Here is a 56,352-nt window from a genome sequence, read left to right on the forward strand (position 1 = left end):
AACCATCCGATTTCTGCACCGCACATTCTTACGAAACTGAAATCCAGTGGTCGCGAGTTGGAGGATGTTCAGCCGCAAGACCTCTATCCTTATGATCAGGATCATTACGACGGGTTGGACGCGAACGCCAGACTGGCTGAAAATACCGGGATGAAATCCGGCGACAGCGTGATCGACGTCTGCGCTGGGCTGTGTGGGCCTGCGCGATGGTTTGCAGCCGAACGTGACGTGCAGGTAACCGGGGTCGATATCAGCCCCAATCGCGTCGAGGGGGCAAAGAAACTGAACACCCTTGTCGGGCTTCAGGATCAGGTCCATCCGGTTTTGGCAAGCGCAATGGATATCCCCTTCGAAGCAGACAACTTTGATGCGGCGGTCAGTCAGGAATCGTTTCTGCACATCCCCGACAAACCCAAGGCCCTGCGCGAGGTGTACCGCGTTCTACGCCCCGGCGGCCGCTTTTCCTTTACCGATTGGGTCATGCACACCCCCCTGCCCGATGACGAGTTCGAACAATACCGTCAACGCTTTGCCTGCCAATCCATGCTGAGCATACCGGAATACCAAACCCAGCTTGAAAAGGCCGGTTTTACGGTTATCTCGGCCGACGATGTCACGCAGGCCTGGGGTGATATTCTCGCCCGGCGGCTCAGGATGTATCAGGACCTGGATGCCGAGGCCGAGCGCGCGGGCAACCCCTCAAAAGGCGATGACTTTCTAAAAATGTACGCGAAATTTGTGGATGACGTTCAACAACGCCGGGTCGGTGGCGTCTGCTTAACTGCTGAAAAATCACATTAACCACCCTTGGGGCGCGGCAACGGAACGGCACCGTTGTCGCACTCAATGGCAGCCAAACGTCTACAACACCTCGCGCCCCTCTTTCCCCGGACCACATCACCTGCCATAATGGGTCAAACCCAAAAACAAGAGCAGCACCCATGCCTGACGACCTGTTGACGCCCAGCGCCACCACTGCCTATGACGCCTCCTCGATTGAGGTGCTTGAAGGGCTGGAACCCGTTCGCAAACGCCCCGGTATGTATATCGGCGGCACGGATGAACGTGCGCTGCACCATATGGTCGCCGAAATCCTCGACAACTCGATGGATGAGGCGGTCGCGGGCCACGCCAACCGGATCGAGGTTGAACTGCACGCTGATTACGCGCTGACCGTGCGCGACAACGGGCGTGGCATCCCGGTCGACCCGCATCCGAAATTCCCCGACAAATCCGCGTTAGAGGTCATCTTGTGCACCCTGCACGCGGGCGGCAAATTCTCGGGCAAGGCTTATCAGACTTCGGGCGGCCTGCACGGCGTGGGTGCCTCCGTGGTCAACGCGCTGTCGGATTCCATGGTCGTGCAGGTGGCGCGGGACAAGACGCTGTTCGAACAACGTTTTTCACGCGGAACACCGCAAGGTCCGGTTGAAAAGATCGGCGCGGCACCCAACCGGCGCGGCACCACCGTCACCTTTCACGCCGATGCGGACATCTTCGGCCACCACAAATTCAAACCGGCGCGGCTGTTCAAATCCATCCGCTCCAAGGCGTACCTGTTCTCGGGCGTGGAAATCCGCTGGAAATCGGCCATCAATGACGGTGAAACACCCACCGAGGCAACGTTCCATTTCCCCGGCGGCCTGTCCGATTACCTCAAGGAAACGATGAACGGCTCGTCCACCTATGCCGACCAGCCTTTTGCCGGCACCGTGGATTTTCAGGAAAAGTTCAACGCCCCCGGCAAGGTCGAATGGGCGATCAACTGGACGCCCTCACGCGATGGGTTCATCCAGTCCTACTGCAACACCGTGCCCACACCCGAAGGCGGCACCCATGTTGCGGGCTTTTGGGCTGCCGTCCTCAAGGGGATCAAAGCCTATGGTGAGTTGATCAACAACAAAAAGGCCGCGCAGATCACCCGCGACGACCTGATCACCGGCGGCTGCGCGCTGGTGTCGTGTTTTATCAGCGAACCGGAATTTGTGGGTCAGACAAAGGACCGCCTTGCCACGGTCGAGGCCCAGCGCCTGGTCGAGAATTCGGTCCGCGACCATTTCGATAACTGGCTGGCCGCGGACACGAAATCCGCCGGTGCTATTCTGGACTTCCTGATCTTACGATCTGAGGAACGTCTGCGCCGACGGGCCGAGAAGGAAACACAACGCAAGTCCGCCACTAAGAAACTTCGTCTCCCCGGCAAGTTGGTGGACTGTAGTAGTTCAACACGCGACGGAACGGAATTATTCATTGTCGAGGGCGATTCAGCGGGCGGCTCGGCCAAAATGGGTCGTAACCGTAAAACACAGGCCCTTTTGCCCCTGCGCGGCAAGATCCTGAACGTGCTGGGCGCGGCCAGTTCGAAACTGGGCACCAACGCCGAGATCAACGATCTGACACAAGCGCTGGGCGTGGGCCTGGGCACCAAGTTCAACGTCGACGACCTGCGTTATGACAAGATCATCATCATGACCGACGCGGATGTGGACGGGGCCCATATCGCCGCGCTGTTGATGACGTTCTTCTTTACCCAAATGCGGCCGATGATCGACGCGGGCCACCTGTACCTGGCCTGCCCGCCTCTCTACCGCCTGACCCAAGGCCCCAAGCGTGTCTATTGTCTGGACGAGGCCGAGCGCGACGAGTGGCTGGAGAAAGGTCTGGGCGGCAAGGGCAAGATCGACGTCTCGCGCTTCAAGGGTCTGGGTGAGATGGACGCCAAGGACCTGAAAGAGACCACGATGGACCCCGCGTCCCGGAAACTGATCCGCGTCACCATCGACGAGGACGAACCCGGCGAGACCGGCGATCTGGTCGAACGCCTGATGGGGAAAAAGCCCGAACTGCGGTTCCAATACATTCAAGAGAACGCGCGGTTTGTGGAGGAGTTGGATGTTTGAGGACCCTGCATTTCCCCTGCTTATCTGACTAAGGCAGGAAGCCCTCGAACTGAAACGTATTTGGAGGAATTACCATGGGTAAACACCAATTGTTCGGTTCATTGGCTGCTGTTGCCGTATTCTGCGCGCCCTCAATCGCCTTGCCGTCAGACACTGAGGCCGATTTGGAAACCGCGCTGGAACAGGTATATTCAGGATCAAGATACGACATCGTCGAAGCATCTGTTGGCCAATGCGAGATACGGCTTTTCATCAAAGACAGCGATGCCTGCTCGGGCGGCGCAGCAATTCAATCCCATAGTTACTTTTACGACCTGAGGCATTTCCAGGCAGAGTTACTGGACGATTTTGCGAAGCTAGTGGATGGCACGTGGCGGTTTCGGGTGGAATTGACCCCAATCGGAGACTGGGCAACTCAGCTTGAAAACGTAAACGCAGATGGAATGAAGCGCCTCGAAGCTGCGCGTGCAAAGCACGGGAAAGGCCGGACTGCCGTCATTGAGGCAAACAAGAGTTACGCGACCAGATATGATATCGCCAAGTTCAATTCTCTTGGATCGACCGGATACTGCCCGAGCACCGAGGTCATCGGCCCCACCGGTTGGCAAGTACAATTGCAAGGCAAAGACGTTGAAAAGCTTGCACGGTCATTCGAAACCATAGTGCAGTCCTGCAAGCCTTAGCCATGACGCCCCGAACGGAATCAAAATAGACGTTCACGCGTCGGGGCAACGCCCGCGTCTGATGTTGTCGGAATGCCGAACAGCCCGCGATGAACAATCCGTAGGCCGGGCTTCAGCCCGGCATCCCAAACACGCCCCTTGCCTAACCTCTTGATCCCGTTCACACTTACCCCCAATCCGTCATCCAAGAACGACATTTGAGGCTCCGAGCGTCCAAGACCCATTTGAACAACCGATTTCTGAACGGGAGGACGACATGAAAACACTAACCCTCGGGCTGGCTTTTGGCCTGCTGGCCACGCAAGGCCTGGCGCAGCAGACGCTCAGCACTGCATCGCCGATTCCGGACGGTGCCGAGACGCGGTTTTGCTATTACCAAGGCATGGCCTATTCGCTGGACGCTTTTGTGGTGATTTTCGGCGACAACACCGTGACCTCCACCGCCAGCACGCGCGAGGAACACCTGCTGCGCTGCATCAAAGGCGACGATGGCACCATGAGTTGGAAGCCACAAAGCAGCTTTCAGATCAGCCGCTAGGCTCAATGGCTGGGCGCATTAGCCGACCCTGTCGTCCAGCCAGCCCGCGATCTGCCCGGCGGGGGTTTCCCAGCCGGGTTCCATGAACAGAAAATGCGCGTGGTCTTTTACGGGCAGAAAAGTCGCGCGGTCGCCGTACAGGTCAGCCAACGCACGGCAGGTGTTGGGGTTCACTGCCCGATCCTCAGTCCCGGACACGATCAAAACCGGGCAGTCGACCCTGTCGATATCGACCTTCATCGCGTGGTGGTCGTCGAACATCCAAAAGAACATCTCGAACATCACCCGCCCGCTTTCCGGGCCAAGCCGGTCAAAGACCTCATGCTGCTGCGCCTCGGGCATTTTGTTTAGCGCAAAAGGGGCCATCAGGTCGAATTCCACCCGCATCGGCTGTTTCCAGAAGGCCCCGCCCTCCATCAACGCGCGCGGGATGGCGCGTTCGTCGTCGGTTTCGGGCAGCGTGCCCCACGCAGCGTTCGGGTTGATCAAAACGATTGCACTGGCCAGCCCGCGCGCTGCCACCTGCTGCGCCACTACACCGGCAATGGCGTGGCCAAGAACAACCGGCTTGCTGTCCAGGCCCTGCACAAAGTTGGCAATGTCGTTGGTGTAATCCAGAACGCTGGTGTCGGTCAGCCCGGGATCGGGATCGGCCTTGGGATCATTTCCATGATACCGCAGCGCAGGGGTGTGCACCGTCCAACCCCGATCACGAAGAAACCCGGCATACCTTTCCATACACCACGGCCCCGCGAATGCACCGTGGATCAGAACAATCTCTTTGGTCATGAAGAACCCTCCCTCGCCCCGGGTCAGTATGAAAGGCAAGGGAGAGGTGCAGCAAGACCCTTATAGCGCGGTTTTGAACAGTGCGGTCAGGTTCTCTGTAGTCAGCTCAACCGGGTTGCCGCCGCAGGACGGATCAATGATCGCACCCTGCACCAGATCGGGGATCGCGGCCTCGGTCACGCCCAGATCGGACAGTTTGCGCGGAATACTGAAGGAGTCATTGAAGTCCTGCACAAAGGCGCGGAAACCGTCAAAGCCGCCGTCAATGCCCAGATAGGCAGCCGCCGACTGGAACCGGTCAGCGATAGCGGGTTCGTTGAAGTCCAGAACCGCAGGCATACAAACCGCATTGGTGGTGCCGTGATGGGTGTTGAACACTGCTCCGACAGGGTGGCTCATGGCGTGGATCGCGCCCAGACCCTTCTGAAAGGCAGTGGCCCCCATGGCAGCGGCACTCATCATCTGGGCGCGGGCTTCGATGTCGGTGCCATCGGCATAGGCGCGCGGCAAGTATTCTTTGACCAAACGCATACCCTCGAGAGCCATACCCTGGCTCATCGGGTGATAGTGCGGGCTCGAAAACGCCTCGACACAATGCGCAAAGGCATCCAGACCGGTGCCCGCCGTGATGAATTTGGGCATCCCCACGGTCAGCTCCGGATCGCAGATCACCACGCTCGGTAGCACCTTGGGGTGAAAGATGATCTTCTTGGCATGGGTCTCGGAGTTGGTGATGACGCTGGCACGACCGACCTCGGACCCGGTCCCGGCTGTGGTTGGCACCGCGATGATCGGGGCGATGGCATCGGCGTCCGCACGGGTCCACCAATCGCCGATATCCTCGAAATCCCAAACCGGGCGCGTCTGACCCGCCATAAAGGCCACCATCTTGCCCAGATCCAACCCCGAGCCGCCACCAAAGGCGATCACCCCGTCATGATCCCCCGCTTGATAGGCGGCAACACCAGCTTCAAGGTTCTGTTCATTGGGGTTCGGGTCCACGTCGCTGAACAGACCACGTCCTAGCCCGGCGGCCTCCATGATATCCAGTGTCTCCAAGGTGATCGGCAGATCGGCCAGCCCCTTGTCGGTCACCAGCAACGGTTTCTGCATCCCGGCTGCCGCACAGGCCTCGGGCAGTTCCCGGATGCGCCCGGCACCAAATTTGATAGCGGTCGGATAGGACCAGTTTCCAACGAGTGTCATGTCAGTATTCCTTTGTCTTTCAGGGCCTGCTCTGGCGAGGGGGTCAGTCCAGAGCAGGCCGTTCGTCCTTAGGCCGTGACCTTCTTAAGGTGATAGGATTTGGGACGTGTTAGGTTGTGATAGCCAATGACAGACAGACCGCCACCGCGCCCGGTGTTCTTGCACCCGGTCCAGCACAGTCCGGGGTCCAGATAATCGGCCCGGTTCATAAACACGGTGCCGGTCTCGATGGCATCACCCACCCGCGCCGCACGATCCACATCGCGGGTCCAAAGGCTGGCCGTCAGGCCGAACTCACTGTCATTCATTAACGCGATGGCTTCTTCGTCCGAAGAGACCTTCATGATGCCCACCACGGGGCCAAAGCTTTCATCCCGCATCACCCGCATGTCATGGGTGACATCGGTCAGAATCTGCGGGGTCAGATAAGCGCCACCATCGTCTTCGGGGAACGGGTCGATATGGGCCACGGCCCCGGCTGCCACCGCCTCGGCAATCTGCGCGCGCACCTCATCGGCAAAGCGCACGTTCGCCATCGGGCCCAGGGTGGTCTCCGCCTCCAGCGGATTGCCCAGCTTGTACCCCTTCACGATCTCAACCGCCTTTGTGACGAAATCATTATAAAGGCTCTCGTGCACATAGATCCGCTCGATCCCGCAACAGCACTGGCCCGCGTTAAACATCGCCCCATCAATCAGCGTATCGACCGCCGCATCCAGATCGGCATCCTCCATGACATAGCCCGGGTCCTTGCCGCCCAGCTCGGTGCCCACTCCGGTAAAGGTGCCAGCCGCCGCGCGCTCCATCGCCTGCCCACCCCCGACCGAGCCGGTGAAGTTCACGAAATCAAACGCATTGCCCGCGATCAGGTCATTGGTCACGTCATGGCTTAGAAACACGTTCTGGAACACGTCCTCGGGCACGCCCGCAGAGTGAAAAGCCTGCGCCATCCGCTCACCCACCAGCAACGTCTGCGTTGCGTGCTTCAGCATCACCACGTTGCCCGCAATCAACGCCGGGGCCACCGTATTGATCGCCGTCATATAGGGATAGTTCCAGGGGGCCACCACAAACACCACTCCATGCGGATTGCGTTTGATGTACCGTCTAAAGGTCTCATCCTCGCCCACCGCAATATCGGCCAGCGACGCCTCAGCAATCTCGGCCATGTGGCTGGCGCGCTCGTGAAAGCCGCCAAATTCACCGCCATACCGCACCGGCCGACCCATCATATGCGCCAGTTCCGGCACGATTTCATCATTCATCGCGCCAACAGCGGCCACGCCCGCCATCACAAGATCAATCCGGTCCTGCAGCGGCCGCGCCGCCCAGTCGGACTGCGCCGCCCGCGCTCGCGCTGCAACCTCAAACGCCATGTCCCGCGACAGCACCTCGCGCTCGGCAAACACCGACCCATCAATCGGTGAGATGCATTTCAACATCTGCCCCATGTCCACTCCATTTCCGAAAGAAGCAGGTCCTCTGCTTCATCTGGCCAAAAATATCCCGGGGAGCGCGAGGGGCTGGCCCCTCGCTCCCACCCTTTATGCCCGCTCGAACCCCCGGGCAATTTCCCAATCGGTAACAACACGCTCGAATTCCTCGATCTCAACCTCTGCCGCGCGGGCATAGTGATCAACCACCTCGTCCCCCATCGCCGCACGCAACATCGTCGATCCATGCAAAGCGTCCCGGGCTGTTCGCAGGTTGCCGGGTATCATCCCAGTATCACCCTGATAAACATCCCCCGTGGTGGGCGGTTGCAATTCCAGCCCCTCTTCAATGCCCGCGATCCCCGCAGCCAGCATTCCCGCCATCGCCAGATAGGGGTTCACATCCGACCCCGGAATCCGGCATTCAACCCGCACCGCCTTGGTGCCATCGCCGCACAGACGAAACCCTGCGGTGCGATTATCCACCGACCAGATGATCCGCGTCGGCGCAAAGGTGCCCTTCATAAAGCGCTTATAGCTGTTGATGTAAGGCGCCATGAAATAGGTGTAATCGGCGGCGTATTTCAGCAAACCGGCCATATAGTTTTTCATCACCGCCGACATGCCAAGCGAATCTTTTTCGTCGAAAAAGATTGGCCGCCCTTCCGCCCATAGCGACTGATGCACATGGGACGAACTGCCCACCTTGTCATGGTGCCACTTCGGCAGGAAGGTCGCCGCATGGCCGTGCTGCCAGGCTATCTCTTTCACCGCGTTCTTGGCGATCGAGTGATATTCGGCCGTCTCCATCGCAGGCGCGTATTTGATGTTCAACTCTTCCTGCCCGGTCTCGGCCTCACCTTTCGAATTCTCAACCGGAATACCCGCATTCCACAGATGGTTGCGGATCGGGCGCATCACATGCTCTTCCTTGGTGGTCTGAAGGATGTGATAATCCTCGTTATAACCCGAGATCGGCTCAAGTTCGCGGAAACCTTCCTTGCGAATCTGGTCAAAGCTTTTTTCGAACAGAAAGAACTCCAGCTCGGTCGCGCACATCGCATCATAGCCCATGGCTTTCAGACGGTTGACCTGCTTTTTCAGGATCGAACGCGGCGCATGCGGCACCTCTTCGTGGGTGTGGTGATCCAGCACATCGCACATCACCATCATAGTACCGTCCAACCAGGGCACCGGTCGCAGAGTGTCCAGGTCAGGCTTCATGACATAATCGCCATAGCCCCTTTCCCAACTGGTCGAGGCGTAGCCATCCGGCGTCCCCATTTCAAGATCGGTGGCCAGCAGGTAGTTGCAGCAATGCGTCTCTTCCCATGCGCTTGCCACGAAATGACCAGCATGGAACCGTTTGCCCATCAATCGGCCCTGCATATCGACCATGCAGACCAGCACTGTATCCACGTCACCCGCTTCAAACTTGGCTTTCAGATCGGCCAGAACCGCGTCGTTGCCCATCGTCCTCATCCTTTACTTTTTTTTACCGAGGCTCACACCCCGACCACCCTTTTCGACCCTCAATCTTCGGTCGCGTCTTTTTCCATTTCCATCACCAGCCGCGTTTCCAGAACCTGCCCGCTGCGATACAGGATCGGATAGGCAATCGCCGCCACGTGCCCGTGCAGATCACGCATCGACCGCAAGGTTTCCAAATGCAGATCGCTGGACTGAAAGCTCTCGGTCTGCCCCCGTTCCAAACGTTTAAGATGGGCCTTGCGGCTGCTGCGCGACATCCGCTTGATTTCGGCCTTTTCCAGCACCAGCCGCCGCGCGCAATCCATATCGTCCACAAGCAGCACATGCCGGGCCAGCGAAAAACTCTCGAGTATTGCCGCGTGAAGGTCCGAGAGTTCTTTCCAACCCTGGGTCGAAAACTCGGTGCGTTCCGTATGCTTGATCTGTGCCGTGCGGGTCATTCGGTTCGACACCACGTCGCCCGCGGCTTCAAGGCGGATTGCATATTCCACCAACCCGCGTGCGGCCTTGACCTGTGCCTTGCTCATGTTCTGGCGGGGCATACGCGCGACGAAACGGCGGATTTGCGTCAGTTGGTCGTTGACCTTTTCGTCCTGCTGCCAAAGCGCGGAAATCGCGTCGCTGTCATCTTGTTCGTAGATATCCAGCACCGGCCGGAACATCCGTTCGACCTGCGTCACCATCTGCAACAGCTCATGGCGGACCGAAGACATCGCAACGCTGGCCCCGGATGCGCTGGGGTCCCCTAACGGGCTGAGGGCGACGGAAAACTGATCCATCGGGCTCTTCTCGGCCTTGGACTCTGGCAGCATCACGGCCATCGGCATTTCCAAACGGGTAACGAACCCGGTCGCCAGCAGAAAGACCGCCATATTGAAACCGATATGCGCCAGAATTAGGGACTGCCCCGCGCTGGCCACCATCAACGCCTGGTCCATGCCGCTCAGGTTCAACACGATCAGTGCCATAAGGGCTGCACTGCCACGCAACAAAAGATTGGCCACGGGAACCCGCCGGGCCGTGATCGCCATGTCCCGCGTCAGCCAGATCGGAATAAAAGCCGAGCCCAGATTGGCCCCAAGCACCAGCGACAACCCGGCCCCGAACGGGATCGCGCCGATCTGCACCAGCGTCACACACATCAGTATCGTCGCGACCGAGCTGTGCATCACAAAGGCCAGCACCGCCCCGACGATAAACGCGGTGAAATAATCATTCTCCAGATACCCAGCAATTGCGGGCAAAAAGGCGCTTTCGCGGATTGGATCAACCGCCTCGCGCAGAAATTGAAGAGAGACGAGGATGAACGCAATGCCCAGAATGATCCGGCCCATCAGCCGTACATTCGCGCGCTCGGATTTCAGGTACAGCCAGCCGCCCAACGCCAGCAACGCCGGTTGCAGCCAGCCCAGATCATAAGACAGAACCTGAATGACCAAAGCCGAGCCCAGATCGGCACCCAGCACACCCGCCAACGCGATACCGAAACTTACCATGCCCGCAGCGGCAAACCCTGTCAGCAGAACCGCCACAGCGGCCGAGCTTTGCAGGATCGTGGCCAAAACCATCCCCGCACCGCCTGCCACAAATGTATTGGTGTGCCGGGTCAGCAGCGATTGGAACAACGCACCGAACCGCCGTTCGATCCCGGTACGCACCAGGCGCACGGCAAACAGCAGCAACATCGTTGCGGCGAAAATTTCAATCAGAAAGCTTGCAATAGCCATATGCTCATACCTGTTCGACCCAGTGGGCGCCCATGCATCCCTGGTTCTTATTTTGTGTTTTGAGATATGATTTCAGCATACAAGGTGTCTGTTCTTATTGTCCAATCCCGACGCAAGGGATGCCCCTCGCGTCGGGGGTGGTTGATTTAACCGTAGCGATAGGGCCGTCCGGCCTTTTGCATCTCGGCGTTATAGCGTTTGAAGATGTCGACCACCTTGGCCTTGGTCTCGGATTCAGCGGCGATTTCATCCCAGAATTTGACCGCAGCGTTTTCGACCTGCGCCCATTCTTCATCCGGAATCGTGGTCAACTGCATCTTGGTGCCGTTGACACGCAGGTTGGCCTCACCTCCCCAATACCACCACTGGCGGTAGTAATGCGATTGATCACAGCAAGCACGGAACAGGGTTTGCAGGTCTTCCGGCAATTCGTTCCAACGGTCCATATTGGCAAAGAAGTGACCGGCCCAGGCACCTGACACGTTGTTGGTCAGGAAATAGTTGGTCACATCGGCCCAGCCCACAGTGTAGTCTTCGGTGATGCCCGACCAGGCGATACCGTCCAGCTCGCCGGTTTGCACGGCAACCTCGATATCTTCCCACGGCAGGGTCACCGGCACCACGCCAAACTGGCTGAGGAACCGCCCGGCGGTCGGGAAGGTAAAGATGCGCTTGCCCTTCATGTCCTCTAACGAGTTGATCGGGTCTTTGGTGGCGAAATGGCACGGATCCCACGCACCGGCGCTGATATGTTTTACACCGACCTTGGAATATTCCTCGTCCCAGATTTCGTTCAGACCCCATTGGTTGAACAGCACCGGCACATCCAGCGAATAGCGCGAGGCAAAGGGGAAATACCCGCCGAACACGGTGACCTCAGTCGGTGACGCCATCGAGTCGTCATCCGATTGCACCGCGTCGATCGTACCTTTTTGCACAGCGCGAAACAGCTCTCCGGTCGGGACCAGCTGGTCGGCATAGAACAGCTCAATCTGCATCCGGTCGCCCGCGATCTTGTTGAACATCTCGATCGCCGGGTCGATGACATGCGCCGCCAGCGCCGAGCCTGCATAGGTCTGCATCCGCCAGGTGATCGTGTTTTGCGCCAATGCGGGTGTGGCCAGCGGCGCGGCGGCAACGCCGACACCCGCTGTCTTCAAAAACTTACGTCTTGTCGTCATGTCAATTTCCTCTCTGTTGAAGTTTTACGTGCCTCTTCAATGGGCATTCTTGTTAATTTCCATAGACATAGCTGGGTAACCACAAGGCGATCCCGGGGAATGCCATTATGATTATCAGCGCAAGAACCATCACACCTACAAAAGGACCGATAGAGCCATAGATGTCCTTCAAAGTGATCTCGGGCGGGGCCATCGCGCGCATCAGAAACAGGTTGTAGCCGAACGGCGGCGTCATATAGGCGATCTGCGTGGTGATCGTGTACAGCACTCCGTACCAGATCAGATCAAAGCCCAACGCCCCCACCAGCGGCACATACAGCGGGGCCACGATGACCAGCATTGCCGTGTCGTCCAGAAAGGTGCCCATGACGATAAAGCTCAGCTGCATCAGAATCAGGATCATCCATGGCGACAGGCCCAGTTGTTCCGTGAACAGGCTGTCCATAGCCTTGACCGCGCCCAGCCCGTCGAACACCGCACCAAAGCCCAGCGCGGCCAGAATGATCCACATGAACATACAGGAAATCGCCAGAGTCTGCTTGGTGCAGTCCTCAAAAATCTTCCACGTCATGCGGCGTTTGACGACCGACACAAACAAAGCGGTCAACGCCCCGATGGCCGAGCTTTCCACCAGCGAGGTCCAGCCATTCACGAACGGCACCATCATCGCGGCAAAGATGATCAGCGGCAGCGCCCCCGCCCCCAGCAGCCGAAGCTTTTCAGCCCGCGTCACTTCGTGCGCGTCCTTCATCGCCGGTCCCAATTCGGGCTGAATCCGGCACCTGATCCAGATGTACAGGATGAAAAGGCTGGCCATCAGCAGGCCCGGAACGATGCCGGCCAGCCACAGCTGTCCCACCGGCTGCCGCGCGATCATCGCATACAGCACCAGCACAACCGAAGGCGGCACGAGGATACCCAAACTGGACCCAGCCTGAATGACGCCGGTCACCATCGTTTTGTCATAGCCGCGCCGCAGCAGTTCCGGCAACGCAATGGTTGCACCGATGGCCATGCCCGCAACGCTCAGACCGTTCATGGCCGACACCAGAACCATCAGGCCGATGGTTCCGATGGCCAGCCCGCCATTCACCGGACCCATCCAGACATGAAACATCCGATACAGATCATCAGCCAACCGGCTTTCGCTGAGGACATAGCCCATGAAAATGAACATCGGCAGCGTCAGCAACGGATACCATTTCATCAGCTTCATAGCGGCCGAAAACGGGATATCCTGCCCACCGGTCCCCCAAAGCGACAGTGCGGCAATGGTCGCGACAGCACCAATTGCGCCAAAGACACGCTGGCCGGTAAACAGCATCAGCATCATCAGCGCGAACATGAAGATGGCGATAAATTCCTGGCTCATGCCCGCTCTACCCCGATTTCCTGCCCGTTGATCCGGGCAATGTCTTTGAAAAACTCTGATATCGCCTGCAGCAGCATCAGGAAAAAGCCGAACACCATGATGGATTTGATCGGCCAGATATATGGCCGCCACGCTGTCGAGGACCGCTCCAGCCGTCCGATTTCCTCGCTGCCTGTCAGCAGGCCGGCGAAGTAGGACACGGGTGCATCACCCCAGTACCCCAGACTATATGCCGTTGACCCCAAACCACCGTAGAACAGCACGCCCAGATACAGGATCAACAGCAGCACGGTGAAGGCATCGAACCAGGCTTTCCGGCGCGGGCTCCAGTTGTGATAGAACAGATCCATCCGCACATTCGATCCCAGCTGGATCGAATACGGCCCACCCACGATGTAATAGGTCACCATCGCAAACTGCGCCATTTCCAGCGTCCACAGCGACGGCAGGAAAAAGGTTTTCGAGATCGAGGACCATAGCAGCACCCCCATCATCACAAACAACCCCCACATCATCACCCGGCCAATCCGGTAATTGACCGCGTCGACAACCCGTACATATGACGCCATTGCCTTGATCACAGCACGCCCCTTTCCTGAAGTCCGGTCAGAGTCCGGTTGATCCACGGCACAAGATGTTCGGCCATGGCGCTTTGCTGATCCGGTGTGCGGATCAGGTCGTTGCGGATCTCGATCATCACGTTCAGCAACCCGTTGGGCACCGCCTGCGCGTCCAGCGTGTGCGCCACCCCGTCTGCCGCCGAATAGGGCTCGTTCAGGCGGGTCACGAACCGCGATGCGGCAGGCTTGGCCTGCATCATTGCCAGTGCGAACTGATCGTCGCGGCCATGCAGAATGCCCAGTTCAACCAAGCGCTGGCGTCCATGGTAGACCGGGGTGAAACTGTGCACTGTCACCATCAGCTTCAGCGACGGGCGGTGCGTTTCGATCTGGTCCGATACAGCCCGCGTGAAAGGGGTATAGATGCCATCGACCCGGCTTTGACGTTCGTCCGGCGTGATCGTCATATTGGCGGGGATGTCGTATTCTTCGCTTTGGGCTGGCATCGCGCCTGCGGCTTCGGGCGGGCGATTGCAGTCGTAGACCATCCGCGACACGCCGCCATGGACCAGCGGCGCGGACATGCGCCCCGCCATCTGCTGCGCCACGCCCAGCGCACCGGGGTCCCAGGCAATATGACTTTCACGCGCCTGGGCCGTCAGCCCCATATCCCCCAGAAACGCCGGAATGCGGTTTGAGGCGTGTTCGCACACCAGCAGCACCAAAGGTGCGCCTTCCGCTGTATCCGTATGAACGACAGTTCCGAAGTCCAATATACCGCCCTGCGATTCTGAAAATGACACGTGTGTAAAAATTTCCACACGACACATTCACCTGTCAATAATTTTCCTGTATAAATTCGAACAGACCCAATTGCGCTGTAAAAATTTTCACCAGACGCGAACTCTGACGCAGGAGGACCTAAAGTGCGGGTAACGGACAGGCTGCTTGCCCATCGGGACGCAATGACCCCGTCTGAGAGGCAGCTAATCAGCGTCCTGCTGGATGATTATCCTATGGCGGGCCTTGGCAGCATCACCGAGCTGGCCAGTACGGCCTCGGTTTCAACCGCGACCGTCGCGCGGATGCTTCAGAAGACCGGGTTCGGCGGCTACCCGCAATTTCAGGCCGCCCTGCGCCGTGAGGTCAAAGAGATGATCTCGGGGCCTGCGGCCAAACGCGACGTCTGGCAGAACGACTTGCCCGAAGAACATATCCTGAACCGGTATTCCCAGCAGACGCTGGCCAACCAGAAACGCACGATTGACGAAGTTGACCCGGCCGAGTTCGACAGGTTGTGTACCCTGCTGTGTGATCCCGACCGGCGCATCTTTATCACCGGTGGGCGCATTACCGGCACGCTGGCGCAATACCTGTATCTGCACCTGCAAATGATCCGCCCCGATGTCCGGATGCTGCCCTTTGCGGCATCGTGGACCCATGACTTGCTGGATGTCCGCAAGGATGACGTTCTGATCGCGCTGGATGTGCGGCGCTATGAGAACTCGACGATGCTGATCGGGCAATTGTGTCAGGAACGCGAGGCCGAGATCGTGTTGTTCACCGATCAGTGGCGCTCGCCCATTCATCGGCTGGCCAGACATACGTTCGCCGCGCGTATCGCTGTTCCGTCCGCATGGGATTCGATGGCCTCTATTCTGGTTCTGATGGAATGCATCATCGCCGAGGTACAGGAGCGCCTGTGGGATTCGGTCAAAGACCGCACAGCCGAGCTGGAACAGGCCTTTGACCGCACAAAACTGTTCCGTAAATTCGGCCAAAGCTCGGGATCGTAACGCCTTTTACCGCCGGAGCGGTACAACTGCCCGTGAAGACTGTTGCCACTGCGCAGGCGGGCCGTCACTTTAGACCCATGACATTTGTGACCGAAAACCAGCTACCTCTGCTGATCCTGTTCTTTCTGACCGGTTCGATCGGCACAGCATTTCTGTTTCGCAAACCTGCGGGGCACAGGGCGTGGAAGCTGGCCGATCTGTTGTGGGTCGTTCTGGGTGGTATCGGCGCGCTGGTGGCGGTTCTGGCCGGGCTTTACACCTCGGACAGTTCGCAGCTGGACCGGCAGATCGACGTGGCCTATGCCGCGACGCTGGCCTTTGACCGCGACGCGGCGCGGTTCCGGCTGCGGTTCTGCGATCCGGCCTATGACCCGGACACCGCCGTTCTGTGCGAAAAGGTCGAATTCCTGTCGGCCTCAACCGCCAGCAACGCCGACCTGCCACTGTTTATCGCGGTAACCAATGAGGTTGCGCCCCTGCAAGGGTTGCATTTCCTGTTTGGCGGAGAGGCGAAAGAAGAAAAGGATGACATGCGCGCCATGGCGGACAAGGCCGATGCATTCAGTATCGACCAGTTCCTTGTATTCACCACGCTGGACGACGCGACACAGGCCGCTATCGACAACATGCGCCGAAAGGTGCCCGCGATTGCCGGGGACTATCTGATCCTGGCCCAAAGTTATGACGATCTGGTCGAACAGGTTGGGAAACTGAAAGACGAATGGGAATATCTGCAGGCCAACGCGCATATTCTGGTGTTGCAGATCGTTGCCCTTTGCCTGGTCAGCTTTGCCGCGCCCTTCCGGTTGGGCCGATCCCTGGTTGAACTGCGTGCAACCCTCAGCGCCGATACGCCTGCGCCAGCCGCTCAGGATCGGCGCCCAGAAAATACCGCGTCAGAGTCCACAGGTTCCGCGCACCCCGGCGTATCCAACCCGCCCGCGCATAGCGGTCCGCACTCGTAACTGCGCACCCGCTCAGCACAGTGATGCGGGGCAAGGCACGCACCAGCGCCACATCCTCCATCAGGGGTTGATCAGGATAGCCGCCCGCCTGCTGATATGCCTGGCGCGGCACCAGCAACCCCTGATCGCCATACGGAAGCCCAAACATTCGGCTGCGCAGATTGGCCCAGCCCGCAACCCACGCGGGACCGAACCCTTTCGCCGCAAAGCGCAGTCGGAAAGCAGCAGGTTTACCGGTGGCAAGATGTGCGCCGACCTCTTTGGTCCAACCGTCCTGCAACACGGTGTCGGCGTGCAGGATCAGCAGCCACTCGCCTTTGGCTATCGCGCACCCGCGTCGCAATTGCCCCCCGCGCGACGGCGTGCCGGTCACAATTCCCGCCCCGGCGGCATCGGCGATTTCAAGGGTCTGGTCGGTCGATCCGCCATCCGTGACGATCAACTCGCGGATCAACCCGCTGTGCAGCCCCTCCATCAACGCCTGCAAGGCCGCAGGCAGCGCCTCACCCGCGTTCAGAGTCGGAATTACGATGCTGATTGGTGCAGACAATTCGGATATCCTCTGGTCATGGCGACGCGGACTCCTATATCACGGGGCCGAGGGAAATGACGAGGACCACCCCATGCCCAATCGCCGTATTCTGCGCCTAAGTGGTTCAGACACTGACAGCTTTCTTCAGGGGCTGGTGACCAACGATGTGGACGGCCTTGAAAATGGGCTGGTCTATACGGCCCTGCTGACCCCTCAGGGCAAGTATCTGGCGGATTTCTTTTTGAAACGCGACGGTGATGCGGTCCTGCTGGACGTGACCGAAGATATGGCGGATGGTCTGGTCAAACGGTTGGGCATGTATAAGCTGCGGGCCGATGTCAGCATCGAAAACAGCGACCTGAACCTGCAACGTGGCACCGGCACCGCGCCGGACGGCGCCCTGCCCGACCCGCGCCATCCGGACATGGGGTGGCGCGCCTATAGCAGCGGGGCCGAAGCTGATGACGGCACCGATTGGGATACCATCCGCGTCCGCCACTGTATCCCTGAAACCGGGATCGAATTGACCCCAGACAGTTACATCCTTGAATCCGGGTTCGAAGTGCTGAACGGCGTCGATTTCAAAAAGGGCTGTTATGTCGGACAGGAAGTCACCGCGCGGATGAAGCACAAGACCGATCTGCGTAAAGGTCTGCGCACGGTTCGGGTCGATGGTAACGCCCCGGTGGGCACCCAGATCACATCCGATGGTAAACCTGTGGGCACGTTGTTCACCCAGGCCAACGGCCACGGGATCGCATATCTGCGGTTTGACCGCGCCAAAGACGGGATGCAGGCCGCCGAAGCCACCGTTTCTGTTTGATGCTCAACATGTTGCCAATCCGGCACGGATGTCCGCCGGACCTGGGCCACAGTGTTTGAACAAGACGGGCGGCGCTGCCACACTGGCGGCAGTTCAGGAACCCGGGTGCGCAAATGCTTAGACTTTACAAAGCGATCTGGCGCGCCAGCGCCGGGCGGCAGATTATCCTCATTATCTTGTCCATTGCCATCGCGGGGCTGGCAGCCGTACCGCTGGAATTTCAACGCGATATCATCAATCACCTGACCTCGGACAATATCGAAACCGAGCGGCTGATCTATCTGGGCGCAGGCATGATGGCCGTGATCCTGCTGAGCCTGGCCCTGAAATGGTTGCTGGGCTTTCGCGCGGGTACATTGGGAGAGGACATTATCCGCCTGATCCGTCAGCGACTTTTGCTGCGCGCGGCCGATCTGAATCAAACCGGTGAGACAGTGCGTAAGGGCACCATGACCACCGCCATTTCGGCCGAGGCCGAAGAATTGGGCAAATTTGCCGGCGGCGCCTTTTCCGACCCGGTGGTGCAGATTGGCACATTGATCAGTGTGATCGGCTATATCTCGTCCACCCAGCCGGGGCTGGGGCTGATCGCGCTTTCGATGATCGTACCGCAGATCGTCATCGTGCTGATGTCGCAGCGCAAGGTGAACATCTATGTGGCTGAACGTGTGCGCATTCTGCGCAGCGCCACCGACAGGCTTACGATCGAAGACATTGATGCGGTGGGGCGCGATGTTGAGGCGCAGTTCGATGATATCTACAACACCCGGCGCAAAATGTTCATCTGGAAGCTGTCCGCCAAATTTCTGCTGAGCGTGATAAACGGGGCCGGAACGGTTGGCGTACTGATGCTGGGCGGCTGGTTGGTGCTGCAGGGCCGAACGGATGTCGGCACTGTGGTTGCCGCCACCAGTGGCCTTAGCCGAATACAGGGGCCAACATCCTTTCTGATTGCCTTTTACCGGCAGGTCAGCGCCAACCGCATCAAGTACGAGCTGATGCTGGAACTGTTCGGCCCCCACCCCGAACGCTATCGCCACCCGAAGCGGACGCATTAAAAAAGACCGCGTGGCCGATGCCAACGCGGTCTTTTCTGGTTTCAAACAAACGCGGGCTTAGGCGCGTTCGGAATATTCCATGGTTTCGGTGTTCACCACGATCATCTCATCCTGGCCCACAAACGGCGGCACCATGACCTTTACACCATTGTCCAGAACGGCCGGTTTGAATGAATTTGCAGCGGTCTGCCCTTTGACCACCGGCTCGGTTTCCACGATCTTGCAGGTCACTTTCTGCGGCACGGTCGCGTTCAACGCTTCGCTTTCGTAGAATTCGACCACAATGGTCATGCCGTCCTGCAGAAACGGGCGACGCTCACCCAGCAGGTCAACGGGCAATTCGATCTGCTCATAGGTCTCGGAATCCATGAACACCAACATGCCATCGGATTCGTACAGGAACTGCTGATCTTTCTGCTCAAGGCGCACGCGCTCGACCTTGTCCGCAGACCGGAAGCGTTCGTTCAACTTTGAGCCGTTGCGCAGGTTGCGCAGTTCGACCTGCGCAAAAGCACCGCCTTTACCGGGCTTTACGTGATCAACTTTGACAGCGGCCCACAGCCCGCCGTTATGCTCAAGCACATTGCCGGGGCGAATTTCGTTCCCATTTATCTTGGGCATGACTTAAATCCTTCACAAACGGTTGATGCGTCAGTTGCGCACCCTATATCTGGCGGGGTGAGACGTGGCAAGACAACGACACCTAGTGCTGCACCTGCAGCGAGCCATGCAAGTAACGCAACGCAACTATGCATATTAAGTGTATCCGAATCGCACTTTATAGGCCATAAGGGCCGCTACGCCGAAAATTGCAAGAGCAAGAACAACAAGGAAGACGAGATGAGAGATTTCGTTGACGGCACTGCCTTTAACAACGAGCAAGGCAATCGTGCGCGTAAACTTTTCGCAGCCGTTGTGTTGGCTGCGCTTGATGACGCTATTGCCGATGACAAGAAATATGGCAATGGCCCGGAACAGATCGCCCGCTGGGCACGCTCGCGCGATGGTCGCGAAGTGCTGTCTTGTGCAGGCATCGACCCGAACGAACGGGTTGTCAGCGGACTGATGGAGTTCGTTGGTCGTGGCGTGCGCACCTCGGTCGCGCTGTCGCGTGAAGAAAGCGAGCGCCGCAATGCAGCGCAACAGGCAGAAGCCGCCTGATCCAAGGCGACCTCTGAAGGAAAAAGCGCGCCCTTACAAATCAGGGCGCGTTTTTCTTTTGGCCTATCAAAAGAACAGCAGCCATTGGCGGGCAACCCAGATTTCTGCGCCCAGCAGCATGGCAAAGAACAGCTTTGCAGACAGGGACAGCCCCCTGTTCAACAAAATCACATAAAGCCCCGCACAGATCGCCACGGACACCGGCGCAACCCACAAGGCATGATGCGAGCTGTCCCAATAGCTGATCGGACTGTCGAACACCCAATCGCTCAGCGGCCAGAACTGCGGTCGCCCGTCACCTGCATGCAGCATAAAATCCATCGCCAGATGCAAAAACCCGGCTGAGGCGGCCACTGTCAAAACCCGCCATCCCCGCCACAGCCCGACCAACAGCGCACTGCCCCACAGAATGAACGAGTTGTCGATGGCGAACACCGTCTGCCAGGCCGGTGAGAAATAAAGTTGGTCAAACACCACCTGCGCCGGAATACCCAGAACGTACAGCGATACGCCAGCCATGACATACAGCGACAGATCGGGCAGAAGAGAGCCGATCACAGCAGCCCACAGGATGCGGCCCTGCGCGGGGCGCGCGAAAGCTGCGGCGCCGATCAAAAGATGCGCGGGCGTGTTCATCCGGGGCTTTCCCTTTGACGTCAAATCAGGTCATCTGCGTACCAACGTATAGGAGACGACCATGGTTCGCGCCATCATGATTCAGGGCACCGGCAGCAATGTCGGTAAATCGGTTTTGGTGGCCGGGCTGGCGCGCGCTTATACGCGCCGCGGGCTGAAAGTGGCCCCGTTCAAGCCGCAGAATATGTCGAACAACGCAGCCGTGACCGAAAACGGGGGCGAGATCGGGCGCGCGCAGGCCTTGCAGGCCCGCGCAGCCAAACGGGCCACGCATACGGATATGAATCCGATCCTGCTGAAGCCTGAAACAGACACAGGTGCTCAGATCATCGTGCAGGGTCAGCGCGCGGGTACCATGAAGGCGGGCGACTATCGCAAGGATAAATCCAAACTTCTGGGTGCCGCGCTTGAAAGCTTTGACCGGCTCTGCGGCGATGCCGATCTGGTATTGATCGAAGGTGCAGGTAGCCCAGCTGAGACAAACCTGCGCCAGGGTGATATCGCCAATATGGGCTTTGCCTGCGCCGCTGGGGTTCCTGTGGTTCTGGTCGGAGACATCCACCGGGGCGGTGTGATCGCGCAGCTTGTGGGCACGCAGGCGGTGTTGGACAAGGATGATCTGGCGATGATCCGGGGGTTTGCCGTCAACCGGTTCAAGGGCGACGTATCCCTGTTTGGCGAAGGGCGCGATGACATTGCCGCGCGCACAGGTTGGCCCTGTATGGGTGTCGTGCCGTGGTTTAACGACGCCTGGAAACTGCCCGCCGAGGATATGATGGACATCCGCTCTCATGTCGGCGGGGCCTGCAAGGTGGTCGTCCCGCAACTGGAGCGGATGGCTAATTTTGACGATCTGGATCCGCTATCAGCCGAACCCGGCGTCACGGTCGAGATTGTACCTGCCGGTCGCCCCCTGCCCGGTGATGCCGATCTTGTGCTGTTGCCCGGCAGTAAATCCACCATCGGTGATCTGGCATACTTCCGGGCGCAGGGATGGGATATCGACCTTTACGCCCATGTGCGCCGGGGTGGGCATGTTCTGGGCCTGTGCGGTGGGTATCAGATGCTTGGCAATACCATTGCAGACCCTGATGGCGTGGATGGCCGCCCGGGTACGGTCAAAGGGTTGGGCCTTTTGGACGTCAACACCGTGATGGAGGGCCAAAAGCACGTAACCCTGCGCACCGCGCGATCAGTTCCAGGACATGACCCCGTGACAGGGTATGAGATCCACATGGGCCGCACCGAAGGCGCGGATTGCGCCCGCGCGTGGCTTGAAATCGAAGGCAGGCCAGAAGGTGCCGCAGATCGAACCGGCCGCATTCGCGGCAGCTATCTGCACGGTATCTTTGCCTCGGATGCGTTCCGGGCCAACTATTTGAAACAGCTGGGGGCCACGTCGAACCTGGCCTATGAGGACGGCGTTGAAGAGACGCTGGACGCGCTTGCGGATCATCTGGAACAGCATATGGATCTGGATCGCCTTCTGGCGGCGGCGCAGGCCCCGAACCGGTCGTAGAGATCAATCCAGCTTTTGTTCCGCCAGTGCCCGGTAAATCTCTCGCCGTACCATCTTGCGAACGTTGCGGGTGATACGTTCACCCAATACGCCCTGCAGTTCTTCGCGGACGACTTGGGCGATCAAATCGCGCAGTGCCCCCTCATCCATGTTCAGAGAAACCTGTTGATCCTGATCGTCAGGTAGCTCGGCGCTTGTAAGGGAAAAGACATCAGGATCCCGGATAAACATCGCCATATTTTCGTGCTCTGTTTGCTCTGCCTCAACCTCGGCCTCTGGCTCACCGGTACCTTTGACGTCGGCGTTAGGTTCACCGGCATTCTTGACGTCGGCTTCGGCGAATTCTTGCTGCGCACCCCATTCCCGCGACGTCGTTGGTGTGCCCGAATAGGCGTCATCGCTGTCGCCATCCGGCTCCCACTGATCCTCAGTGCGGGCAATGGCAGCCTCGAGCGCCTCAATTTTCGAACTCAGACTATCCGCCAGATCGCTTTCAGGGTCGGTTTCCGTCTGCTCTTCGTTGGCGGGTTCTTCGTGTCGAACAATGTCGCAGGCGCGCAGAAGCATCGGCTTGACCGAGTCTTCAGCACGGTAGCCCGTATCATTTACCGATGCTTGGTTGTTCTCTTCACCCACCGCTATCTTACTGACACGTAAGGCATCCGTCAGAACCAGCTTACCTGGTTTGCGCTTGGGTGTTGACGAAATCAGATCGGGTACTTTCCGGCCCTCTTCGCCTACCAGACGTTTGATCGAGGACAAGACGTCCTCGATACCAGCGTTTACGACTTTATCCGTCATTGTTCTCTACCGCTCTATCCTCAGGATTGAGTGTAGCTAAACAACTCCGACCTCACAACAGGTAGTATCGCTTGTTAGTCGCGACGCAATGCTTTGAGGACGCGATCCAGATCCTTGCTTTGCTTGCTGATCTGAGCCGGCGCTTTCTTCACCAGGTTGTAGTACAGGGTCGGATCATAAATCTGAACCGCCAGACCCAGACGTTCGGCCGTCAGCAGCCCCTGCGACTGCAGCAGCTGATACGCGGCCAACGACCGTTCAGTCCGCGACACAACCTCGGCAAGCTGGGCTTCCAGAAGGTCCTGCTGTGCGGCCAGCACGTCTAGCGTGGTCCGAGCGCCCAGGGTTGCCTCTTCGCGGATGCCGTCAAACGCAACCTGCGAGGCGCGAACCCGTTCGGTTGACGCCCTTAAGCTGGCCGATGCGGATTGGAAACGGACATAGGCATCAGACACACCTTGCGTGATGTTCTTCTGCACGTTCAGCAGGTTGGCACGCGATGCATCCCGTGTTGCCATCGCCCTGCGCACGCTCGCGGCAAGCCGACCACCTGCATATACGGGCTGGTTGAAGTTCAGCGAAACCCGCGCGTCATTGATGTAGTCATCGTTGTCATAACTTTCCGTCACGCCCGCATTGGCATTCAGGCTGACGTTCGGACCCAGATTGGCCCGCTGCTGCTGCACGATCAGATCGAATGCACGTACCTGATGCTGCGCTGACTGAATTGCCGGGTGGTTGCGCTGTGCCAGGCTGACAGCCTCGGATTCCGAGCGCGGCAGATTCGGCAAGCTGGGTTGGCCTGCTGTTCGTCCCGGACCTTTGCCTACGGCATTCACATATTCGGCCTGCGCCGTACTCAGATCACCACGCGCGCCAGCCAAATCCGCTTGCGAGCTGGCAAGCTGCGCTTGGGACAACGCGACGTCCGTACGGGTCACTTCGCCCACATCAAAGCGGTCCTGCGAGGCCCGAAGTTCTTCTGCAGACAATTCCACGTTGTTTTGCCGAATCGCTACGGTTTCTTCCTGCAGCAAAACGCCAAGATAGGCGGTCGCCGCCCGAAACAGAATCTGCTGTTCAATATCAATCAGCGTCTGCCGTGTGGAAAGAACCGTTTCTTGCGCCGACTGCTTGCCCAGGACTGAAGCCCCGCCATCATACAGCAATTGGCTCAGCGTGAGACCGGTGAAAAAGTTGCTTGGCTCCTCGGTATTCCGAATGCCACCGGTATTTGTGCGCCGGTAATCCTGACTGATGGTCACCGCCCAGTTGATAATCGGACGCAGCGCTGACAATGCAATCGCGACGTCCTCGTCAGCCGCGCGCAACAGGGCGCGGTTCTGTTCCAGCAAACCACTAGTGTTGTAAGCGCCAATAAATGCGTCGGTCAAATTGTCGGCCCAAACCGCACGTCCCGGCACCATACTAAGCGCCATACCAGCAGTCAGTGCCAGTGCTCTGACGACTTTCCTCCCCGCCATCGAACCCATAACAAAATCCTTCTCAAACCAAATTTACGCTGCCCTGAGTGCAGTTTGCGCGTTTGCATTCAACTAATCAAGGCAGCAGAATAATCTGCCAAGAAATTATAGCGAAAATGCACACTCTTTGGAAAATGCCTTCAAAATCGGCGCATTGGCATTAAATGCGCGACGCCAGGTCACCCTGCCACCCGATTTACGCCCGATCCGGACGGTTCCAAGCGCACCTTCGACAAAAAGGCAGATAATGCGCCCATGATCCTTCAACTGCGCGATCAGGGTTTCGGGCACCTGCTCAACTCCGCCTTGAATCATGATCACGTCGTAAGGCCCATGTTCCGTCGCCCCCTGATCAAGCGGCCCAACATGCACGATCGCATTATCGGCGTCAGCTTCCATCAAGGCTGTCTGCGCCTCCGCGGCCAGAACCTCATCCTCTTCGACAGCGACCACCAGCTGGGCCATATGCGCGGCAATCGCCGTGGAATACCCCAACGCGGGGGCGATATCCAATACGGCCTCGTCGTTGGTAATATTCAGCTCATCCAGCATCTTCGCCAATGTGCGGGGTTCCAGAATGCATCGCCCCCCTCCAAGATCAATCAGCCCTTCGACATAGGCCGCTTCGCGTCGTGCGTTCGGCACGAAATTCTCTCGCTGAACGGTCAACATCGCGTCGATAATGGGGAATTTCGTCACATCAGAGGGCCGGATCTGCGTATCAACCATCGTGCGACGCCGGGTTGCGAAGTCTGTCATTGGATCGCTCATTTTATTCCCAAGGATGACCAGCTTGTGCCACATCCTGAAGAGACCAGCAACGGTCAAGGCTTTGAAACTTTCGACGGCTGGCAAGAATTTCGCCCGGTCCCTGCCCCAAGATGAAGATCAGGTCGGAATTTTGGCAGCAACCCTCTGGACGCCCCAGAAGAAAGGTGTTAAAACGCCTGCCACACCACAGCAAGTATTTGATTTTACTTGAAAAGGCGAGTTGGCGGAGTGGTGACGCAGCGGATTGCAAATCCGTGTACACCGGTTCGATTCCGGTACTCGCCTCCACTTCCCTGATCCAGCTACTGTTTTCAGACCAATACCGACTGCATTAGTGATCCTGTCGGTCCGAGGGAACGACTTCGTAGCCGGGTTCTTCGGGTTCGTCGTCCTGTATCTCGGATGGGAAACCCGGGGCCTGGATGGTCAGGCCGGTGGCGTCCTCTAACCTCTTGATGATGTTCGGTGACAGCTCTCTGTCCCCGTATCGCGCGATGGCATCGTCAAAGATCTTGATCATCACCGGGTTCATTTCCAGCGGCACGCCAGCGCGGTCGGCGACCTCTTGAAACAGGCCGATGTCCTTTTTCACAAGGTCCATCGTGAATGAGATATCGCGCGAGCCGTTCAGGATGACCTGGCTTTCGGTTTCATGCACGAATGAGGTGCCCGAAGAAATCCGGATCGCCTCATAGGTCGTGGTCAGGTCCATTCCGGCGGCCTTGGCGGTGACCAAAGCCTCGGCGCAGGTGATCAGGTTGGCCGTTGCCAGATAGTTGGTCAGAACCTTCAGGACCGAAGCAGACCCCAGATCGCCGGTATGCAGGATACGCCGTCCCATTGTGGTCAAAAAGGGCAGAATCCTTTCAAAAGTTGCCCGGTCGCACCCGGCAAAAATGGATATGTTGCCGGTGGCCGCCCGATGGCAGCCGCCGGACACCGGGCAATCCACGGCCTCGCCCCCGCGCCCTACAACAAGGGCGCCAAGGCGTTTGACCTCGGCTTCGTCTGTTGTCGACATCTCCATCCAGATTTTGCCTGGTCCGACCTCGGGCAGCATGTCCTGCATCACCGCGTCCGAGGCGGCGGGCGATGGCAGGCAGGTGATCACCGCATCGCAGTCCCGCATCATCTGCGCCGGGTTTTGCGCGCCTTTCGCGCCCTGCCCCACAAAACGGGCCACAAGATCCGGGTCAAGGTCATGCACCGTCAGGTCCACGCCGTTACGCAAAAGCGAGCCGGACAGTTTTCCGCCGACATTTCCCAACCCGATAAATCCGACTTTCATTTGAAACCTCATTCGACCGTTCATGGCTAAGTATCCACGTTGCGTTTCGGGAACCAAAATGAATAATAAGCCCCGTTATACCTAAAATTATTTGGTGATAGATGGATCAACTTCCTAATCCCTCATGGTTGCGCAGTTTCGAATCTGCCGCGCGGCACCTGAATTTCACTACGACCGCGCGGGAACTGGGGCTGACCCAGACAGCGGTGTCTTTGCATATCCGGTCGCTTGAGGCTGAGTTGGGGCAAAAGCTGTTCATACGAAACGCGCGGCGGCTTGAACTGACGGAACTGGGGCAGTCTTATTCCCTGACGATTCGACGCGCGCTTGGCGATATCGCACTGTGCACGAACAGCCTGTTTGGACCGGCCTCGCGTCAGACCCTGACCATCAGGGCCGCGATTTCGACGGCGACCTATTGGATTGCCGCGCACCTGCCCGACTTTACCGCGCAGCACCCCGACATTCCCGTTCGCCTTGTTTCGCATATATGGAATGACAGCATCGCGCCCAATGATGTGGATGTCGAAATACGGTTGGGGTACGGCGACTGGCCCGGGGTGACCTCGGAGAAATTGACCGATGAAAGGCTGGTGCCGGTTTGCCGGGCCAGCGACAGGGTTCCTGCACTAGACGTTCTGCAGGGCGGTCCCCTGATTCATATCCTTGGGTATGAGGACAACTGGGCGCGCTATTTTCAGGCCAATGGCATTGCCGCCCCGGACCATTCGCCCCGTCATTCCGTGGATACGACGGTTGCGGCGCTGCAACTGGTGATGGCTGGCGCGGGGTATGCAACAATTGTCGAACGGTTTGCCCGCAATGCGATTGCCCAAGGCGCACCGATCACAATAGCGGGCCCTGCGATTCCCTTTGCCCAGTCACATTATCTGATCGGTGCACCGGGCGCGGCCCGACCCAGCGCCGCAGCCGGGCTGTTTTGCGCCTGGTTACGTGATCGGTTGGCGGAAAATGCCGCTGACTGACGTTGGCTGGTCGCTTTTCCGACCCCGAAGAATTCAACTGACCTCTCGTGCTTGACAAGCCCCCTGCCCGTGCCGCATGTCCCCTGCGTTGGTGTCCATCTTTTGATGGATGAAAAGGGAATGCGTCAGCGGATCTTCCGTCAAACGCAGCCGCCCCCGCGACCGTGACCGGAGAGGGTGCCCAATGCCACTGGCCAAAAGGCCGGGAAGGCGGGACATCTGCCAGAGCGTAACCTCTGACATCCGCAAGCCGGGAGACCTGCCAGCACCCGAAGTAGAAACCGGACGGGGTGTTCCGGTGTCGGGTCCATGTGCAATTGCGTGGCCCGCATGAAACCCCGTCCCCCGCAAAAGGATTTGGGGGATGAGAGACGTGACCGAGACCGCATCAGTTGACCTGTTGGTCTGCACCACTTGCCGCCGTGGGTTGCCTGTCGAAGACGACGCGCAGCGCCCGGGCGCTTTGTTGCACGAAGCGCTGGAACAGGCCGAATTGCCTGACGGCGTAAATCTGAAAGCTGTGGAATGCCTGTCGAATTGCGATCAGGGCTGTTCCATCGTCCTGCGCGGGGGGCCATCCCGCTGGACTTTTGTCTACGAAAACCTGAACGAATCCGACCATGTCGAAACCATCGTCGAAGGCGTCACCAAGTATCTTGCAGCCGAGGACGGCTTGGTGAAGTGGCGCGAACGCCCAGAACATTTCCGCAAGAATTGCGCGGCCCGTATTCCCCCGATTGGAACCCTGAAATGAGCACTCTTGAAAAACTCCCCGTTACTGTGATCACCGGCTTTCTGGGCTCGGGCAAAACCACGCTGGTGCGCCACCTGATGCAGAACCCGCAGGGCAAGCGTCTGGCCGTTGTGGTTAACGAGTTCGGTGATGTTGGCGTCGATGGCGACATCCTGAAATCCTGCGCCATCCCCGATTGCCCGGCGGAAAACATCATGGAACTGGCCAATGGCTGCATCTGCTGCACCGTAGCCGACGATTTCATCCCCACCATCGAAGCGCTGATGGCGCTGGAGCCGCGCCCGGATCACATCCTGATCGAGACTTCGGGCCTGGCCCTGCCCAAACCCCTGCTGAAAGCCTTCGACTGGCCTGATATCCGCTCGAAAATCACCGTCGACGGCGTGATAGCGCTGGCCGATGCCGAGGCCGTCGCCGCCGGTCGCTTTGCCCCGAATGTCGAGGCCGTGGACGCCCAGCGCCTGGCAGATGACAGCATCGACCACGAAACGCCCCTGTCCGAGGTGTTCGAGGATCAAATTTCCTGCGCTGATATTATCCTGCTGACCAAGCCCGATCTGGCTGGCCCCGAAGGCGTGGCAAAAGCCAAAGAGATCATCGCAGCCGAGGCACCCCGCCCCCTGCCCGTGGTCGAGGTCGCCGAAGGAGCAGTGGATGTGCGCGTTGTGCTGGGCCTTGAGGCCGCCGCCGAGGATGACATGGACGCCCGCCCGTCGCACCACGACGGTCACCACGACCACGAACATGACGATTTCGAAAGCATCATCGTCGAGCTGCCGGAACAGACCGATCCACTCGATCTGGTCGCCAACATCGAACGCCTGGCCAATGAGTTGAACATCCTGCGGGTCAAAGGCTATGCCGCCGTTCAGGGCAAACCCATGCGCCTGCTGGTGCAGGCCGTTGGTGCCCGCGTGCGTCACCAGTACGACCGCCCGTGGGAACCGGGTGAAGAACGCCGCTCGCGTCTGGTTGTGATCGCCGAACATGATGACATCAGCGAGGGGGCAATCCGCGATATCCTCGTGGGCGTCACCGAGGCCGCCGAGTAAGCCATGCACGTCGTCTTCCGCGAAAGCCATGGGTTAGAGGAAACGGAAACCCCCACCGATCTGGGCCAGAGCCCGGCGGATCTGGTGGTGCTGTCCTTTTCCGACAGTGACCTTGGTGCTTTTGCGGCAGGCTGGCATCGCGGTGGCGGGGCCGACGGGCGGATGCCGACGATGCGGCTGGCCAATCTAACGGCGCTGAAGCATCCGTTGTCGGTCGACACCTATGTCGAACAGACGCTTGAGGAGGCCAAGGGCATTCTGATCCGCCTGATCGGCGGGGTACCCTACTGGTCGTATGGCCTGCAGCAGGTTCTGGCGCTGGCGCAGGCCAAAGGTATCGCGCTGGCCGTGCTGCCTGCGGACGGGCGCGAGGATACGCGGCTGGATGACTATTCCACCCTGCCCGTCTCAACCCTGCGCCGTCTGGCGCATCTGTGCGACACGGGCGGCGAGGTCGCGGCGCAGGCCGCTTTGGCGCAGATGGCGCTGGCGGCAGGGCTCTATGCCGGGCCGGTGATGGGGGCCAAGACAATCCCCGAATGCGGCGCATGGTGCCCGGATCGTGGCGTGATCCCGGCAGATACGGCCTTCACGGGCGGTGCGAAACGTATCGTGGTAAGTTTCTACCGCGCCTATCTGACATCCGCCGATACCGCCCCGGTCGCGGCCCTGATCCACAGCCTGCGCGCGCGCGGGTATGAGGCCGTCGGGCTGTTCGCGCCCTCGCTCAAAGCCCCCGCAGCCGCCGACTGGCTGCGCGAGCAATTGGTGGGCATGACACCATCGGCCATCATCAACGCCACCTCATTCTCGGGCAAAAGCGCGTCGGGCACCTCGCCCTTGGACGCCGCAAATGTCCCGGTGTTTCAGGTCGCGCTGGCCACCTCACGCAGAAAAGCATGGGCCGAGGCGGAACGCGGGCTGTCCCCCGCCGACCTCGCCATGCATGTGGTTCTGCCCGAGGTGGACGGGCGGATCACAGCGGGTATTGCATCCTTCAAGGAACCGGGCAAACGCGATCCGCATCTGGAATATTCGCGCTTTGCCCACCGGGCCGAACCTGAACGGATCGAAGCCATCATCGACCGGGTGACCGGCTGGCTGAACCTGAACGACAAACCCAAGGCGGAACAGACCCCTGCGCTGGTCCTGTCCACCTACCCCGGCAAGGATTGGCAGATGGCCCATGCGGTAGGCCTTGACGCGCTGGCCTCGGCCGAGGCGATGTTGACCGATCTACAAGGCGTGGGCTATGACACCGCCCCCGACGAACCAATTGCCGAAACGCTGTTGGACGCGCGTATTTCGTGGTCGTTGCAGGACTATCTGACTGCAGTGTCAGACCTGCCGGACCAACTGCGCGCGGACCTCGACACCGTCTGGGGCAAGCCCGAGGACGACCCGGCATTCTCGGACGGCGCATTCCATTTCACCGCTCTGCACCGCGGCAAGGCGCTGGTCGCCCTGCAACCCGAACGCGGCACGCCCGAGCTGCGCGATGACGATTATCACGACCTGTCGCGCACCCCGCGCCACAGCTATGTTGCCTTCTATCTTTGGCTGCGCAAAAGCCTGCGCGCCGATGCGCTGATCCATATCGGCGCACATGGCACGCTGGAATGGCTGCCCGGCAAATCCGTCGCCCTGTCGGCGAACTGCTGGCCCGAGGTTCTGATCCGCGATCTGCCGGTGATCTACCCCTTCATCGTCAACGACCCCGGCGAGGCCGCGCAGGCCAAGCGCCGGATCGGGGCCGTCACGCTGGGCCATATCCCGCCCCCGATGAAGCAAAGCGATACGCCCGACAGGATGGTGCGGCTGGAATCGCTGCTGGACGAATTCTCGAACGCTGACGGGCTGGACCCCAAGCGCCGCGACCGGCTGCAAGAAGATATCCGGGATGAGGCGCAGGCCATCGGGCTGGAAAGCGATCTGGGTCTGGATCGGGCCACCTGCACCGCCAAGGCGATCACCCGCATCGACCGTTTCGTCTGTGACATCAAGGAAAGCCAGTTCGGCGACGGGCTGCATATCTTTGGCCGCGTGCCCGAGGTAACCGCCAATTTCGACGCCGCCCCATCGGCCCACGCCGAACGCCGCGCCCTGATCGACGCTTTGGCCGGAAAGCGGATCGAGGCAGGCCCGTCCGGCTCCCCCTATCGCGGGCGGTCGGATGTGCTGCCCACCGGGCGGAACCTTTATACCACCGACCCGCGCTCGGTGCCGACGCGTTCGGCCTATACGCAGGGCGTGAAACTGGCCGAGGAATTGGTGCGGCGGCATTTGCAGGAGGAAGGCGATTATCCCAAGGGGCTGATCGTCGATCTGTGGGGTTCGGCCACCATGCGCACCGCCGGGGAAGAGTTTGCCATGGCGCTGCACCTGCTGGGTGTGAAACCGGTCTGGGACAAGGGTTCGGAACGGGTTTCGGGGATCGAGGTTCTGCCGATCACCGACCTCAGCCGCCCGCGTCTGGATGTGACCCTGCGCGTCTCGGGCCTGTTCCGGGATGTGTTCCCGACGCTCTCGGCGCTTTATGGTCAGGCCGTGCGGGCCTTGTGCGACCGCGATGAAGCCACAGACTGGAACCCCTATGCCGGTCAGGCACCTGCCGCCCGTGTGTTTGGCCCGGCGCCCGGCAGTTACGGTCTGAACATGACCCATCTGTCCGAGACCTATACGGATGAAGCCCGCGAACAGGCCGGGCAGGCCTGGCTGGACGCCAGTTCCTTTGCGCTGGAGGGGGAACATATCGCGCAGGATGTCGACGGCATCACCCAGCGTGTCGCCCATGCAGACAGTTTCGTGCACTTGCAGGACCTGACCGAAACCGACCTGCTGCTGGCCAATGATTACGCCACACATGAGGCCGGGTTTGCCGCCGCCAAGAAAATCACCGGCGGCACCGCGCAGCTGTACCATCTGGACAATACCAACCCCGAAAACCCGCGTGCCCGCACCCTGCCCGAGGAGATCAGCCGCGTGGTCCACGCCCGCGCCGCCAACCCCGGCTGGATCGCCGGGATGCAGCGGCACGGGTTCCGGGGGGCTGCCGAAATCGCGGCGACGCTGGATCACATGGCGTCCTTCGCGCATCTGTCCGGCACGGTCGCGCCGCATCTGTTCGATATTTATCACGATGCCACGCTGGGCAACGCCGAGGTCGATGCCTTTCTGCAAGAGGCCAACCCGCAGGCGCATCAAGCCATGCAGGACCGGTTCCGCGCTTTGCTTGAGGCGGGTCTGTGGAACACGCGCCGGAACTCCATCCGCGCCGATCTGGAGGGGTTGGGATGAGCGCCGCCCCTAAACCCGTTGTTCAGGGCTGGTGCCCCGGCGCACACCGCCCGATGATGTCGGGCGACGGTCTGGTCGTGCGTGTACGCCCCCGGCTGGCGCGGCTTGACGCGGCGCAGGCGCTGGGTCTGTGCGATCTGGCCGAACGGTTCGGCAATGGCACCATCGACCTAACCAACCGGGCCAACCTGCAACTGCGCGGGGTCGCTGAACAGGACCACCAGTCACTGCTTAAGGAACTGGCGGTGCTGAACCTGCTGGACGCGGAATCCGGCATCGAGGTGCGCCGCAACATTCTGGTCACCCCCCTATACCAGGCGGGCGACCTGACTGCGCGGCTGACGCAACAGCTGATCGACCGGTTGGCAGAGCTGCCCGCCTTGCCCGCCAAGTTCGGCTTTGCCATCGACACAGGCCCCGAACGGCTGTTGGCGGCGGATTCGGCGGACATCCGGTTGGAGATCGGCCTCAACGGCCTGATCCTGCGCGCCGACGGGGTCGAAACCGGGCGCTATGTGACCGAGGCTGAAGCCATCGACCAGCTGATTGCGCTGGCGCGTTGGTTTGCCGATGCGCACACGCCGGAAACCCGCCGCATGACGCGGGTGATCGCAACGCAGGGCTTGCCGTCGGAATGGCAGGGCAGCGCGCCCGCCCCTTTGGGTACACTACTGCAGCCGGGTGCCTGCGATCTGGGCACACTTTATGGCGCGGCTTTTGGACAGCTACTGGCGCATAAGCTCCATGATCTGATTAAGGACAGCGGCGCATCCGCCCTGCGCGTCACCCCGTGGCGGCTGATCCTGTTGGAAGGCGGGGCGGCGATACCTGCCCCGACCTTTGTCACAGACGCGGCCGACCCGCTGATGACCACCGACGCCTGCCCCGGCGCGCCATTCTGCCCGCAGGCGCAAGTGGAAACCCGCGATATCGCCCGCGCGTTGGCCCCACGCGTACCGGGGCACCTGCATGTCTCGGGCTGTGCCAAGGGATGCGCGCGGATGGGTCCCGCCGACGTCACTTTGGTTGGCGACACCGGACGATTTGATCTTGTCAAACAGGGCCGCGCGGGGGATGAGCCCTGCCAGCGCGGGCTAAGCCCCGAAACACTCATGACCATGGACTTCACCTGATGCCCTATGAATACGAAACCGACGGCGCGGCGATTTACAAGCAAAGCTTTGCCACCATCCGGTCCGAGGCTGATCTGGCCCGGTTCGAAGCCGATGAAGAACAGGTCGCCGTCCGTATGATTCATGCCGCCGGGATGGTCGGGCTGGAAGAGTTCGTACATTTCTCACCCGGTTTCGTACCTGCGGCCCGCACTGCGCTGGAAAACGGCGCGCCGATCCTGTGCGACGCACGCATGGTCAGCGAGGGCGTCACCCGGTTCCGCCTGCCCGCCGACAATGAGGTGATCTGCACCCTGCACGACGAACGTGTCCGCCCGCTGGCCGCCGAGATGGGCAACACCCGATCCGCCGCCGCGCTGGAGCTGTGGCGCCCGCATCTGGAGGGCGCTGTGGTCGCCATCGGCAATGCGCCGACTGCCCTGTTCCACCTGTTGAACATGCTGGAAGACCCTGACTGCCCACGCCCCGCCGCCATCATCGGCTGCCCAGTGGGCTTTGTCGGTGCGATCGAATCCAAGGACGCCCTGTGGGAGGCGCAACCGGTCCCCTCTTGCATCGTCAAAGGCCGGTTGGGCGGCAGCGCCATCACCGTCGCCGCCATCAACGCCATCGCGAGCCGCGCGGAATGAGCGGCGGCAAGATATACGGCCTGGGCCTGGGCCCTGGTGATCCGGATCTGATGAGTGTCCGGGCCGACCGCCTGTTGCGCAACGCCCGCCACGTGGCCTTTTTTCGCAAACCGGGCCGCAGCGGTCAGGCGCGCAAAATCGTCAATGGCATGATCCCGGGCGATGCGGTGGAATTCCCGATGGAATACCCCGTCACCACCGAAATCCCCTTGAGCGACCCGCGCTATAACGAACTGCTGTCGGCCTTCTACAAAGAGTGCGCGGCGCATCTGAAATCCCTGTCTGATCAGGGTGAGGATGTGGTCGTTCTGTGCGAGGGTGATCCGTTCTTTTATGGCTCATTCATGCATCTCTACAACCGCTTGCGGGACAAAGCTGATGTCGAAGTCGTGCCCGCCATCACCGGCATGTCCGGCGCGTGGACGGCGACCGGTGACCCGATCACCTGGGGCGATGACGTGCTGACCGTGCTGGTCGGCACCCTGCCCGAGGACACTCTGGCCGAGCGTATGTCGCAGACCGACGCGCTGGTGGTGATGAAGATCGGGCGCAACATCGACAAGGTGAAGCGGGCGCTGAAAACCGCCGGGCTGTATGACCGCGCTTGGATCGTCGAATTCGCCCAGATGCCCAATCAGCGGGTGTGCAAACTTTCCGAAAACTGTGAGGGGATCACCCCCTATTTCTCGATCATCATCGTGCATGGTCAGGGGCGGCGGCCATGAGCGGTTGGATCAGGATCGCGGGCCTCGGCCCCGGCAATGAGGATCTGGTGACGCCCGAAGTGTCGGCTGCATTGACCGAGGCTACGGATATCGTCGGCTACATCCCCTACGTTGCCCGCGTGGCGGAGCGCCCCGGCCTGACCCTGCACGGCAGCGACAACCGGGTAGAAATCGACCGCTCGCAACACGCGCTGCAAATGGCGGCCGAGGGGAAACGGGTGGTCGTTGTCTCCTCGGGCGATCCGGGCGTGTTTGCCATGGCCGCAGCGGTGTTCGAGGCGCTGGAGAACGGCCCGCACGAATGGCGCAACATTCCCATTGACGTGCTGCCGGGGATCACTGCGATGCTGGCGGCGTCTGCCCGGGCCGGTGCGCCCTTGGGGCATGATTTCTGCGCCATCAACCTCAGCGACAACCTGAAACCATGGTCCCTGATCGAAAAACGCCTGCGTCTGGCGGCGCAGGGCGATTTTGCCATGGCGTTCTACAACCCGCGCTCAAAATCCCGCCCGGAAGGGTTTGTAAAAACGCTGGAAATCCTGCGTGAGGAATGTGAACCCGAACGCCTGATCCTGTTCGCCCGTGCCGTTTCCCGCGCGGATGAGGCGATCCGGATTTCGACCCTGGCCGAGGCCACGCCCGAGATGGCGGACATGCAGACAGTTGTGATTGTCGGTTCCTCGCTGACTCGCGTGATTGAACGGGACACCGCCCCGATCATCTATACGCCAAGGTTCACTTCGATCGGAAATCAGGGATGAGCCAGCCAGTCCAGAACCTGCGTCACGCTCGACAGTTCGACCCGCTGCGGCAGGGCCGGACGGTCGATCATCAGCACCGGCAAGCCCAGCGCCCGCGCGGCGTCCAGCTTGGCCCGCGCGCCGGTGCCGCCTGCGTTCTTGGACACCACCAATTCGATCCCATGGCGCTGCATCAGCGCCCTGTCGTCCGCCTCGGAAAACGGCCCGCGCGACACGACCACATCGCAATGCGGCGAGGGCAGAGCGTCAGGTTCGTCCACCAGCCGCAGCAGATAATGGTGCTGGGATTGGACCGCAAAATCCTCAAGATGCATCCGGCCCACGGCCAGAAAGACACGCTGTGCCGGGCCAGACAGCGCAGCCACCGCTGCCGTAATGTCGGGAACGTGGGCCCAGCGATCCCCGTCCTGCGCATGCCATGCCGGGCGGGTCAGCGCGGCCAGTGGCACCCCAACTTCGCGGCAGGCGGTAACGGCGTTACCGCTCATCTGTGCGGCAAAGGGGTGGGTGGCATCGATCACATGGGTGACCGCGTTGTCCCGCATATACCCTGCCAGCCCGTCAGCCCCACCGAATCCGCCGGCACGCACCGGCAAGGGTTGCGGACGCGGAGTGTCGACGCGCCCGGCATAGGAATAGACCGCCGAAACACCCTGTGCAGCCACAGCTTTGGCCAGCGCATTGGCCTCGGTCGTGCCCCCAAGGATCAGGAGATTTATCATGTCTGAGGCTCCGTGGCTGACCGTTCTGGGCTTGGGCGAAGATGGACTGGATGGCCTGCCCCCCGCAAGCCGTCAAGTGCTGGAGCGCGCTGAAATCATCATGGGGCCGCCGCGGCATCTGTCGCTGATCCCGGACAGTGCCGCGCAAAAGGTCGAATGGCCGGTGCCCTTTGCGGATGGCCTGTCAATTCTGAACGGCTTCCGGAGTCGGCCCACCGTTGTATTGGCCTCGGGCGATCCGTTCTGGTTCGGTGCCGGATCGGTGATCGCACGCAATTTCGAGGCCGGGGAATGGGCCGCCCTGCCGGGTCAATCGACCTTTTCACTGGCTGCCGCGCGGCTGGGCTGGCCGCTGGAAAGCACGCTGACATTCGGCCTGCACGCCGCCCCGCTGACGCGCCTGCGGCCGCATCTGTCGCCGGGATTGCGCGCCATCCTGCTGCTGCGCAACGGGGCGGCGGTGGCGGAACTGGCGACCTATCTGACCGAAACCGGTTTCGCGGACAGCGCCCTGCACGTCATGGAGGCGCTTGGCGGCCCCCGCGAACGCGCCCGCAGCGTGTCGCTGACCGAGGCGTTGCTGGGCAGTTTCGACCATCCCGTCTGCGTCGGGCTTGAGGTCGCAGGTGAAGGGCGCGCATTCCCCAAGGCTTCGGGCAAGCCAGACGAGATATTCGAGACCGACGGCCAGATCACCAAACGCCCCGTGCGCGCGCTGACCCTGTCGGCACTGGCCCCAAGGCGAGGTGAGCATCTGTGGGATATTGGTGGCGGCACCGGGTCGATCAGTATCGAATGGCTGATGTGCGACCCGACCCTGACGGCAACAACGGTTGAGCCGCTTGCAGATCGCGCGGATCGCATCCGCCGCAACGCCGACACGCTTGGGCAGGATCGGCTGCATGTGGTGCACGGCACCGCGCCGGATGCGCTGCCGGGGCTTCCCACGCCGGACGCGGTGTTCATCGGCGGCGGGTTAAGCGCAGATCTGCTGAACTGGCTGCACGGCACCCTACCCGCAGGCACCCGACTGGTTGCCAATGCCGTGACGCTGGAAAGCGAGGCGTTGTTGGCGCAGTGGCAAGGCAAACTGGGCGGAGATCTGCTGCGCATCGAACTGGCACATGCGGCCCCGCTTGGCCCCCGGCGCGGTTGGAAATCGGCCTATCCGGTGGTGCAGTGGAGCGTGACCCTATGATCGTCGCGGGCCTGGGGTTTTCGTCAGCGGCCACGCTAGACAGCCTGCGCGCGGCTTTTGATCTCGCCGGCACCGGGCACACCGTGGACGCATTGGCCACGGTTGCCGACAAAGAAGGCCATGCCGCGCTGATGCAATTTGCCGCCACAACGGCCCTGCCCCTGCACTTTGTCGCGCCCGCCGATCTGGCCGGGCAGCGCACGCTTACATGCTCGAACCGCAGCCGCGCCACCTATGGCACCGGCAGCGTGGCCGAAGCATCCGCCCTTGCCGCCGCTGGTTCTGGCGCGCGGCTGCTTTCACCCAGACACATCTCGGACGACCGGCTTGCGACCTGCGCCGTCGCCATCGGAGGACAGACATGACCGTTCATTTCATCGGCGCCGGACCGGGCGCCGCCGACCTGCTGACCCTACGCGGGCGCGATATCATCGCGTCCTGCCCCGTGTGCCTTTATGCCGGATCGTTGGTGCCCGAGGAAATCCTTGGCCATTGCCCCGAAGATGCGAAGATCGTGAACACGGCATCCATGGATCTGGACCAGATCATGGCCGAGATCGCGACTGCGCATCAGGCCGGTCAGGATGTGGCGCGCCTGCATTCGGGCGACCTGTCAGTCTGGTCGGCGATGGGCGAACAAATCCGGCGGTTGAAAAAGATGAGCATCCCCGTCAGCGTCACGCCGGGCGTGCCATCCTTTGCGGCGGCCGCGGCGTCTTTGGGAACGGAGCTGACCCTGCCCGGATTGGCGCAATCGGTGGTTCTGACCCGGACACCGGGCCGCGCATCCTCGATGCCCGAGGGCGAGACGCTGGAAAACTTCGCCCGCACTGGCGCGACATTGGCCATTCACCTGTCGATCGGCAATCTGGACAAGGTGATTGCCGATCTGACTCCGGCCTATGGCGCAGACTGCCCGGTAGCGGTGGTGTACCGGGCCAGTTGGCCGGATGAGAGGATCATCCGCGCCACGCTGGATACGTTGAAAGAGGCGTTGGACGAAAGCATCTCTCGCACCGCCCTGATCATGGTCGGCCCCGCGCTGGCGGGTGAAGGGTTCGACGAAAGCTGCCTGTATTCCAAAACCTATGACCGCCGCTATCGCCCGCAAAGCGCCGACAGCCCCTGGTCAAGCTGGAGCCACGGGGATGACTGAAGCAATGATCAACCCTCCGGGCCTTCTTATTTCCGCGCCGTCTTCCGGGACCGGCAAAACCACTGTCATGCTGGGTCTGCTGCGCGCATTGGCCGAGGATGGTCTGACCGTGCAGCCGTTTAAAAGCGGGCCGGATTACATCGATCCGGCCTTTCACCGGGCAGCGGCGGGGCGGGCCTCGTTCAATCTGGACAGCTGGGCGATGGGTGAGCCGCTGCTGAACGCAATTTCGGCGCAGGCCGAAGGTGCGGATATCGTGGTGGCCGAAGGGTCGATGGGTCTGTTTGATGGTGTCGCCAAGCCGGGCGAACTGGGACACGGAACCAGCGCTGAAACTGCGCTGCGGATGGGTTGGCCGGTCGTATTGGTTCTGGACGTCGGCGGACAGGCACAATCGGCGGCGGCAACGGCGCTGGGGTTTCGGATGTATAATCCCGACCTGCCCTTTGCCGGTGTGATCCTGAACCGCTGCGCCAGCCCGCGCCACGAACGTCTGACCCGGCTGGGCATGGAACGCGCGGGATTGCCAGTGCTGGGTGTTTTGCCCCGACGCGGCGACCTGACCCTGCCCGAGCGGCATCTTGGCTTGATACAGGCCGTTGAACACCCGGATCTGGAAAGCGCAATCGCGGGCTATGCTGCGTTCCTGCGCGAACATGTGGATCTGGAGGCGATCAAGGTGGCGGCTTCCTCAGGCCCGGTCGGGCCATCGTCAGCCGCGCTGCCGCGCCCTCCGGCGCAACGAATCGCATTGGCCCGGGACGCGGCGTTTTCCTTTACCTACCCACACCTGCTGGAAGGTTGGCGCGCGGCGGGGGCCGAGATTTTGCCGTTTTCCCCGCTGGCAGACGAAGCCCCGGCGGCGGATGCCGATCTGGTCTGGTTGCCAGGTGGGTACCCCGAGCTGCACGCCGGAACGCTGGCTGCCGCTGGAACATTCCTGACAGGCTTGCGCAAACATGCCGAAACCAAACCCGTCCACGGGGAGTGCGGCGGCTACATGGCGCTGGGTCAGGCGTTGATCGACAAAGAGGGTGTTCGGCACCAAATGGCCGGACTGCTCGGGCTGGTGACCTCATATGAAAAGCGCAAGTTCAACCTTGGGTATCGCAAGGCGCAATTGTTGACCGGTATGCCCGGGTTTGCGGTGGGTTCGGCCCTGCGCGGGCATGAGTTTCATTACTCCTCGATCATCGAGCAGCCGGATGCGCCGCTGGCGCGCGTCTTCGACGCCGAAGGGGCCGAAGGGCCACAAACCGGATCGGTGCGCGGCAATGTGACAGGCACTTTCTTTCACCTGATCGCGGCAGCCTCGGCATGAGCGGTTTCGTTTCGTTCATCGGTTCAGGCCCTGGCGACCCCGAATTGCTGACGCTCAAGGCAGTGGACCGGATGCAAAAAGCCGATGCGGTGCTGTTTGATGACCTCAGCAGCGGCCCGATCCTGAGCCACGCCCGTGAAGACGCCGATCTGGTTGGGGTCGGCAAACGCGCCGGGCGGCCTTCGCCCAAGCAGGATCACGTCAGCCGGTTGCTGGTCGATTACGCCAAGACCGGTGCCCGCGTGGTGCGGTTGAAATCCGGCGATGGCGGGCTGTTCGGGCGGTTGGAGGAAGAATTGGTCGCCCTGCGCGCGGCCGGGATCGAATACGAGATCATCCCCGGCATCCCGTCCGCTGTGGCTGCGGCGGCCGCGGCGGGCATTCCGCTGACACGTCGCCTGACGGCCCGGCGGGTGCAGTTCGTCACCGGCCACGATGTCAGCGGCAGACTGCCCGAAGACCTGAACCTGCCCGCGCTGGCTGATCCGGATGCAACAACCGTGGTGTTCATGGGAAAGCGGACCTTTCCCCTGTTGGTCAAGGCTTTGCACGAACACGGTCTGCCGCTGGATACCCCTGCCCTGATGGCTGAATCTGTTTCGACCCCCGACCAGAACCTGCACCGCGCGACCATCGGCGCATTGTCGGACAAACTGGCCTCCGAGATCGGGACGGCACCGGCGCTGATCCTCTATGGGCCGCTGGCGGAGTTCGATGATGTATGACCTGACCCTGATCGGTATCGGCACCGGCAATCCGGACCATGTGACCTTTCAGGGCGCCCAGGCCATTCAGGATGCCGACCTGATCCTGATCCCGCGCAAGGGTGAGAACAAGGCCGATCTGGCCGGGCTGCGCGAAGAGATCATCGCCGCCGTGACCGACACTCCGCCGCAGATCGCATACTTCGACGTCCCGCAGCGCCGCGCCGACGACGGCTATCTACGCGGGGTCGATGAATGGCACGACGCCATCGCCCTGCGCTGGCACGAGGCGATTCTGACGCATCCGGGCGCGCGCCATGTCGCCCTGCTGATCTGGGGTGATCCGTCGCTGTATGACAGTTCGCTGCGAATCGCAGCCCGGCTGGAGCCGCAGCCGATGATCCGAGTGATACCCGGAATCACCGCGCTGCAGGCGCTGACAGCGGCCCATGCGATCCCGATCAACGATCTGGGCGCGCCCTATGTGGTTACATCGGGGCGGCGCATACGGGATGAAGGCTGGCCCGCAAATGCCTCAAAAGTGGCGGTTATGCTGGACGGGGAATGTTCATTCCAAAGCCTCGATATGGCAGATTACGATATCTGGTGGGGCGCGTATGTCGGCATGAAGCAAGAGATCCTGATCAAGGGACATCTGGACGAGGTGGCAGGCGACATTCTGGCCAACCGCGCCCGCTGCCGGGCGGATCATGGCTGGATCATGGATATCTATTTGTTGAAAAAGCGCGCGATTTGACCGGAATGGTCGCAATTGACGATTGCGCGATAACGATATTACCGGCTAAATGAAATCGTCTGGTCCTGCCGGAGACATCCGAAGGCTAAGAGGGAATTTGGTGTGGCTGTCCCGTGCAGTCAAATCCAAAGCCGCCCCCGCGACTGTAAGCGGAGAGCCCCTGTTCAACCTGCCACTCCTGTTCTCAGGGGGAAGGCGAACAGAGGCACCGACCCGCAAGCCAGGAGACCTGCCAGGCGTGAATCGAAACACCAGCCGTCGGGTGCGACGGCATAGGAGATTGAATGATGACAACACAAACAAATACGGCATCCGCCACGCGCACAGGCTTTGTTCCGGTCATGTTCGCCGTGGTTTTGGGTCTTGGTATCATCACGCTGACCGGTCACGTTCAGGCAGCAGCACTGCATGACGCCGCGCATGACGTACGTCACGCGACCGGCTTCCCCTGCCACTAAGACCATGTTCAGTCGTATTTTGACCAGCGCGTTGTTCGCTGGTGCTGCAGCAGGGCTGATTGCCGCCTTGCTGCAGTTGGTCTTTGTGCAGCCTGTATTGCTGCACGCAGAACTGTACGAATCCGGTGAGCTGGTTCATTTCGGGGGCGAGGCCATTTCCGCCCATCCCGAATTGCCGGGCATGTTCTCGGACCTGACCCGCGACGCGCTCAGCGTCGTTTTCACCATGCTGACCTATACCGGCTATGCGCTGATGATGGTTGCGCTGATGTCCGTGGCCGAGGGCCAGGGTCACACGGTTGATGGCCGCACGGGCGTTCTGTGGGGGCTGGCCGGGTTCATCGCCTTCCACCTTGCGCCCGGGTTCACCCTGGCACCCGAGGTGCCCGGTGTTGCGGCGGCTGACGTCTATGCGCGTCAGGTCTGGTGGTTTGCGACCGTTGCGGCGGCGCTTGTTGCCCTGTGGCTGATCGCCTTTGGCGGCAATCTGATCAGCTATGTGGTTGCAGCGGCTCTGCTGCTGGCACCACACCTGATCGGCGCGCCCGAGCCGGATGTTTTCACCGGCCCCGTCCCGACAGAAATCGGTGCCCTGTTCGCCGCCCGGGCCTTTGGCATCGGGCTGGTCGCATGGGTTCTGGTCGGCACCTTTGCCGGCTATTTCTGGCAAAGCGAAGGCAAACGCGCCCAAGCGGCGGCCTGATCGCACCACATCCAAGCGCGCCGGGTTCTGCCCGGCGCGCTTCTTTTATTTGTATTCAAGGAAAAGAAAATGGCACGCTCACTTGCCCTTTTTGCAATTGGTCTGGTGTTCGGCGGCGGTGCTGGATTTGTTCTGGCTGCGGCCAACGGCGTCACCTTTGACAGTCACGACCACGGCGATCCGTCCCAACACGGCGGCGCGCAGGCCGAAGCGATGGCGCATGATCACTCGGCCGCCGTGAACTTGCCCGCAGGGGCCAATGCACCCGGCATCGAAATCGCGCTGACGCGGGACCCGATGGCCGGATGGAACCTGCAAGTCATTCCACAGAACTTTCGGTTCGCCCCGCAAAACGCATCTGCGGCAGACAACGATGGCGAAGGTCACGCACATGTCTATATCAACGGCAAGAAACTGGCCCGGCTGTACGGCAACTGGATGCATATCGCGGATTTGCCGAAAGGCGAGGTTGAGGTTTCGGTCTCGCTGAACGCCAACAGCCACAGTCCGCTGATGGTTGAAAACGTCCCGGTCAGTGCGGCTGTGACCGTTCAGGTCGACTAAAGCGCCGGTATCCGTGCGCGCAAACACATCCGAAGCCGCCCGCATGGCCGGGCGTCTTCGATCCAGCCCGCGGGGCTGTCCAGATAGGTCTGGCAGGTCGCGGCAATATCGTCGGCATCCGCAACGACATTGACCCCCGAAAACACATATGACGCCCGCCCCGCCGACTGTAACGCCAGCGCGGTCGGTTCGGCACAACCGCTGAAACAGGAATGATCGGCGACTTCAACACGGTCTGCCAGACCGGCGCGGGTCAGCGCCGCATTCACGGCCAGCTGTTCAGCCATGCGGTCGCGCGTGCCTGCGCAACTGGTGCAGATCAATAGTCGTATCTGGTCCAAATGCGGCCTCTCATCGTGTCGTCCGCATGTTTCTGCGGGTTTCCGGCAGCCGGTGCAATGCGGAAAACACACGGGATTGTGCGTGCGTCGCCCGTGGTTTTCTGCCATCAATCGGGCAATCACATCGAATGAGGCACCAATATGCGCGCGCTTTGGGGATTGCTCTGTTTTCTGGCTCTGCCCGCCTGGGCCGAGGAACCGCTGTCGGGCTGGGCCGAGTATCCGACCGACAAAATCTATGACACGCTGGTGGCCGACACCAAGGCGGCTGTGAAGGAAAACGGGATGATCGTGGTCACGCAGGCCGGGCCGACCAAGGCCGCCGCCGCCCGTGGCATCACGATCCCGGGCAATCTGGTGATTGGCGCGTTCAACAACGACTATGCTGTGCGGGTTCTGGAAACCTCGACCCGCGCGATGATCGAAGCGCCGATCCGGTTTTACGTGACCGAAAATGCGGACGGCACCGCCACCCTGTCTTACAAAACACCCAGCTTTGTCTTTGCGCCCTATGTGTACGAGGGCGGCGACCCGTTGCGCGATATTGCGGCTGAACTGGATGAAAAGTTTCAGGCCGTAGCGGAATCCGCAGTCAAATAGTCACACTGACGTGAACCTGCTTGCGTCCGGGCGCGTCCTCCGCAATCTGCAATGCAGCAAAGAATTCGGAGCATAACTGATGCAGGATCTGTCCCCCCGCGCAGCTGACCTATTGGCACAACGATTGCACGAGGCCGGATGCCGCCACGCCTTTGGCATGCCCGGCGGCGAGGTGCTGACGCTGGTGGATGCGCTGGAACAGGCCGGTATCACCTTTCATCTGGCCAAGCATGAAAACGCCGCTGGCTTCATGGCCGAGGCCGTGCATCACCGCGATGGTGCGCCCGCCATTCTGCTGGCCACGCTTGGCCCCGGCGCGATGAACGGGATCAACGTGGTCGCCAATGCGTTGCAGGACCGGGTGCCAATGATCGTGCTGACCGGCTGCGTTGATGCGGATGAGGCGCTGACCTACACCCATCAGGTCATGGATCACGCGCAGGTCTATCGCTCGATCACCAAGGGCACGTTTACCCTGACCGCGCAGGGTGCGGATATCATCGCCGACAAGGCGGTGTCGCTGGCCAACCAACCGCGCCCCGGCCCGGTGCATATCGACGTGCCGATCTCGGTCGCTGATACACGTGTGTCCGACACCAAGCGCCGCCGTCTTGCCAAACCCGCCGTCGTCGCGCCCGAGGGGAACTGTGTAGAAAAGGCCCGCCGCTGGGTGGCCGAGGCGGAACGGCCCATCGCCATTGTGGGTCTGGACGTGCTTTATGACGATTCGCGCAATTTGGTGCAGGCGTTTCTGGAACATTTCAACATCCCCTTCGTCACTACCTACAAGGCCAAAGGCGTGGTCCCCGAGGATCACCCGCTGTGCCTTGGCGCTGCCGGGTTGTCGCCGCTGGCCGACAAGCATCTGGTGCCGTTGGTCGAACAATCCGATCTGGTGCTGTGCCTTGGTTATGATCCCATCGAAATGCGCCCCGGCTGGCGCGAGATATGGGACCCCGAGGAAAAACGTGTCATCGACATCTCAGCCGTGGTCAATGACCACTATATGCATCAGGCCGGGTTGAATCTGGTGGCCCATACGGGGGCCACACTGGAAGCCATCGCCAAGGGCAACGCCGCCCGCGCAACATGGCCCGCAGGCGAGCCCGCGCAGGTCAAGGCGGCGCTGGCGCTGGCCTTCCCCACTGATGAAACATGGGGACCAGCTGCGGTGATCGCCGAAACGCGGGCGGCTTTGCCCTCCGAAACTCTGGCCACTGCTGACAGCGGCGCGCACCGCATTCTGCTGAGTCAGATGTGGGAATGCGCCGAGGAACGCGGGCTGATCCAATCCTCGGCCCTGTGCACGATGGGCTGCGCGGTACCCATGGCGATCGGCCTGAAACTGGCTGCACCGGACCGCCCTGTGATCAGTTTCTCGGGCGATGCCGGGTTCCTGATGGTCGCCGGAGAGCTTTCGACTGCCGCCGAAATGGGTGGCAACCCGATCTTTCTGGTGTTTGTCGACGCCAGCCTTGCCCTGATCGAGCTGAAACAGCGTCAGCGTCAGATGGGCAACACGGGCGTGGATTTCGACCGCCACGACTTTGCCGCCATGGGTCGGGCATTCGGCGGCGACGGGCACACGGTGCGCAACCGCGAAGACCTGCGCGCGGCGCTCAAAACTGCTATGAAATCTGACACATTCACGGTAATCGCTGCCGAGATTGACCAAGGAGCATACGATGGCCGTATCTGAAGGACCGCTGAAGGGCGTCAAAATTCTGGACCTATCCCGCATTCTGGCAGGCCCAACCTGCACACAGCTGCTGGGCGATCTGGGTGCCAGCGTCATCAAGATCGAAAACCCTGCCACGGGTGGTGATGACACACGGCAATGGGGCCCTCCGTATGTTGAAGACGCGCAGGGCAACCGCTCTGACTTAAGCGCGTATTTCATGTCGGCCAACCGCAACAAGAAATCCGTCGCCATCGACATCGCCACGCCCGAAGGACAGGCCGAGATCAAGCGGCTGGCCGCCCACGCCGATATTCTGGTCGAGAATTTCAAACCCGGCGGGCTGGCTAAATACGGGCTGGATTACGCAACCCTGTCGCAAGATTTGCCGGGCCTCGTTTACTGTTCAATCTCTGGCTACGGCCAGACCGGGCCAAATGCGCCAAAGCCGGGGTACGACCTGATGGCGCAGGGGTACGGCGGGGTCATGTCCCTGACCGGAGACCCCAAAGGCGCGCCGATGAAAGTGGGCGTGGGCATCGCAGATGTGATGTGCGGCATGTACGCAAGTGTCGGCATCCTGGCCGCCCTGCGCCACCGGGACCAGACCGGCGAAGGCCAGCAGATAGACCTGGCGCTGGTCGATGCGCAGGTCGCCTGGCTGATCAATGAAGGCGTGAATTACCTGACCTCTGGCACAGCCCCGCAACGGCGCGGCAACGGGCACCCCAACATCGTGCCCTATGATGTTTACGAAACCGCCAACGGCCATGTCATTCTGGCCGTCGGAAATGACACCCAGTTCCAGCGGTTTTGCGACTTTATCGACCGCCCCGATCTGGCAGATGATCCCCGTTTCGCGACCAATCCGGCCCGGCTGGAACACCGCGATGCGTTGAATGCCGTGCTGCGTCCGGCGGTCGAATCCTTTGAAACCGAAACCGTCATAGCCGAGCTTGAAGCGCGCAAGGTGCCGGTTGGTCCGGTGCAGACGCTGGATCAGGTGTTTGCAACCGATCAGGTTGCCGCCCGCCAGATGCAGGTCGCCATGCAGGCCCAGCCGGGTGAGGTGCAATTGATCGGGAATCCGCTTAAACTGTCGCGTACGCCTGTAACATACAGGACAGCGCCGCCGGTGTTCGGGGCTGACACTCAGGCCGTATTGAACGCGGAAGACCCGTTCGAAGACTGAAACACAGCGCATGTTTCGGCGGCAAGTTGCTGAAACATGCCCTTGAATCGGCGGTTTTTTTCACGTTTTACGCACACAGCGTTTCACCAATTCGAGAGCATGGCGGATACTGATACGCCCTCGCCAGACTCTCTGGTAAGCCCAAAAGAGTAGAAATTCGCAAATGGATTGGACCGCCAGCATGAAACAAGATGTTTTCGGACAGATGAACACCCTCAGCCAACCGGCAAGCGTCGAGGCATGGAACGGTGTTCTGCTTGGATTCATGGCACATTCCGCCAGCACACCGCAGCATCTGGGCAAAGTGCTGGAGCTTGAACCCGACTTTGCACTGGGTCACGCGATCAAGGGCCTGTTCATGGTTCTGCTGGGCCGACGCGAGATGATGGCGGTCGCGGTCGAGGCTTTGGCGGCGGCCAACACAGCGATGGAACGGCAGCCGGTCACCGAACGGGAACGGCAGTATGTCGAGGCGCTGAGTTTCTATCTGGCCGATCTTCCCACGCAAGCGATCCAGAAGTTCGAAGAAATCCTGCGCACACACCCACAGGATTCACTGGCCATGAAGCTCAGCCATGCAACACGGTTCGTTCTGGGCGATGCCGAAGGGATGCGCCGGTCGATCGAACGGGTGATGCCTGCCTATGAGCCCGACCATGCCGGGCGCGGCTATCTGCTGGGCTGCCACTCGTTCGCGCTGGAGGAAACCGGTGCTTATGAAAAGGCAGAAATCGCCGGGCGTCAGGCGCTTTGGATGGTGTCAGACGATGCTTGGGGCCTGCACGCCGTGGCCCACGTACACGAGATGACGGGCAATGCCCAACTGGGCCTTGACTGGCTGGCCGGACGCGAGGACGCTTGGACCCACTGCAACAACTTCCGCTATCACGTTTGGTGGCACAAAGCATTGATGCATCTGGATCTGGGTCAGGTCGATCATGTGATCGAGCTGTATGACAATTACATCCGACAGGATAAAACCGACGATTATCGCGATATTTCAAACGCGACATCGCTGTTGTCGCGGCTGGAACTGGAAGGCGTCGACGTTGGCAACCGCTGGGAAGAACTGGCCGATCTCAGCGCCACCCGGACCGAAGATGGCTGCCTGATCTTTGCCGATCTGCACTATCTGCTGGCGCTGACCGGCGATAACCGCTCGGACGCGACCGGCAAGATGCTGCAGCGCATCCAAAAGGACGCGCAACGCAATCAGGGGGACACCCCGATCCGCATGTCCGACCCGGGCATCGCAGCCGCCAAAGGGCTCGAAGCCTTTGGTGATGGCCTATACGGTGCCGCGTTTGACTTTTTATCGAGCGCGCGCAGTGGTATGCAACTGGCAGGTGGCAGTCACGCCCAACGTGATGTATTCGAGCGCATCACCATTGATTCCGGCCTGCGCGCGGGCCACCTGGATGCAGTCGAGCGTATCCTGGACGATCGCCGCACAAAACGCGCCGGGGGCGAGGACAATTATGCCTTAGCACGCCGCGCATTGATTGACGCAGCACGTGACAACGGCGACGCACAAAGCGTGCCGGCTGAATAAACAAAAGACCAAGAAGGACAGAAAACGTATGGCGACTTTTTCGCCCGCTTCTGATTTTGCACCAGTGGCAGCCTCGGCTGCCGCACCTGTACGCACGCGCGATCCGCGTCTGGATTTCTATCGCGGTATCGCGATGTTCATCATCCTGATCGCGCATATCCCCAACGACCCTTGGGCCAAGTGGATTCCCGCGCGCTTTGGGTTTTCCGACGCGACCGAGATCTTCGTGTTCTGTTCTGGCATGGCCTCGGCCATTGCCTTTGGCGGGTCTTTCCTGCGCAAGGGGTGGTGGATAGGCACTGCTCGCGTCGCGTTCCGCATCTGGCAGGTGTATTGGGCACATATTGCGCTGTTCTTCTTTGTCGCCATGTCCATGGCCGCCCTGGATCAGAGCGGGCTGTTCGCCAAAAGCTATATCTCATCGCTGAACCTGCAGCATTTCTTCAACGATCCCGCCCAGCAGATCATCGGGCTGTTCACGTTGACCTATGTGCCGAACTACTTTGACATCCTGCCGATGTATCTGGTGGTTCTGGCGATGATGCCGCTGTTTATGGGTTTGTCCCGAATTGGCTTTTGGGCGGTTGCTGCGGCTTCGGTCGCACTTTGGCTGGTGGCCCAGACCGATGTGCTGGACCTGCCAGCCGAGCCATGGTCGGACCGCCAGTGGTTCTTTAACCCCTTTGGCTGGCAGCTGCTGTTCTTCACCGGCTTTGCCTTTATGCGCGGCTGGATTTCGGCCCCGCCGGTGTCAAAAACACTGATCTGGGCGGCGGCGCTGTTCCTGATCTTTTCGATGCCTTTTGGGTCGTGGAAGGTTTTCACCTGGGTCAACGCCGCAGCCCCCGATCTGGCCGAGGAAATCCGCAAAGTTTGGCCCATCACGAAAGAGTTCCGCGACAAGACGGATTTCGGCCTGTTCCGCTATCTGCATTTCCTGTCGCTGGCTTATCTGGGTTGGGTTGTGGCGGGCGAACATGGCCACCGCCTGATCGCCACAGGTCACGGCGCGGCAGCGCGGGTCTGGCAGACCTTGCTGACCGTAATCACCAGGGTCGGGCAGCAATCGCTGGCGGTGTTCGTATTTTCCATGGCAGCAGCACGACTTATCGGCGTCGGGCTGGACCTGAGTGGGCGGGATGTTGCCAGTGTGTTCATCGCAAACATGATTGGCTTTGCCATGATCATCGGTGTGGCGTATCTGGCCGGCTGGTTCAAATCTCAACCGTGGAAATCAAAGAAATGAATTTTACACGACGCGCATTTCTGGCCTCGACATCGGCGCTTGCTTTCGCGCCGGCCACATTCGCCACCGGTGGGGAAACCCCGTTTGACCGCAACGACGTCATCGCGCTGGCCCGTGATCTGGCCAGCCGCCCCTATGCCGAACGCGAGATGGTGCCGCAGGAATGGCAGGACCTGACCTATCAGCAGTATCGCTCGATCCGGTTCCGGCTGGACCGCGCGCTTTGGTTTGAGACCGAGACGCCCTTCAACGTCGATTTCTTTACGCCCGGCCTGTATTTCCCGCGCACAGTCAAGGTTTCGACGGTCGATAACGGTATGACCACGCCGGTCGTGTTTGATCTGGCAATGTTTGACAAGTCCGAGGACGTGCCGGAGCTGCCCATTGATGACACGCTTGGCTTTTCCGGCCTGCGTCTGCGCACCGAAATGCACCGCCCCGGCGAAACCGATGAGTTCTGCGTCTGGCAGGGCGCCAGCTATTTCCGCGCCATCGGCCTGCACGAGGTTTATGGGCTGTCCGCACGTGGTCTGGCCCTGAAAACCGGTGATCCGGATGGCGAGGAATTCCCCGAATTCATCCGCTTCTGGCTGGAACGTCCCAAACCGGGTCAACGCGATATGGTGGTTCACGCGCTGATGGACAGCCCCAGCGTGACAGGGGCCTATCGGTTCAAAGTGACCGCCGGGGCCGATTGCGTGATGGACATCGAAGCCACCCTGTTCCCACGCGAAGACCTGACCCATGTCGGCATTGCACCGGGGACGTCGATGTTCCTGTTCGATCAGACCAACCACAGCCGGTTCGACGATTTCCGCCCTGCGGTACACGACAGCGATGGTCTGCTGATCCGCAATGGCGCGGGTGAGGTCCTGTGGCGACCGTTGGCCAACCCGACCCGCCTGCAAGTCTCGTCCTTTGTCGACACGAACCCGCGCGGATTTGGTCTGATGCAGCGCAAACGCGATTTCTCGGACTATGCCGATCTTGAGGCAAATTATCACAAGCGCCCCGGCCTGTGGGTCGAGCCAGGTAGCGACTGGGGCAAAGGCGCTATCACACTGGTCGAAATTCCCGCTGATCAGGAAATTTATGACAATATCGTCGCCTACTGGCGCCCGGCCGAGCCCTATGCCGCTGGCAGTCAGGTTGATCTGTCTTATCAGCTGATCTGGGGCGATGAACCGCAACAGACCCCAATGCCGCGCGTTATCAACACGGCGATGGGTGAAAACACATTCGGCGAAGGGCGTTTGGCCGTCATCGACTTTGAAGCCAGTGAGCTGTACGACGACCCCGACGCAATGACGATCTTCGTAAGCTCGCCCCACGCGGAAACCTCTGAAGGCGTGCTGCAACACAATCCGGATACTGGCGGTTTTCGCCTGGCGTTTTCTTTCCAGCCCGGTGAACGTGACCACGTCGAACTGCGCGCGCAGTTGCTAAAGGACAAACAGCCCGCCTCAGAGGTTTGGCTGTACCGTTGGACCTCATGAACCACGATCTTCATATCATGCCCCCCGAGGCGCCATTGACCATGCCCGCGCAGGATTTCAGCGCAGAGTTCCGGGATGCACAGGTGCCTGACGCGGGCCGCCGACCCTCGGCCGGGTTCTGGCGCGCATTGGCGTTTTCGCCCGCTATGGCGGCCACGCTGGGTTTGCTGTGGGTCATGAGCGACTGGTTCGGGGCCGAGGGCATCAACCTGATCGAGGCCATCCTGCTGGCGTTGATCTCGTTCAACTTTTTCTGGATCTCTTTCACGGTCTGCACCGTACTGTTGGGAATGGTGTCCCTGTCCCGGCAGGAACAACCCAAACGTCAGGGCCGCCCCCAGCCGTTGCGCGTCGCCCTGATGATGCCAGTCTACAACGAAGTGCCGTGGAACGTATTGGGCAACGCCCGGACGATGCTAGAGGATCTGAATGCGCGGGGTGGGCAGCACCACTATGCCATGTTCATCCTGTCCGACACCCGTGACCCCGAGATCGCGGCACAGGAACAGGCCAGCATCGAGGCACTGCGCACCACCCTCGCCCCCGATCTGGAGCTTTACTACCGCCGCCGGGAACAGAACACCGACCGCAAGGTCGGCAATATCGCCGATTGGGTCAGCCGCTGGGGTGCCGATTGGGATGCGATGCTGGTGCTGGATGCCGACAGCCTGATGACCGGCCGCGCCATTCTGCGCCTGACGGATTCGCTGGCGCGTGATTCCGGTGCGGGCCTGATCCAAAGCTATCCGCAGCTGATCGGCGCACAGTCCGTCTTTGCCCGGATGCAGCAGTTTGCCAATGGTGTCTACGGCATCGCCTTTGCCGAAGGTCTGGCCCGCTGGTGCGGGCAAGAGGGCAATTATTGGGGCCATAACGCCATCATCCGCACCAAGGCATTTGCCAACTGTGCGGGCCTGCCGAAGCTGCGCGCGCTCAACGGTCAGGAAAAACTGATCATGAGCCATGATTTCGTCGAAGCCGGGCTAATGCGCCGTGCCGGATGGGGCGTGCGGTTCCTGCCCCGCATCCGGGGCTCGTACGAGGAAACACCGCCCACACTGATCGACCACGCCTTGCGCGATCGTCGCTGGTGTCAGGGCAACCTTCAACATTTGAAGCTGTTGGGGTCAGCCGGTTTCCGCGCCGTGTCGCGGTTCCACATGTTCCACGGTGCGGTGGGATATCTGATGTCACCGCTGTGGTTTGCGCTGCTGGTGATGTGGGCGTTGATCGGTCAGGGTGAAGAGGCCTCGGTCCTGCATTATTTCAGCCCGGACAATCCGCTGTTCCCACAATGGCCCGAAATGACCGAGACCCGCCATGTGCTGATCATTCTGGTCATGTACGCGATGCTTCTGGCGCCCAAGGTTCTGGGCGTTCTGGCCCTGCCCCTCAGCGGTGTGCGCTATGCGGATTTCGGCGGCGGGCCAAAGTTTCTGACCTCGTTCCTCGCCGAAGTTGTCCTGTCGATCCTCTATGCACCGATTTTGATGGTTCAGCAGATGATTGCGGTATTCCGCACTGCACTTGGTGTTCAGAAAGGCTGGTCCCCGCAGGCGCGGGACGGCGGCAGCTACAGTCTGCGGACGCTGATCCTGTGCCATGCGCTGGAAACCATCAGCGGCATTGCGCTGAGCGTTGGCATCCTGTCCGGCCTTGTGTCGATCTGGCTGGCCCCGATTGCCATCAGTCTGGCGCTGGCCATTCCTCTGTCCGCGCTCAGCGGTGTTTCAGCCGGTGCCGCGCGGCGCATGGTCGGAATGAAAGAGGATTTCCACGAACCCGCCATCACCCGCTCGGCCCGGCGTCACCGGAACGAGCTGAAGCGCGTGATCGAGGGCAAAGGCGTGATGACCCCTGCCGAGTGATTATCCGCCCGGCAGGCCTTCGTACCAGTCGACCATCATGTCGGCCCAGCCCTTGGGTACGTTGTGGCCGCCGGGGAACAAGGCAAACTCCAACATACTACCATCGGCGCATCCGGCCCAATACCGCCGCATGAACTGGCCCGTGGTCGAAAAGCCGCTGGGTTTGGTGTCGGCACATTCATTGGCGACCCGCCAGATTTCCAGCCCAGCAAAGATATCGCCCTGATGGAAGCGTCCGCCGCCCAGAATGCGACCCTCCAGCGGTACCACATTGTCAGTCCAGCCATGGGTGTGGAACATCCGCACCGGGCCTTCGCATGCCTCGGGATGCGGACGCCAGAACCCGCCAGACACCGGCGCATAGGCCGAAAACGTATCGGGTGCCGCGCAGGCGAGGTAGTAGACCATGAACGCGCCAGCTGAAAACCCGCCCAGTACCACGCGGTCGGTATCAACCCCGAACCGGTCCGAGGCGTCCTGAACAACCTCGGTCAAAAAGGCGGTTTCATCGCGCCCTTCCCATCCGGGAAAGAAATTCCAGCTTTGGCGACCGTTCCGTTCCGACCCTTCGGGAGCCATCACCGCATAGCCCCGCGCCAGCAGGGGTTCGACCATCCCGCGGTTTTTCAGGGTTCCGGTCGCAGAGCCGCCATAACCATGCAAAAACACCACCAACGGCGGGCTTTCTGCCTCGGGTAGTTCGATGTGATACCCGCCCGATGCGGTTTCGCACATGCTCTCTTGATCGGCGCAGGCGGCAAATCCCGCCTGCCCGGCCAGCGCCAGCCCCGTTGCCAAGGTCAATCCACGGATCATCCTGCCTCTCCTTTATTGTGCTGAACCGGCAAACCGGCGCGCACCCACCCCGGCCCTGCGGCCGAGCCCAGCATACCCTCGGGCACGTCTATGACATTAGTAAACCCCGCCTCGGTCAACCTGTTGCTCAGCCGGGCCGAGCGGACCCCGCGCGCGCAGATCAACGCGACCGGCGCATCGCGGCGACCACCGGTCAATGTCGTCAGGGCCTGCTCGAAATCGTCACGGCGCATGTCCAGCGGATGTGCCCCTTGGGCCACCCCGGTGGCCTGCCATTCCCGCGGCGTACGAATGTCGACCAGCAGAATGTCACCGGCCTGTGCCTGCTGGTGCGCCTCTTCGACACTCAACTGACCGCCGGTATAATCCTGCGGGATCAGGCGGTACTGCCGGATGGCAAAAGCGGCGGCGATGGTTGTGCCACCACCTGCCAAAATCCACCGGCGTGTTCTGTTCGCTTTATCTGCCACACGGCCCCCTTCCTGATCCAACGGAGCGTCTTTATCACAGCCCCGATGTCAAATCCGCGTCGAATTTTGGGTGGCAGATCAAGTTCGCGTCATTTTCACGCACCTGAATGAACAGCGGGATCCCTGCAATGGGGCGTCGCGAAAAACTTGCAATAGCTGGACAGTCAGAAAATTTTCTTTACAAAATCAGTACCACATTGACCGCCCAGATCGGAGTATCGCACTTGTCCCTATTCCTCATCGCGGCCCTTCCCTTTCTTGGCGCTGTGTTTCCAGCCCTTTTGATCCGGGCAGGACGAAACGCAGCGGCCTCGGCGGCCGGGTTGACCAGCTTTCTGGCGCTGGCCGGATTGCTGATCCATATCCCTTCGGTCATGCGGGGCGATGTCGTGACCGCGCGGTTCGACTGGATACCGGGGCTGGGGCTGAACGCGAATTTCATGCTGGACGGGCTTGGGTTTCTGTTTGCCCTGCTGATCCTTGGGATCGGGCTGCTGATCATCCTATACGCGCGGTTCTATCTGTCACGCGAAGATCCGATGGGGCAGTTCTATACCTATCTGCTGCTGTTTCAGGGCGCGATGGTCGGAATCGTTCTGTCTGACAACGTGCTTCTTTTGCTGATTTTCTGGGAACTTACATCGCTCAGCTCATTCCTGCTGATCGGCTATTGGAAACATCTGCCCGAAGGTCGCCAAGGCGCGCGCATGGCGCTGGCTGTCACCGGCTCGGGTGGGTTGGCGATGATTGCGGGGATGCTGATCCTTGGCAATATCGTGGGGTCGTATGACCTGAGCGTCATCTTGCAGCACAAAGAGTTGATCCAAGCCTCGCCCTATTACATGCCGGCGTTGATCCTGATCCTGCTGGGGTGTTTCACCAAGTCGGCGCAGTTCCCGTTCCACTTCTGGCTGCCACACGCCATGGCCGCGCCGACGCCGGTTTCGGCCTATCTGCACTCGGCCACGATGGTGAAGGCCGGGCTGTTCCTGATGGCGCGGATGTGGCCGGTTCTGGCGGGGACAGATGCGTGGTTCTATATCGTTGCGACCACGGGTCTGGTAACCATGCTGATCGGGGCCTGTATTGCCCTGTTCAAGGATGACCTGAAGGCGCTGCTGGCGTTTTCAACCGTCTCGCATCTGGGTCTGGTGACGATGCTGCTGGGCTTTGGCACCAAGATTGCCGCCGTGGCCGCCATTTTTCACATCATCAACCACGCGACTTTCAAGGCCGCCCTGTTCATGACCGCCGGGATTATTGATCACGAAACGGGGACGCGCGATATCAAACGGTTGGGCGGGTTGCGCCATCTGATGCCGATCACCTTTACCATCGGCACGCTTGCAGCCCTGTCGATGGCGGGCCTGCCGCCGCTGAACGGGTTCCTGTCCAAGGAAATGATGCTAGAGGAAACGGTCCACACCACATGGCTGCACTCGCACTATCTGGTGCCGGG

General features: G+C 60.5%; 56 protein-coding genes, 1 tRNA gene and 2 riboswitches (2 of these 59 only partly in view). Of the genes, 36 read left to right on the forward strand and 21 right to left on the reverse strand.

Going from position 1 to position 56,352, the window contains the following annotated elements; all coding sequences use genetic code 11:
* The 3 genes from JT51_RS07450 to JT51_RS07460 form a co-directional block, all read left to right on the forward strand.
* Positions 1-801: the 3' portion of a class I SAM-dependent methyltransferase gene (locus tag JT51_RS07450; protein ID WP_037310226.1), read on the forward strand. 39 nt of this gene lie to the left of the window's left edge; the window shows 801 of its 840 coding nt (coding positions 40-840); the start codon falls outside the window, past its left edge; the stop codon is at positions 799-801.
* A 140-nt stretch (positions 802-941) separates the two neighbouring features.
* Positions 942-2,900: a DNA topoisomerase IV subunit B gene (gene parE, locus JT51_RS07455; RefSeq protein WP_037310229.1), complete on the forward strand. Its 1,959-nt coding sequence runs from the start codon at positions 942-944 to the stop codon at positions 2,898-2,900.
* Positions 2,901-2,974: 74 nt separating this feature from the next.
* Positions 2,975-3,583 carry a hypothetical protein gene (locus JT51_RS07460; RefSeq protein WP_037310232.1) on the forward strand — a complete coding sequence of 203 codons (609 nt, stop codon included), beginning with the start codon at positions 2,975-2,977 and terminating at the stop codon, positions 3,581-3,583.
* A 20-nt stretch (positions 3,584-3,603) separates the two neighbouring features.
* Here JT51_RS07460 and JT51_RS21970 read toward each other — a convergent pair whose 3' ends face one another.
* Positions 3,604-3,780 (reverse strand): hypothetical protein, encoded by a 177-nt coding sequence (locus JT51_RS21970; RefSeq protein WP_160175173.1) that lies wholly within the window; start codon positions 3,778-3,780, stop codon positions 3,604-3,606.
* A gap of 59 nt (positions 3,781-3,839) precedes the next feature.
* Between JT51_RS21970 and JT51_RS07465 the strand changes: the two genes are divergently transcribed.
* Entirely contained in the window at positions 3,840-4,121 is a 282-nt protein-coding gene (locus JT51_RS07465) for a hypothetical protein (protein ID WP_037310235.1), read from the forward strand.
* 18 nt (positions 4,122-4,139) lie between these two features.
* Here JT51_RS07465 and JT51_RS07470 read toward each other — a convergent pair whose 3' ends face one another.
* From JT51_RS07470 to JT51_RS07510, 9 genes are all read right to left on the reverse strand, one after another.
* On the reverse strand, positions 4,140-4,910 hold the full coding sequence (locus JT51_RS07470; protein WP_037310238.1) for an alpha/beta hydrolase: 771 nt from the start codon (positions 4,908-4,910) through the stop codon (positions 4,140-4,142).
* Positions 4,911-4,970: 60 nt separating this feature from the next.
* The gene (locus tag JT51_RS07475) at positions 4,971-6,116 is read right to left on the reverse strand and encodes an iron-containing alcohol dehydrogenase (RefSeq protein WP_037310241.1); all 1,146 of its coding nucleotides are present in this window, start codon (positions 6,114-6,116) and stop codon (positions 4,971-4,973) included.
* A 68-nt stretch (positions 6,117-6,184) separates the two neighbouring features.
* Entirely contained in the window at positions 6,185-7,567 is a 1,383-nt protein-coding gene (locus tag JT51_RS07480; protein ID WP_037310244.1) for an aldehyde dehydrogenase family protein, read from the reverse strand.
* Between the two features lie 93 nt (positions 7,568-7,660).
* Positions 7,661-9,022, reverse strand: coding sequence for a glutamine synthetase family protein (locus tag JT51_RS07485; protein WP_037310247.1), 1,362 nt, complete (start codon positions 9,020-9,022; stop codon positions 7,661-7,663).
* A 59-nt stretch (positions 9,023-9,081) separates the two neighbouring features.
* Positions 9,082-10,767, reverse strand: a complete 1,686-nt coding sequence (locus JT51_RS07490; RefSeq protein ID WP_037310250.1) for a Na/Pi cotransporter family protein — start codon at positions 10,765-10,767, stop codon at positions 9,082-9,084.
* Between the two features lie 146 nt (positions 10,768-10,913).
* Positions 10,914-11,948: a TRAP transporter substrate-binding protein gene (locus JT51_RS07495; protein WP_037310253.1), complete on the reverse strand. Its 1,035-nt coding sequence runs from the start codon at positions 11,946-11,948 to the stop codon at positions 10,914-10,916.
* 52 nt (positions 11,949-12,000) lie between these two features.
* A complete protein-coding gene (locus JT51_RS07500) occupies positions 12,001-13,320 on the reverse strand; it encodes a TRAP transporter large permease (protein ID WP_037310256.1) in 1,320 nt (439 codons plus the stop codon).
* Complete coding sequence (locus tag JT51_RS07505) at positions 13,317-13,901, reverse strand: TRAP transporter small permease subunit (protein WP_037310258.1); 585 nt, start codon at positions 13,899-13,901, stop codon at positions 13,317-13,319. Before JT51_RS07505 ends, JT51_RS07500 begins: the two co-directional genes overlap by 4 nt.
* Positions 13,898-14,653: an N-formylglutamate amidohydrolase gene (locus tag JT51_RS07510; protein WP_037311891.1), complete on the reverse strand. Its 756-nt coding sequence runs from the start codon at positions 14,651-14,653 to the stop codon at positions 13,898-13,900. The genes JT51_RS07505 and JT51_RS07510 overlap by 4 nt, the downstream gene beginning before the upstream one ends.
* Positions 14,654-14,806: 153 nt before the next feature.
* Here JT51_RS07510 and JT51_RS07515 point away from each other — a divergent pair, with 153 nt between their 5' ends.
* Positions 14,807-15,676, forward strand: coding sequence for a MurR/RpiR family transcriptional regulator (locus JT51_RS07515; RefSeq protein WP_037310261.1), 870 nt, complete (start codon positions 14,807-14,809; stop codon positions 15,674-15,676).
* A gap of 840 nt (positions 15,677-16,516) precedes the next feature.
* On the opposite strand, the gene JT51_RS21455 is transcribed toward JT51_RS07515, so the two are convergent.
* On the reverse strand, positions 16,517-17,191 hold the full coding sequence (locus tag JT51_RS21455; protein WP_081894635.1) for a TIGR04283 family arsenosugar biosynthesis glycosyltransferase: 675 nt from the start codon (positions 17,189-17,191) through the stop codon (positions 16,517-16,519).
* A 73-nt stretch (positions 17,192-17,264) separates the two neighbouring features.
* Here JT51_RS21455 and JT51_RS07525 point away from each other — a divergent pair, with 73 nt between their 5' ends.
* Complete coding sequence (locus tag JT51_RS07525) at positions 17,265-17,996, forward strand: YgfZ/GcvT domain-containing protein (RefSeq protein WP_037311894.1); 732 nt, start codon at positions 17,265-17,267, stop codon at positions 17,994-17,996.
* Between the two features lie 113 nt (positions 17,997-18,109).
* Positions 18,110-19,054: an ABC transporter transmembrane domain-containing protein gene (locus JT51_RS07530; RefSeq protein WP_037310267.1), complete on the forward strand. Its 945-nt coding sequence runs from the start codon at positions 18,110-18,112 to the stop codon at positions 19,052-19,054.
* Positions 19,055-19,111: 57 nt separating this feature from the next.
* Here JT51_RS07530 and efp read toward each other — a convergent pair whose 3' ends face one another.
* The gene (gene efp, locus JT51_RS07535) at positions 19,112-19,675 is read right to left on the reverse strand and encodes an elongation factor P (protein WP_037310270.1); all 564 of its coding nucleotides are present in this window, start codon (positions 19,673-19,675) and stop codon (positions 19,112-19,114) included.
* A 219-nt stretch (positions 19,676-19,894) separates the two neighbouring features.
* On the opposite strand from efp, the gene JT51_RS07540 reads away from it, so the two are divergent.
* Positions 19,895-20,215, forward strand: coding sequence for a DUF6280 family protein (locus tag JT51_RS07540; RefSeq protein WP_037310273.1), 321 nt, complete (start codon positions 19,895-19,897; stop codon positions 20,213-20,215).
* A 66-nt stretch (positions 20,216-20,281) separates the two neighbouring features.
* On the opposite strand, the gene JT51_RS07545 is transcribed toward JT51_RS07540, so the two are convergent.
* Positions 20,282-20,851 carry a hypothetical protein gene (locus tag JT51_RS07545; RefSeq protein WP_037310276.1) on the reverse strand — a complete coding sequence of 190 codons (570 nt, stop codon included), beginning with the start codon at positions 20,849-20,851 and terminating at the stop codon, positions 20,282-20,284.
* A gap of 61 nt (positions 20,852-20,912) precedes the next feature.
* Between JT51_RS07545 and JT51_RS07550 the strand changes: the two genes are divergently transcribed.
* Positions 20,913-22,370: a cobyric acid synthase gene (locus tag JT51_RS07550; protein ID WP_037310279.1), complete on the forward strand. Its 1,458-nt coding sequence runs from the start codon at positions 20,913-20,915 to the stop codon at positions 22,368-22,370.
* A gap of 3 nt (positions 22,371-22,373) precedes the next feature.
* Here JT51_RS07550 and JT51_RS07555 read toward each other — a convergent pair whose 3' ends face one another.
* From JT51_RS07555 to JT51_RS07565, 3 genes are all read right to left on the reverse strand, one after another.
* Entirely contained in the window at positions 22,374-23,171 is a 798-nt protein-coding gene (locus tag JT51_RS07555; RefSeq protein WP_037310282.1) for a hypothetical protein, read from the reverse strand.
* Positions 23,172-23,245: 74 nt separating this feature from the next.
* Complete coding sequence (locus tag JT51_RS07560; RefSeq protein WP_037310286.1) at positions 23,246-24,664, reverse strand: TolC family outer membrane protein; 1,419 nt, start codon at positions 24,662-24,664, stop codon at positions 23,246-23,248.
* A 96-nt stretch (positions 24,665-24,760) separates the two neighbouring features.
* Positions 24,761-25,414: a protein-L-isoaspartate O-methyltransferase family protein gene (locus tag JT51_RS07565; protein WP_037311898.1), complete on the reverse strand. Its 654-nt coding sequence runs from the start codon at positions 25,412-25,414 to the stop codon at positions 24,761-24,763.
* Between the two features lie 34 nt (positions 25,415-25,448).
* Here JT51_RS07565 and JT51_RS21755 point away from each other — a divergent pair, with 34 nt between their 5' ends.
* Together JT51_RS21755 and JT51_RS07570 are read left to right on the forward strand one after the other, a co-directional pair.
* On the forward strand, positions 25,449-25,637 hold the full coding sequence (locus JT51_RS21755; RefSeq protein ID WP_152563316.1) for a hypothetical protein: 189 nt from the start codon (positions 25,449-25,451) through the stop codon (positions 25,635-25,637).
* 3 nt (positions 25,638-25,640) lie between these two features.
* Positions 25,641-25,714: transfer RNA gene (locus JT51_RS07570), tRNA-Cys, on the forward strand.
* 43 nt (positions 25,715-25,757) lie between these two features.
* On the opposite strand, the gene JT51_RS07575 is transcribed toward JT51_RS07570, so the two are convergent.
* Positions 25,758-26,714 carry an NAD(P)-dependent oxidoreductase gene (locus tag JT51_RS07575; protein ID WP_037310288.1) on the reverse strand — a complete coding sequence of 319 codons (957 nt, stop codon included), beginning with the start codon at positions 26,712-26,714 and terminating at the stop codon, positions 25,758-25,760.
* Between the two features lie 101 nt (positions 26,715-26,815).
* Here JT51_RS07575 and JT51_RS07580 point away from each other — a divergent pair, with 101 nt between their 5' ends.
* The 8 genes from JT51_RS07580 to cobJ all read left to right on the forward strand — a co-directional run bounded on the left by JT51_RS07580 (position 26,816) and on the right by cobJ (position 36,051).
* A complete protein-coding gene (locus JT51_RS07580) occupies positions 26,816-27,700 on the forward strand; it encodes a LysR substrate-binding domain-containing protein (RefSeq protein ID WP_037310291.1) in 885 nt (294 codons plus the stop codon).
* Positions 27,701-27,772: 72 nt separating this feature from the next.
* A riboswitch (cobalamin riboswitch) is annotated at positions 27,773-27,982 on the forward strand.
* 82 nt (positions 27,983-28,064) lie between these two features.
* Entirely contained in the window at positions 28,065-28,454 is a 390-nt protein-coding gene (locus JT51_RS07585) for a DUF1636 family protein (protein ID WP_037310294.1), read from the forward strand.
* Complete coding sequence (gene cobW, locus JT51_RS07590) at positions 28,451-29,506, forward strand: cobalamin biosynthesis protein CobW (protein WP_037310297.1); 1,056 nt, start codon at positions 28,451-28,453, stop codon at positions 29,504-29,506. The genes JT51_RS07585 and cobW overlap by 4 nt, the downstream gene beginning before the upstream one ends.
* A 3-nt stretch (positions 29,507-29,509) precedes the next feature.
* Complete coding sequence (gene cobN / locus JT51_RS07595) at positions 29,510-32,803, forward strand: cobaltochelatase subunit CobN (RefSeq protein WP_037310300.1); 3,294 nt, start codon at positions 29,510-29,512, stop codon at positions 32,801-32,803.
* On the forward strand, positions 32,800-33,936 hold the full coding sequence (locus JT51_RS07600) for a cobalamin biosynthesis protein CobG (protein WP_037310302.1): 1,137 nt from the start codon (positions 32,800-32,802) through the stop codon (positions 33,934-33,936). The genes cobN and JT51_RS07600 overlap by 4 nt, the downstream gene beginning before the upstream one ends.
* Positions 33,936-34,565, forward strand: a complete 630-nt coding sequence (locus tag JT51_RS07605; protein WP_037310305.1) for a precorrin-8X methylmutase — start codon at positions 33,936-33,938, stop codon at positions 34,563-34,565. The genes JT51_RS07600 and JT51_RS07605 overlap by 1 nt, the downstream gene beginning before the upstream one ends.
* A complete protein-coding gene (locus tag JT51_RS07610; RefSeq protein ID WP_037310308.1) occupies positions 34,562-35,290 on the forward strand; it encodes a precorrin-2 C(20)-methyltransferase in 729 nt (242 codons plus the stop codon). The genes JT51_RS07605 and JT51_RS07610 overlap by 4 nt, the downstream gene beginning before the upstream one ends.
* The gene (gene cobJ, locus JT51_RS07615; RefSeq protein ID WP_037310311.1) at positions 35,287-36,051 is read left to right on the forward strand and encodes a precorrin-3B C(17)-methyltransferase; all 765 of its coding nucleotides are present in this window, start codon (positions 35,287-35,289) and stop codon (positions 36,049-36,051) included. The genes JT51_RS07610 and cobJ overlap by 4 nt, the downstream gene beginning before the upstream one ends.
* On the opposite strand, the gene JT51_RS07620 is transcribed toward cobJ, so the two are convergent.
* Positions 36,042-36,773, reverse strand: a complete 732-nt coding sequence (locus JT51_RS07620) for a cobalt-precorrin-6A reductase (RefSeq protein WP_037310314.1) — start codon at positions 36,771-36,773, stop codon at positions 36,042-36,044. The two genes, cobJ and JT51_RS07620, sit on opposite strands and share 10 nt — an antisense overlap.
* On the opposite strand from JT51_RS07620, the gene JT51_RS07625 reads away from it, so the two are divergent.
* The 9 genes from JT51_RS07625 to JT51_RS07660 all read left to right on the forward strand — a co-directional run bounded on the left by JT51_RS07625 (position 36,772) and on the right by JT51_RS07660 (position 43,634).
* Positions 36,772-37,971: a bifunctional cobalt-precorrin-7 (C(5))-methyltransferase/cobalt-precorrin-6B (C(15))-methyltransferase gene (locus JT51_RS07625; RefSeq protein ID WP_037310317.1), complete on the forward strand. Its 1,200-nt coding sequence runs from the start codon at positions 36,772-36,774 to the stop codon at positions 37,969-37,971. The genes JT51_RS07620 and JT51_RS07625 overlap by 2 nt on opposite strands.
* Positions 37,968-38,336 (forward strand): cobalamin biosynthesis protein, encoded by a 369-nt coding sequence (locus tag JT51_RS07630; protein ID WP_037310319.1) that lies wholly within the window; start codon positions 37,968-37,970, stop codon positions 38,334-38,336. The genes JT51_RS07625 and JT51_RS07630 overlap by 4 nt, the downstream gene beginning before the upstream one ends.
* Positions 38,333-39,127, forward strand: a complete 795-nt coding sequence (gene cobM, locus JT51_RS07635; protein ID WP_037310322.1) for a precorrin-4 C(11)-methyltransferase — start codon at positions 38,333-38,335, stop codon at positions 39,125-39,127. Before JT51_RS07630 ends, cobM begins: the two co-directional genes overlap by 4 nt.
* A complete protein-coding gene (locus tag JT51_RS07640) occupies positions 39,120-40,448 on the forward strand; it encodes a cobyrinate a,c-diamide synthase (RefSeq protein WP_037310325.1) in 1,329 nt (442 codons plus the stop codon). The genes cobM and JT51_RS07640 overlap by 8 nt, the downstream gene beginning before the upstream one ends.
* Positions 40,445-41,173 (forward strand): uroporphyrinogen-III C-methyltransferase, encoded by a 729-nt coding sequence (gene cobA, locus JT51_RS07645; protein ID WP_037310329.1) that lies wholly within the window; start codon positions 40,445-40,447, stop codon positions 41,171-41,173. Before JT51_RS07640 ends, cobA begins: the two co-directional genes overlap by 4 nt.
* Entirely contained in the window at positions 41,166-41,909 is a 744-nt protein-coding gene (gene cobF / locus JT51_RS07650) for a precorrin-6A synthase (deacetylating) (protein WP_037310332.1), read from the forward strand. The genes cobA and cobF overlap by 8 nt, the downstream gene beginning before the upstream one ends.
* Before the next feature lie 43 nt (positions 41,910-41,952).
* A riboswitch (cobalamin riboswitch) is annotated at positions 41,953-42,161 on the forward strand.
* A 35-nt stretch (positions 42,162-42,196) separates the two neighbouring features.
* Positions 42,197-42,367, forward strand: coding sequence for a CbtB domain-containing protein (locus tag JT51_RS21460; protein ID WP_081894654.1), 171 nt, complete (start codon positions 42,197-42,199; stop codon positions 42,365-42,367).
* A gap of 4 nt (positions 42,368-42,371) precedes the next feature.
* Positions 42,372-43,070 carry a CbtA family protein gene (locus JT51_RS07655; RefSeq protein WP_037310337.1) on the forward strand — a complete coding sequence of 233 codons (699 nt, stop codon included), beginning with the start codon at positions 42,372-42,374 and terminating at the stop codon, positions 43,068-43,070.
* 69 nt (positions 43,071-43,139) lie between these two features.
* The gene (locus JT51_RS07660) at positions 43,140-43,634 is read left to right on the forward strand and encodes a hypothetical protein (RefSeq protein WP_037310341.1); all 495 of its coding nucleotides are present in this window, start codon (positions 43,140-43,142) and stop codon (positions 43,632-43,634) included.
* Here JT51_RS07660 and JT51_RS22210 read toward each other — a convergent pair.
* The gene (locus JT51_RS22210; RefSeq protein WP_037310343.1) at positions 43,631-43,975 is read right to left on the reverse strand and encodes a DUF1636 domain-containing protein; all 345 of its coding nucleotides are present in this window, start codon (positions 43,973-43,975) and stop codon (positions 43,631-43,633) included. The genes JT51_RS07660 and JT51_RS22210 overlap by 4 nt on opposite strands.
* Positions 43,976-44,116: 141 nt before the next feature.
* Here JT51_RS22210 and JT51_RS07670 point away from each other — a divergent pair, with 141 nt between their 5' ends.
* From JT51_RS07670 to mdoH, 7 genes are all read left to right on the forward strand, one after another.
* Positions 44,117-44,575, forward strand: coding sequence for a DUF302 domain-containing protein (locus tag JT51_RS07670; RefSeq protein ID WP_037310344.1), 459 nt, complete (start codon positions 44,117-44,119; stop codon positions 44,573-44,575).
* Positions 44,576-44,654: 79 nt separating this feature from the next.
* Positions 44,655-46,274 (forward strand): thiamine pyrophosphate-binding protein, encoded by a 1,620-nt coding sequence (locus JT51_RS07675; RefSeq protein ID WP_037310347.1) that lies wholly within the window; start codon positions 44,655-44,657, stop codon positions 46,272-46,274.
* Positions 46,261-47,445 (forward strand): CaiB/BaiF CoA transferase family protein, encoded by a 1,185-nt coding sequence (locus tag JT51_RS07680; protein WP_037310350.1) that lies wholly within the window; start codon positions 46,261-46,263, stop codon positions 47,443-47,445. Before JT51_RS07675 ends, JT51_RS07680 begins: the two co-directional genes overlap by 14 nt.
* Positions 47,446-47,626: 181 nt before the next feature.
* Positions 47,627-48,997, forward strand: a complete 1,371-nt coding sequence (locus JT51_RS07685; RefSeq protein WP_037311901.1) for a tetratricopeptide repeat protein — start codon at positions 47,627-47,629, stop codon at positions 48,995-48,997.
* Between the two features lie 28 nt (positions 48,998-49,025).
* Entirely contained in the window at positions 49,026-50,243 is a 1,218-nt protein-coding gene (locus JT51_RS07690) for an OpgC family protein (RefSeq protein ID WP_037311904.1), read from the forward strand.
* A complete protein-coding gene (locus tag JT51_RS07695; RefSeq protein WP_037310352.1) occupies positions 50,240-51,739 on the forward strand; it encodes a glucan biosynthesis protein in 1,500 nt (499 codons plus the stop codon). Before JT51_RS07690 ends, JT51_RS07695 begins: the two co-directional genes overlap by 4 nt.
* A complete protein-coding gene (mdoH, locus tag JT51_RS07700; protein WP_037310354.1) occupies positions 51,736-53,607 on the forward strand; it encodes a glucans biosynthesis glucosyltransferase MdoH in 1,872 nt (623 codons plus the stop codon). The genes JT51_RS07695 and mdoH overlap by 4 nt, the downstream gene beginning before the upstream one ends.
* On the opposite strand, the gene JT51_RS07705 is transcribed toward mdoH, so the two are convergent.
* Positions 53,608-54,423: an alpha/beta hydrolase family esterase gene (locus JT51_RS07705; RefSeq protein WP_037310357.1), complete on the reverse strand. Its 816-nt coding sequence runs from the start codon at positions 54,421-54,423 to the stop codon at positions 53,608-53,610.
* Positions 54,420-54,893 carry a rhodanese-like domain-containing protein gene (locus JT51_RS07710; protein ID WP_037311907.1) on the reverse strand — a complete coding sequence of 158 codons (474 nt, stop codon included), beginning with the start codon at positions 54,891-54,893 and terminating at the stop codon, positions 54,420-54,422. The genes JT51_RS07705 and JT51_RS07710 overlap by 4 nt, the downstream gene beginning before the upstream one ends.
* Positions 54,894-55,117: 224 nt before the next feature.
* Between JT51_RS07710 and JT51_RS07715 the strand changes: the two genes are divergently transcribed.
* Positions 55,118-56,352 carry the 5' end (the start) of a monovalent cation/H+ antiporter subunit A gene (locus JT51_RS07715; protein ID WP_037311908.1) on the forward strand. Its footprint extends 1,639 nt past the window's final position, so the window shows 1,235 of its 2,874 coding nt (coding positions 1-1,235); it begins with the start codon at positions 55,118-55,120; its stop codon lies off the right edge, out of view.

It is taken from the genome of Ruegeria halocynthiae, from assembly GCF_000743705.1.
Taxonomy (GTDB): Bacteria; Pseudomonadota; Alphaproteobacteria; order Rhodobacterales; family Rhodobacteraceae; genus Ruegeria; species Ruegeria halocynthiae_B.

What these genes read in the sequence shown, in the direction of transcription:
- parE (WP_037310229.1), top strand. Translation starts at nt 942, where the DNA reads ATGCCTGACGACCTGTTGACGCCCAGCGCCACCACTGCCTATGACGCC.
- JT51_RS07460 (WP_037310232.1), top strand. Translation starts at nt 2,975, where the DNA reads ATGGGTAAACACCAATTGTTCGGTTCATTGGCTGCTGTTGCCGTATTC.
- JT51_RS21970 (WP_160175173.1), bottom strand. Translation starts at nt 3,780, where the DNA reads ATGTCGTTCTTGGATGACGGATTGGGGGTAAGTGTGAACGGGATCAAG.
- JT51_RS07465 (WP_037310235.1), top strand. Translation starts at nt 3,840, where the DNA reads ATGAAAACACTAACCCTCGGGCTGGCTTTTGGCCTGCTGGCCACGCAA.
- JT51_RS07470 (WP_037310238.1), bottom strand. Translation starts at nt 4,910, where the DNA reads ATGACCAAAGAGATTGTTCTGATCCACGGTGCATTCGCGGGGCCGTGG.
- JT51_RS07475 (WP_037310241.1), bottom strand. Translation starts at nt 6,116, where the DNA reads ATGACACTCGTTGGAAACTGGTCCTATCCGACCGCTATCAAATTTGGT.
- JT51_RS07480 (WP_037310244.1), bottom strand. Translation starts at nt 7,567, where the DNA reads ATGGGGCAGATGTTGAAATGCATCTCACCGATTGATGGGTCGGTGTTT.
- JT51_RS07485 (WP_037310247.1), bottom strand. Translation starts at nt 9,022, where the DNA reads ATGGGCAACGACGCGGTTCTGGCCGATCTGAAAGCCAAGTTTGAAGCG.
- JT51_RS07490 (WP_037310250.1), bottom strand. Translation starts at nt 10,767, where the DNA reads ATGGCTATTGCAAGCTTTCTGATTGAAATTTTCGCCGCAACGATGTTG.
- JT51_RS07495 (WP_037310253.1), bottom strand. Translation starts at nt 11,948, where the DNA reads ATGACGACAAGACGTAAGTTTTTGAAGACAGCGGGTGTCGGCGTTGCC.
- JT51_RS07500 (WP_037310256.1), bottom strand. Translation starts at nt 13,320, where the DNA reads ATGAGCCAGGAATTTATCGCCATCTTCATGTTCGCGCTGATGATGCTG.
- JT51_RS07525 (WP_037311894.1), top strand. Translation starts at nt 17,265, where the DNA reads ATGCCCAATCGCCGTATTCTGCGCCTAAGTGGTTCAGACACTGACAGC.
- JT51_RS07530 (WP_037310267.1), top strand. Translation starts at nt 18,110, where the DNA reads ATGCTTAGACTTTACAAAGCGATCTGGCGCGCCAGCGCCGGGCGGCAG.
- efp (WP_037310270.1), bottom strand. Translation starts at nt 19,675, where the DNA reads ATGCCCAAGATAAATGGGAACGAAATTCGCCCCGGCAATGTGCTTGAG.
- JT51_RS07540 (WP_037310273.1), top strand. Translation starts at nt 19,895, where the DNA reads ATGAGAGATTTCGTTGACGGCACTGCCTTTAACAACGAGCAAGGCAAT.
- JT51_RS07545 (WP_037310276.1), bottom strand. Translation starts at nt 20,851, where the DNA reads ATGAACACGCCCGCGCATCTTTTGATCGGCGCCGCAGCTTTCGCGCGC.
- JT51_RS07550 (WP_037310279.1), top strand. Translation starts at nt 20,913, where the DNA reads ATGGTTCGCGCCATCATGATTCAGGGCACCGGCAGCAATGTCGGTAAA.
- JT51_RS07555 (WP_037310282.1), bottom strand. Translation starts at nt 23,171, where the DNA reads ATGACGGATAAAGTCGTAAACGCTGGTATCGAGGACGTCTTGTCCTCG.
- JT51_RS07560 (WP_037310286.1), bottom strand. Translation starts at nt 24,664, where the DNA reads ATGGGTTCGATGGCGGGGAGGAAAGTCGTCAGAGCACTGGCACTGACT.
- JT51_RS07565 (WP_037311898.1), bottom strand. Translation starts at nt 25,414, where the DNA reads ATGACAGACTTCGCAACCCGGCGTCGCACGATGGTTGATACGCAGATC.
- JT51_RS07575 (WP_037310288.1), bottom strand. Translation starts at nt 26,714, where the DNA reads ATGAAAGTCGGATTTATCGGGTTGGGAAATGTCGGCGGAAAACTGTCC.
- JT51_RS07580 (WP_037310291.1), top strand. Translation starts at nt 26,816, where the DNA reads ATGGATCAACTTCCTAATCCCTCATGGTTGCGCAGTTTCGAATCTGCC.
- JT51_RS07585 (WP_037310294.1), top strand. Translation starts at nt 28,065, where the DNA reads ATGAGAGACGTGACCGAGACCGCATCAGTTGACCTGTTGGTCTGCACC.
- cobW (WP_037310297.1), top strand. Translation starts at nt 28,451, where the DNA reads ATGAGCACTCTTGAAAAACTCCCCGTTACTGTGATCACCGGCTTTCTG.
- cobN (WP_037310300.1), top strand. Translation starts at nt 29,510, where the DNA reads ATGCACGTCGTCTTCCGCGAAAGCCATGGGTTAGAGGAAACGGAAACC.
- JT51_RS07600 (WP_037310302.1), top strand. Translation starts at nt 32,800, where the DNA reads ATGAGCGCCGCCCCTAAACCCGTTGTTCAGGGCTGGTGCCCCGGCGCA.
- JT51_RS07605 (WP_037310305.1), top strand. Translation starts at nt 33,936, where the DNA reads ATGCCCTATGAATACGAAACCGACGGCGCGGCGATTTACAAGCAAAGC.
- JT51_RS07610 (WP_037310308.1), top strand. Translation starts at nt 34,562, where the DNA reads ATGAGCGGCGGCAAGATATACGGCCTGGGCCTGGGCCCTGGTGATCCG.
- cobJ (WP_037310311.1), top strand. Translation starts at nt 35,287, where the DNA reads ATGAGCGGTTGGATCAGGATCGCGGGCCTCGGCCCCGGCAATGAGGAT.
- JT51_RS07625 (WP_037310317.1), top strand. Translation starts at nt 36,772, where the DNA reads ATGTCTGAGGCTCCGTGGCTGACCGTTCTGGGCTTGGGCGAAGATGGA.
- JT51_RS07620 (WP_037310314.1), bottom strand. Translation starts at nt 36,773, where the DNA reads ATGATAAATCTCCTGATCCTTGGGGGCACGACCGAGGCCAATGCGCTG.
- JT51_RS07630 (WP_037310319.1), top strand. Translation starts at nt 37,968, where the DNA reads ATGATCGTCGCGGGCCTGGGGTTTTCGTCAGCGGCCACGCTAGACAGC.
- cobM (WP_037310322.1), top strand. Translation starts at nt 38,333, where the DNA reads ATGACCGTTCATTTCATCGGCGCCGGACCGGGCGCCGCCGACCTGCTG.
- JT51_RS07640 (WP_037310325.1), top strand. Translation starts at nt 39,120, where the DNA reads ATGACTGAAGCAATGATCAACCCTCCGGGCCTTCTTATTTCCGCGCCG.
- cobA (WP_037310329.1), top strand. Translation starts at nt 40,445, where the DNA reads ATGAGCGGTTTCGTTTCGTTCATCGGTTCAGGCCCTGGCGACCCCGAA.
- cobF (WP_037310332.1), top strand. Translation starts at nt 41,166, where the DNA reads ATGTATGACCTGACCCTGATCGGTATCGGCACCGGCAATCCGGACCAT.
- JT51_RS21460 (WP_081894654.1), top strand. Translation starts at nt 42,197, where the DNA reads ATGACAACACAAACAAATACGGCATCCGCCACGCGCACAGGCTTTGTT.
- JT51_RS07655 (WP_037310337.1), top strand. Translation starts at nt 42,372, where the DNA reads ATGTTCAGTCGTATTTTGACCAGCGCGTTGTTCGCTGGTGCTGCAGCA.
- JT51_RS07660 (WP_037310341.1), top strand. Translation starts at nt 43,140, where the DNA reads ATGGCACGCTCACTTGCCCTTTTTGCAATTGGTCTGGTGTTCGGCGGC.
- JT51_RS07670 (WP_037310344.1), top strand. Translation starts at nt 44,117, where the DNA reads ATGCGCGCGCTTTGGGGATTGCTCTGTTTTCTGGCTCTGCCCGCCTGG.
- JT51_RS07675 (WP_037310347.1), top strand. Translation starts at nt 44,655, where the DNA reads ATGCAGGATCTGTCCCCCCGCGCAGCTGACCTATTGGCACAACGATTG.
- JT51_RS07680 (WP_037310350.1), top strand. Translation starts at nt 46,261, where the DNA reads ATGGCCGTATCTGAAGGACCGCTGAAGGGCGTCAAAATTCTGGACCTA.
- JT51_RS07685 (WP_037311901.1), top strand. Translation starts at nt 47,627, where the DNA reads ATGAAACAAGATGTTTTCGGACAGATGAACACCCTCAGCCAACCGGCA.
- JT51_RS07690 (WP_037311904.1), top strand. Translation starts at nt 49,026, where the DNA reads ATGGCGACTTTTTCGCCCGCTTCTGATTTTGCACCAGTGGCAGCCTCG.
- JT51_RS07695 (WP_037310352.1), top strand. Translation starts at nt 50,240, where the DNA reads ATGAATTTTACACGACGCGCATTTCTGGCCTCGACATCGGCGCTTGCT.
- mdoH (WP_037310354.1), top strand. Translation starts at nt 51,736, where the DNA reads ATGAACCACGATCTTCATATCATGCCCCCCGAGGCGCCATTGACCATG.
- JT51_RS07705 (WP_037310357.1), bottom strand. Translation starts at nt 54,423, where the DNA reads ATGATCCGTGGATTGACCTTGGCAACGGGGCTGGCGCTGGCCGGGCAG.